The 46641-nt window shown below is 67.6% G+C and carries 43 protein-coding genes and 2 tRNA genes (1 of these 45 only partly in view); 23 read left to right on the forward strand and 22 right to left on the reverse strand.

What is annotated here, in order from left to right; genetic code table 11:
* The 6 genes from HNR24_RS13540 to HNR24_RS13565 all read left to right on the forward strand — a co-directional run.
* Positions 1 to 82 carry the final stretch of a SixA phosphatase family protein gene (locus tag HNR24_RS13540; RefSeq protein WP_058887416.1) on the forward strand. It extends 425 nt beyond the left edge of the window, so only the last 82 of its 507 coding nucleotides appear in the window; its start codon lies beyond the left edge, outside the window; its stop codon occupies positions 80 to 82.
* Positions 83 to 192: 110 nt separating this feature from the next.
* Entirely contained in the window at positions 193 to 1059 is an 867-nt protein-coding gene (locus HNR24_RS13545) for an AraC family transcriptional regulator (RefSeq protein WP_058887709.1), read from the forward strand.
* 187 nt (positions 1060 to 1246) lie between these two features.
* Positions 1247 to 1906 carry a hypothetical protein gene (locus tag HNR24_RS13550; protein WP_157075313.1) on the forward strand — a complete coding sequence of 220 codons (660 nt, stop codon included), beginning with the start codon at positions 1247 to 1249 and terminating at the stop codon, positions 1904 to 1906.
* A complete protein-coding gene (locus HNR24_RS13555) occupies positions 1903 to 2202 on the forward strand; it encodes a transcriptional regulator (RefSeq protein WP_058887414.1) in 300 nt (99 codons plus the stop codon). The genes HNR24_RS13550 and HNR24_RS13555 overlap by 4 nt, the downstream gene beginning before the upstream one ends.
* Positions 2199 to 3134: an ABC transporter ATP-binding protein gene (locus HNR24_RS13560; protein ID WP_058887413.1), complete on the forward strand. Its 936-nt coding sequence runs from the start codon at positions 2199 to 2201 to the stop codon at positions 3132 to 3134. Before HNR24_RS13555 ends, HNR24_RS13560 begins: the two co-directional genes overlap by 4 nt.
* A gap of 107 nt (positions 3135 to 3241) precedes the next feature.
* Complete coding sequence (locus tag HNR24_RS13565; protein WP_058887412.1) at positions 3242 to 3958, forward strand: ABC transporter permease; 717 nt, start codon at positions 3242 to 3244, stop codon at positions 3956 to 3958.
* A 132-nt stretch (positions 3959 to 4090) separates the two neighbouring features.
* On the opposite strand, the gene HNR24_RS13570 is transcribed toward HNR24_RS13565, so the two are convergent.
* The 6 genes from HNR24_RS13570 to HNR24_RS13595 form a co-directional block, all read right to left on the reverse strand.
* The gene (locus HNR24_RS13570; protein WP_182496015.1) at positions 4091 to 4408 is read right to left on the reverse strand and encodes a hypothetical protein; all 318 of its coding nucleotides are present in this window, start codon (positions 4406 to 4408) and stop codon (positions 4091 to 4093) included.
* A gap of 235 nt (positions 4409 to 4643) precedes the next feature.
* Positions 4644 to 4910: an HPr family phosphocarrier protein gene (locus HNR24_RS13575; protein ID WP_179440800.1), complete on the reverse strand. Its 267-nt coding sequence runs from the start codon at positions 4908 to 4910 to the stop codon at positions 4644 to 4646.
* Entirely contained in the window at positions 4907 to 6964 is a 2058-nt protein-coding gene (locus tag HNR24_RS13580; RefSeq protein WP_182496016.1) for a PTS fructose transporter subunit IIABC, read from the reverse strand. Before HNR24_RS13580 ends, HNR24_RS13575 begins: the two co-directional genes overlap by 4 nt.
* A complete protein-coding gene (locus HNR24_RS13585) occupies positions 6961 to 8016 on the reverse strand; it encodes a 1-phosphofructokinase family hexose kinase (protein ID WP_182496017.1) in 1056 nt (351 codons plus the stop codon). Before HNR24_RS13585 ends, HNR24_RS13580 begins: the two co-directional genes overlap by 4 nt.
* The gene (locus HNR24_RS13590; RefSeq protein ID WP_310735447.1) at positions 8013 to 8810 is read right to left on the reverse strand and encodes a DeoR/GlpR family DNA-binding transcription regulator; all 798 of its coding nucleotides are present in this window, start codon (positions 8808 to 8810) and stop codon (positions 8013 to 8015) included. The genes HNR24_RS13585 and HNR24_RS13590 overlap by 4 nt, the downstream gene beginning before the upstream one ends.
* Before the next feature lie 135 nt (positions 8811 to 8945).
* Positions 8946 to 9098, reverse strand: a complete 153-nt coding sequence (locus tag HNR24_RS13595; RefSeq protein WP_182496018.1) for a hypothetical protein — start codon at positions 9096 to 9098, stop codon at positions 8946 to 8948.
* Between the two features lie 423 nt (positions 9099 to 9521).
* On the opposite strand from HNR24_RS13595, the gene HNR24_RS13600 reads away from it, so the two are divergent.
* Entirely contained in the window at positions 9522 to 10586 is a 1065-nt protein-coding gene (locus HNR24_RS13600) for a universal stress protein (RefSeq protein WP_182496019.1), read from the forward strand.
* Between the two features lie 51 nt (positions 10587 to 10637).
* Here the strand turns inward: HNR24_RS13600 and HNR24_RS13605 are convergent, their stop codons facing one another.
* The 4 genes from HNR24_RS13605 to HNR24_RS13620 all read right to left on the reverse strand — a co-directional run bounded on the left by HNR24_RS13605 (position 10638) and on the right by HNR24_RS13620 (position 13836).
* On the reverse strand, positions 10638 to 11624 hold the full coding sequence (locus HNR24_RS13605) for a zinc-dependent alcohol dehydrogenase family protein (RefSeq protein WP_058887406.1): 987 nt from the start codon (positions 11622 to 11624) through the stop codon (positions 10638 to 10640).
* A 22-nt stretch (positions 11625 to 11646) separates the two neighbouring features.
* Positions 11647 to 12810: a DUF4389 domain-containing protein gene (locus tag HNR24_RS13610; RefSeq protein WP_058887405.1), complete on the reverse strand. Its 1164-nt coding sequence runs from the start codon at positions 12808 to 12810 to the stop codon at positions 11647 to 11649.
* A gap of 80 nt (positions 12811 to 12890) precedes the next feature.
* The gene (locus HNR24_RS13615) at positions 12891 to 13619 is read right to left on the reverse strand and encodes a hypothetical protein (protein ID WP_182496020.1); all 729 of its coding nucleotides are present in this window, start codon (positions 13617 to 13619) and stop codon (positions 12891 to 12893) included.
* Positions 13620 to 13759: 140 nt separating this feature from the next.
* Positions 13760 to 13836 (reverse strand) — tRNA-Arg (locus HNR24_RS13620).
* A gap of 287 nt (positions 13837 to 14123) precedes the next feature.
* On the opposite strand from HNR24_RS13620, the gene HNR24_RS13625 reads away from it, so the two are divergent.
* Complete coding sequence (locus HNR24_RS13625) at positions 14124 to 15998, forward strand: phosphoenolpyruvate carboxykinase (GTP) (RefSeq protein ID WP_083504554.1); 1875 nt, start codon at positions 14124 to 14126, stop codon at positions 15996 to 15998.
* 46 nt (positions 15999 to 16044) lie between these two features.
* On the opposite strand, the gene speB is transcribed toward HNR24_RS13625, so the two are convergent.
* On the reverse strand, positions 16045 to 17067 hold the full coding sequence (gene speB, locus HNR24_RS13630; RefSeq protein ID WP_182496021.1) for an agmatinase: 1023 nt from the start codon (positions 17065 to 17067) through the stop codon (positions 16045 to 16047).
* A 60-nt stretch (positions 17068 to 17127) separates the two neighbouring features.
* Complete coding sequence (locus HNR24_RS13635; RefSeq protein ID WP_182496022.1) at positions 17128 to 18828, reverse strand: BCCT family transporter; 1701 nt, start codon at positions 18826 to 18828, stop codon at positions 17128 to 17130.
* A gap of 264 nt (positions 18829 to 19092) precedes the next feature.
* Here HNR24_RS13635 and HNR24_RS13640 point away from each other — a divergent pair, with 264 nt between their 5' ends.
* The 3 genes from HNR24_RS13640 (at position 19093) to HNR24_RS13650 (ending at position 23854) form a co-directional block, all read left to right on the forward strand.
* Positions 19093 to 20712 carry an SLC13 family permease gene (locus HNR24_RS13640; protein WP_083504552.1) on the forward strand — a complete coding sequence of 540 codons (1620 nt, stop codon included), beginning with the start codon at positions 19093 to 19095 and terminating at the stop codon, positions 20710 to 20712.
* A 355-nt stretch (positions 20713 to 21067) separates the two neighbouring features.
* Positions 21068 to 23008, forward strand: a complete 1941-nt coding sequence (locus HNR24_RS13645; protein WP_182496023.1) for a threonine/serine exporter family protein — start codon at positions 21068 to 21070, stop codon at positions 23006 to 23008.
* 54 nt (positions 23009 to 23062) lie between these two features.
* Entirely contained in the window at positions 23063 to 23854 is a 792-nt protein-coding gene (locus HNR24_RS13650) for a carbon-nitrogen hydrolase family protein (protein WP_182496024.1), read from the forward strand.
* A gap of 110 nt (positions 23855 to 23964) precedes the next feature.
* Here the strand turns inward: HNR24_RS13650 and HNR24_RS13655 are convergent, their stop codons facing one another.
* Positions 23965 to 25683 (reverse strand): flavin monoamine oxidase family protein, encoded by a 1719-nt coding sequence (locus tag HNR24_RS13655; RefSeq protein ID WP_058887400.1) that lies wholly within the window; start codon positions 25681 to 25683, stop codon positions 23965 to 23967.
* Between the two features lie 132 nt (positions 25684 to 25815).
* On the opposite strand from HNR24_RS13655, the gene HNR24_RS13660 reads away from it, so the two are divergent.
* The 4 genes from HNR24_RS13660 to HNR24_RS13675 all read left to right on the forward strand — a co-directional run bounded on the left by HNR24_RS13660 (position 25816) and on the right by HNR24_RS13675 (position 30936).
* A complete protein-coding gene (locus HNR24_RS13660; protein WP_058887399.1) occupies positions 25816 to 26760 on the forward strand; it encodes an SDR family NAD(P)-dependent oxidoreductase in 945 nt (314 codons plus the stop codon).
* 34 nt (positions 26761 to 26794) lie between these two features.
* Positions 26795 to 27643, forward strand: a complete 849-nt coding sequence (locus tag HNR24_RS13665) for an ABC transporter ATP-binding protein (RefSeq protein WP_310735448.1) — start codon at positions 26795 to 26797, stop codon at positions 27641 to 27643.
* Between the two features lie 112 nt (positions 27644 to 27755).
* Positions 27756 to 28763 (forward strand): ABC transporter substrate-binding protein, encoded by a 1008-nt coding sequence (locus tag HNR24_RS13670; RefSeq protein ID WP_058887398.1) that lies wholly within the window; start codon positions 27756 to 27758, stop codon positions 28761 to 28763.
* A gap of 34 nt (positions 28764 to 28797) precedes the next feature.
* The gene (locus HNR24_RS13675; RefSeq protein ID WP_058887397.1) at positions 28798 to 30936 is read left to right on the forward strand and encodes an iron ABC transporter permease; all 2139 of its coding nucleotides are present in this window, start codon (positions 28798 to 28800) and stop codon (positions 30934 to 30936) included.
* Between the two features lie 78 nt (positions 30937 to 31014).
* Here the strand turns inward: HNR24_RS13675 and HNR24_RS13680 are convergent, their stop codons facing one another.
* Entirely contained in the window at positions 31015 to 32418 is a 1404-nt protein-coding gene (locus HNR24_RS13680) for a phosphomannomutase/phosphoglucomutase (RefSeq protein ID WP_375139282.1), read from the reverse strand.
* Positions 32419 to 32485: 67 nt separating this feature from the next.
* Between HNR24_RS13680 and HNR24_RS13685 the strand changes: the two genes are divergently transcribed.
* Both HNR24_RS13685 and HNR24_RS13690 read left to right on the forward strand, forming a co-directional pair.
* Positions 32486 to 33385, forward strand: a complete 900-nt coding sequence (locus tag HNR24_RS13685; protein WP_182496025.1) for a hypothetical protein — start codon at positions 32486 to 32488, stop codon at positions 33383 to 33385.
* Between the two features lie 36 nt (positions 33386 to 33421).
* Positions 33422 to 34231, forward strand: a complete 810-nt coding sequence (locus tag HNR24_RS13690) for a DNA-formamidopyrimidine glycosylase family protein (protein ID WP_182496026.1) — start codon at positions 33422 to 33424, stop codon at positions 34229 to 34231.
* Positions 34232 to 34284: 53 nt separating this feature from the next.
* Here the strand turns inward: HNR24_RS13690 and HNR24_RS13695 are convergent, their stop codons facing one another.
* The gene (locus HNR24_RS13695; protein ID WP_182496027.1) at positions 34285 to 34896 is read right to left on the reverse strand and encodes a TetR/AcrR family transcriptional regulator; all 612 of its coding nucleotides are present in this window, start codon (positions 34894 to 34896) and stop codon (positions 34285 to 34287) included.
* A gap of 170 nt (positions 34897 to 35066) precedes the next feature.
* Here HNR24_RS13695 and HNR24_RS13700 point away from each other — a divergent pair, with 170 nt between their 5' ends.
* Positions 35067 to 36473 (forward strand): MDR family MFS transporter, encoded by a 1407-nt coding sequence (locus tag HNR24_RS13700; protein WP_182496192.1) that lies wholly within the window; start codon positions 35067 to 35069, stop codon positions 36471 to 36473.
* Between the two features lie 99 nt (positions 36474 to 36572).
* Here HNR24_RS13700 and HNR24_RS13705 read toward each other — a convergent pair whose 3' ends face one another.
* The 4 genes from HNR24_RS13705 to HNR24_RS13720 form a co-directional block, all read right to left on the reverse strand.
* Positions 36573 to 36776, reverse strand: coding sequence for a hypervirulence associated TUDOR domain-containing protein (locus HNR24_RS13705; protein ID WP_179440777.1), 204 nt, complete (start codon positions 36774 to 36776; stop codon positions 36573 to 36575).
* 51 nt (positions 36777 to 36827) lie between these two features.
* Positions 36828 to 37151, reverse strand: coding sequence for a hypothetical protein (locus HNR24_RS13710; RefSeq protein ID WP_058887391.1), 324 nt, complete (start codon positions 37149 to 37151; stop codon positions 36828 to 36830).
* Positions 37152 to 37249: 98 nt separating this feature from the next.
* Positions 37250 to 38623, reverse strand: a complete 1374-nt coding sequence (locus tag HNR24_RS13715; protein WP_310735449.1) for an MFS transporter — start codon at positions 38621 to 38623, stop codon at positions 37250 to 37252.
* 39 nt (positions 38624 to 38662) lie between these two features.
* Positions 38663 to 38750 (reverse strand) — tRNA-Ser (locus HNR24_RS13720).
* 102 nt (positions 38751 to 38852) lie between these two features.
* Between HNR24_RS13720 and HNR24_RS13725 the strand changes: the two genes are divergently transcribed.
* Both HNR24_RS13725 and HNR24_RS13730 read left to right on the forward strand, forming a co-directional pair.
* On the forward strand, positions 38853 to 39842 hold the full coding sequence (locus HNR24_RS13725; protein ID WP_182496028.1) for an NAD(P)H-quinone oxidoreductase: 990 nt from the start codon (positions 38853 to 38855) through the stop codon (positions 39840 to 39842).
* Positions 39843 to 40013: 171 nt separating this feature from the next.
* Complete coding sequence (locus HNR24_RS13730) at positions 40014 to 40442, forward strand: hypothetical protein (protein ID WP_310735450.1); 429 nt, start codon at positions 40014 to 40016, stop codon at positions 40440 to 40442.
* A gap of 53 nt (positions 40443 to 40495) precedes the next feature.
* Here the strand turns inward: HNR24_RS13730 and HNR24_RS13735 are convergent, their stop codons facing one another.
* The gene (locus HNR24_RS13735) at positions 40496 to 40942 is read right to left on the reverse strand and encodes an NUDIX hydrolase (RefSeq protein WP_182496029.1); all 447 of its coding nucleotides are present in this window, start codon (positions 40940 to 40942) and stop codon (positions 40496 to 40498) included.
* A 68-nt stretch (positions 40943 to 41010) separates the two neighbouring features.
* Here HNR24_RS13735 and HNR24_RS13740 point away from each other — a divergent pair, with 68 nt between their 5' ends.
* On the forward strand, positions 41011 to 41706 hold the full coding sequence (locus tag HNR24_RS13740; RefSeq protein WP_182496030.1) for a pentapeptide repeat-containing protein: 696 nt from the start codon (positions 41011 to 41013) through the stop codon (positions 41704 to 41706).
* Here the strand turns inward: HNR24_RS13740 and HNR24_RS13745 are convergent, their stop codons facing one another.
* Together HNR24_RS13745 and HNR24_RS13750 are read right to left on the reverse strand one after the other, a co-directional pair.
* Positions 41707 to 42315: a putative glycolipid-binding domain-containing protein gene (locus HNR24_RS13745; RefSeq protein WP_182496031.1), complete on the reverse strand. Its 609-nt coding sequence runs from the start codon at positions 42313 to 42315 to the stop codon at positions 41707 to 41709. It lies immediately after the preceding gene.
* Positions 42316 to 42377: 62 nt separating this feature from the next.
* Positions 42378 to 43070 carry a hypothetical protein gene (locus tag HNR24_RS13750; RefSeq protein ID WP_058887386.1) on the reverse strand — a complete coding sequence of 231 codons (693 nt, stop codon included), beginning with the start codon at positions 43068 to 43070 and terminating at the stop codon, positions 42378 to 42380.
* A gap of 250 nt (positions 43071 to 43320) precedes the next feature.
* Here HNR24_RS13750 and HNR24_RS13755 point away from each other — a divergent pair, with 250 nt between their 5' ends.
* The gene (locus HNR24_RS13755; protein WP_058887385.1) at positions 43321 to 44961 is read left to right on the forward strand and encodes a thiamine pyrophosphate-binding protein; all 1641 of its coding nucleotides are present in this window, start codon (positions 43321 to 43323) and stop codon (positions 44959 to 44961) included.
* Between the two features lie 51 nt (positions 44962 to 45012).
* Entirely contained in the window at positions 45013 to 45792 is a 780-nt protein-coding gene (locus HNR24_RS13760; RefSeq protein WP_182496032.1) for a cyclase family protein, read from the forward strand.
* Positions 45793 to 46641 lie beyond the last annotated feature (849 nt).

Consider the following 46641-nt stretch of genomic DNA (forward strand, 5'->3'; position numbering starts at 1 on the left):
TGCCCGGTTCCAGGTGCACAAGCCCTGGGCAGAGCTGGACGGCCGCGACGCCGAGCTCACGGACTTCTTCACCGCCGGCTGAGTCTGGATCGATTGGGACGCATGGCCCGGACCCACCCCGATGGAATCGGGCATAGATAGTAGGGCGCCCCTTCCCTGCGGCCCGGAAGCATGGAGGTCGAAGGGAGTGCCATGATCGCCGAATTGAACGCACTGGTGGAGTCGGTTGAGCAGCGTCTGGCCGAGGACATCGACGTGGCCGCGCTTGCCGTTGACCTTGGCACCACGGAGTATCACCTCCGGCGGATGTTCTCATCATTGGCCGGGATGCCACTCTCCGAGTACATCCGGCGACGCCGCATGACCCTTGCCGCCGCAGATGTTCTCGGCGAGGAGGACCTGCTGGGCATCGCGGTGCGCTACGGCTACGGGTCGACCGAGGCGTTCGGGCGAGCATTTCGATCGGTTCACGGTGTCGGCCACGGTGAGGTGCGCCTTCACGGCGGCTTCCTTCGCACACAACCGCAGATCAGGTTCCGCCTGACCGTAGAAGGGAACAGCACTATGGACGCCCGCATCTCTGAACGACCAGCCTTCATGCTCATCGGCCACGCTGCCCGCGTGCCTCTCATCCACGAGGGCGCCAATTCTCATATCCAGCAGTACATCGCCTCACTGCCTGTGACGGAGCATTCCCGGCTCAAGGAACTGAGCAACACGGAGCCCCCGGGTCTGCTCCAGGTCAGCGACGATGTCGACCCGGACTACACGGAAGGTGCCGAACTCACCTACCTCCACGGCGTCGCCGTGACAGAGGGAACCCCAGTTCCTGAGGACCTCGACACGATCGAGGTTCCGGCCGGCACGTGGGTGGTGTTCCGAACTGAGGGTGAGCACCCTGCCGCATTGCAGTCGGCCTGGGCGGCGAGCGCAACAGAATGGTTCCCCTCGAACCCGTGGCGGCTCCGGCCGGGACCTTCAATGGTAGCGGTGCTGGAGCGCGCAGATGACTTCAGCATGGCCACCTGCGACCTGTGGCTCCCTGTGGAACGCGCCTGATCCGGTGAGCCCGCCGGCAGATCGATGCCGGCGGGCTCACTGTCGCGGTCGGTGCGCGACTCTCTGCAGGAGCGAATCGGGTGCTGGCCGGGATTCTTCGAAACTGGTTCCCGAACCGGCAGCCTTCTGATAGATTCTCAAAGTACTTTGTACTGCAAACTAGATGAGATTGCTGTGAGGAGCTGTCGTGCCTGAATCCCCGGAACCACGTGCAGAAGGAGCGCATGTCGACGCGAAGGGCGCCGCTGAGAGTCTGATGATCCTTGATCACGGCGCCTCTCTGGCCCGCGATCGGCTCCAGCCGGATGACCGTCAGATACTCGTAGCCTGGGGGCTGAGCTGGCTCATCGGATTTCTCACGCTCTGGCTCACAGCGGACGAGGATGGGGGCAGCACAGTCTGGGGATTCGTGGTGTTCAGCGTGCTGCTCTTCGCGGCGGCTGTCTTCACTGCCGTCCATCTTGGACGCCGCACGGCGGGCATCAGAGGACCCAGCGCAGTAAGCGGCGCCATCTACGGCGGCACCTGGATCATCAGTTTTCTCGCGGTGTTCGTGATCAACATCCGACTCTCCTTCACAGACCTCGACTCCTCTGTGACAGCACCGGTGTCGTTCGGGCTTCCCGTATTCGTGGTGGGCATCCTGTACATGGCGGGGGCGGCGATCTATCGATCGATACCCCAGTTCGTGCTGGGGGCCTGGATCGTCGTTGCCCTGCTCCTGTCCCTCTTCGCCGAGATGCCGACCTCATACGCCGTGATGGGCCTCGCCGGGGGCGGCGCCATGCTGGTCACCGCCCTGGTAGTACACCTGCTTCGCGGCCGCGCGTCACTGGGCGCGTCATGACCGCGCTGGACCCGATCATCCACGCGCCGGCGCGACTCCAGATCGCGGCGACGCTCGCGCATCTCCCGCCCGGAGACTCATTGACGTTCACCCGGTTGCAGAAGGAGCTCTCGATGACCGCCGGCAATCTCTCGACCCACGTCCAGAAGCTGGAGAACGCCGGATATGTCGAAGTCACCAAGACCTACGAGCGGCGAACCCCGGTCACCTATCTCTCGCTGAGTCCCACCGGTCGAATCGCACTGGAGACATACACCCGACGAATGCGCGAGATCCTGGAGAAAGGCTCCTCATGACCCACCGGCTCAACCCAGTGGCATCGCTGCAACATGTCACCCGGACTTTCGCAGAAGTGACGGCGCTGAAGGACATCTCTTTGGATCTGATGTCAGGCGAGCTGATCGGGATGCTGGGACCCAACGGGGCAGGCAAGTCGACGCTTCTCCAGCTCATCTCCGGGCTTCGCCGGCCGACGTCGGGGAAAGTGGAGCTCTTCGGGCAGGACCCCCGCCTCCCCGGAGCGCGGCTGCAGTTGGGCACCACCCCTCAGGAGACCGGTCTGCCTGCGACCCTCAAGGTCCGAGAGGTGGTCGACTTCGTGGCAGGCCACTATCCGGATCCGATGACCCGCGATGAGGTCCTTTCCCGTTTCGGGATCTCCGCGCTGCAGCACCGCCAAGTCGGTGGTCTGTCAGGGGGACAGAAGCGCCGTCTGGCAGTCGCTCTCTCGCTGGTCGGGCGGCCCCGGCTGGTCCTGCTCGATGAACCCACCACCGGGCTTGATATCGATGCGCGTCATATCCTCTGGGATGCTGTCCGGGAGTACCACGCCAGCGGAGCCTGCGTCGTGGTCACCAGCCACTATCTCGAGGAGATCCAGGCCCTCGCCGAACGGGTCGTCGTCATCGATTCCGGCCGTGTCCTGGCGGATGAGGGTCTCAGCACCGTCCTGCAGAAAGTCGATGTCCGCCAGGTGAGACTGCGTCTCGATCCCGCAGACCAGGGTGTCTCCGCCTCCTTGGAATGCCTCGACGGCGTCCTCAGCGTCGAACCGGGGGAGGTCCATACTCTGGTCACCCGAGACGCCGATGCGACAGTCCGGGCCTTGGTCCGCGCCGGTGTGAGGTTCTCGGGCATCGAGGTTCACGGCGCCTCCTTGGAGGAGGCATTCCTCACCCTGACCCGCCACACGCCTGTCCCAAACCTGACCATGGGGGATGACCGATGACATACGAAGTATCCGATCACGCCGCTGCGTCAATTCGAGCTGCGGGATCGCAGGGTCGCCCGCGGAGTCCTCGTTCCTTCGTCTCCCTTGCCGGTCTGCATGCACGCATGCAGTTGCTGGAGACCGTCAGAATCCCGGTCGCTGTGATCGGCAACTTCTTCTTTCCTGCCATGGCGCTGCTGTTCTTCGTGGTCCCCAACGCCGAGGTGGCTCAGGACCCGACCCTCGCGACCGTGGCAGTCGCCCAGCTCGCCCTCTTCGCCGTGATGTCCACTTCTCTGTTCAGCTACGGCACCGGAGTGGCCGAGGACCGTGCTCTGCCGTTCGATGCGTATCAGCGCACGCTCCCTGCAGCGGCCGCTCCACGCACCGCCGGACGGATCGTGAACGGCGTGATCTGGACGGCCGCGGCGCTGGTGCCCGTGGTCCTCATCGGTGCACTGCTGACCGAAGCGAGCCTCTCGTTCTGGCGCTTCGCACTCGGCTTCCTCGTTGTACTGGCGATCTCTGTCCCGTTCACCCTCATGGGACTCGCGATCGGGTACTCATTGCCGGCCAAGGCCGCTCTTGCGGTGGTCCAGCTGACGTTGTTCCCGCTGGCGTTCGCCGGCGGATTGTTCCTGCCTCCGGAAACGTTCCCCCGCTGGCTGGATGTCATCAGTCAGGGTCTTCCCTCCCGGGCCGGACGTGATCTGCTTGCCCAGATTCTCACCGGCGAGGGTTCCGCAGCGTTGGCGCTGCCGGTGCTCCTGGTGTGGACCCTGGTGTTCGCGGCGCTGACGGTATGGGCCTATCGCCGTGATGAGGGCCGAAGGTTCCGATGACCCGACCGGAGGGCCGAGCGTGCCGCACAGCTCGCCTGCACCAGGTGTGGCGCGTTCGTCGCGCATGAACCTCAGGCCCTGCATTCACGATGGCACCGCGAGGCAGCGTCCTGAATCTCCGCATCAGGTCCCTCAGGTCCTGGAATCCCCGTGCCTGCGGTCGTCCGTGAAGTGATACAACGCTGCGACGGCCACGCCCAGCACGACCCGAGGACGCGGTACGCCAAGCTTCCTCAGGGTCTGCTCCGAGGCTTCGTCGAACCACCAGCCGAACCGCCACATCCCGTGCATCGAGGCACCGGCCATCGCCGCATAACCCGCCCTCGCCTTCGGACTGAGCTGCACGTCGGCTGCCGGTTCTTCCTGCACCGAGGTGCTCTTGAGGGCCTTGGAGCCAAGCCCGGGGACCGCGACCAGGGCGACCACCGCGGCGGTAGAACCCCAGGTCATGCCGTGACGCAGCCACGCCGGGTACTTCCGTCCAGGGATGAGGGTCAGGGTCCCGCCGACAAGTGGTTGGGACCAGGGGCTTCTCGGGATGCTGAGGGCGGTGTTCTTAAGAGACATCTCTTCACCGAAGGGTGACCGGCTTCCATGGTCATCAGCCACAGGGTGGACACTGGCCACCGTCAAGCAGCCAGATGAGGAGGCTTACCCGCGGCGCACCCTCAGGCGCCGCCAAGCGTCACGGTGATTCCTCCAGCAGCTGCACCAGGGTCTCGAGAACCTGCTCAGCACCCTCGCCTCGGGCTCGCAGCAGGACTCGCTCCCCGTGGGCCACATCCAGGCTCATCACGCCCAGAAGAGAGTCGGCCTGGACGGAAAGCTCTGGCGCGGAGAGCTTCGCGATCTCCACCGGGACCTGTTGTTCTGCCGCCGCATACGCGAAAGCCGCGGCAGGCCGGGCGTGGAGCCCGGCCGCCGCGGCGATCACCGCAGTGCGTTCAATCATGCAGCAGAGGCTACACCCTTACGTGCCCAGCGCTTCAGGGCGATCACCGAGAACGCCGTGATCAGGGAGCCCGCTAGCACCGAGACCAGGAAGAGCCAGAAGTTCTCGATGGCGAACGGCACGAAGATGCCGCCGTGGGGTGCGTAGGAGGTGATGCCGAAGGCCATGGTCATGGCGCCGGTGACGGCACCACCGATCATGGAGGCCGGCAGCACGCGCAGCGGATCGGCTGCGGCGAACGGGATGGCGCCCTCGGAGATGAACGCCGCGCCGAGCAGCACAGCGGTCTTGCCGTTCTCCCGCTCGGCGGGGCTGAACAGGCGAGAATCGATGAAGGTCGCGAACGCCATGCCCAGTGGGGGCACCATGCCGGCGGCCATGACCGTGGCCATGATCATCAGCGGACCGGCGTTGCCATCGGCGACGGCGGCCGAGAGGCCTGCCACCGCGAAGGAGTAGGCCACCTTGTTGACCGGTCCACCGAGGTCGAAGCACATCATCAGACCAAGGATGATGCCCAGCAGGATCGCGGCGGAGCCGGTCATCCCGTTGAGCCAGCCCTCCAGGGCTGCGGTCAGCGAGGCGATCGGTGCACCGAGGACCAGCAGCATGAGTCCACCGGCGACCAGCGTGGCCAGCAGCGGGATGATCACCACAGGCATCAGTCCGGCCAGCCAGCGCGGAACGCTGAGCTTGCGGAACCACAGGGCCACCGCACCGGCGAGGACACCGCCGACGATGCCGCCGATGAAGCCGGCCTCCATGGTCAGCGCGATCGCGCCGGCGGTGAAGCCGGGAGCGATGCCGGGACGATCGGCCATGCCGAAGGCGATGTAACCGGCCAGCGCGGGCACAAGGAAGCCGATTGCGGTGCTGCCGAGGGTGAAGAGGACCGCACCCAGGTAGCCGCCCAGTGCGCCGAACCCGTAGAACTCCTCGGGCAGCTGATCAGCGGTGGGAAGGTTCCACAGCGAGTTCCCGAGGGCCACATCGGTGGCGACCTCGGTGATGGTGTAGCCGCCGAGCAGGAAGCCCAGCGCGATCAGCAGCCCACCTGCGGCGACGAAGGGGATCATATAGCTGACGCCGGTCATCAGGATCCGCTGGGTGGCGCGGCCGAAGCCTTCGCGCTCGCCGCTGGCCGCGGTGCTGCCCTCAGAGTCCCCGGATCCACCGGAGGCGACGACGGCGGCGTTCGGGTCCTTCGCCGCGGCCAGTGCCTCGGCGATCATCTTGGCGGGTTCGTCGATGCCGCGCTTGACCCGGGAGGCGATGACTGGCTTTCCGGCGAAGCGGTGGCGATCCCTGACGTCGACGTCGGTGGCGAAGATGACGGCGTCGGCGGCGGCGATGGTCTCGGCGCCCAGCGGGGTCGAGCCGGAGGAGCCCTGGGTCTCCACCTGGAGCTCCACGCCGGCTTCCTTGGCGGCCTTCTTCAGCGAGTCGGCAGCCATATAGGTGTGCGCGATGCCGGTGGGGCATGCGGTCACGGCGACCAGGCGACCGGCCGTCGTCGAACTCTGTTCGGAGGCCTCCCCGGTGCCGGCGGTGGATGCCGCCGGCGAGGAAGACCCGCGGGCCCCGGCGCCGGCGGTCACCGGTGCCGGCTGGACCGCCTCGGCGACCAGGTCGACCACGCGCTGTTCGGATCCGGCGCTGCGCAGCTCCGCGAGGAACTCCTCGTTGATCAGCGAGCTGGCCAGGGCGGAGAGGATCTTCAGGTGGGCCTGGTCCGCGCCGTCGGGGGCGGCGATCATGAAGACCAGATCAGCCGGTCCGTCGGAGGAGCCGAAGTCCACCGGCTCAGCCAGCCGGGCGAAGGTCAGGGTAGCTTCAGAGACGGCGCCGGTGCGGCAGTGCGGGATGGCGATGCCACCGGGCATGCCGGTCTCGGAGGTCTCCTCCCGAGCCCAGACATCGGCGGCGAGCTCGTCGACGGCGGTGCTGCGTCCGGCGGAGCCGACGAGGGCGGCGAGGGCATCAATGACCTCGCGCTTGCTGCCGGGGGTGAGCTTGTCGAGGCTCACCAGCTCCGGCGTGATGATGGTGTTCATGGTGTCTCCACATTCACGGTAGGTCTCGTTCGCGGGTTGAGGACGAGGTGTTCGGTGCTGAGTGTTTCGGTGCTGAGGTGGTGCGGGGTCGGCATGATGGAGCCGGGCAGCTCTGCGGCGGCTCGTCCCATGGCCATGGCGTGCTTGAGTGAATCGGTCTCGGAGGCGCCGGCCTGGGCGGCGGCGAGGAAACCCGCCAGGGAGGCGTCACCGGCGCCCACAGTGGAGCGCGGCACGATCGGTGGCCCCCAGGCGCGCAGCGCAACAGGTGCACCGGCGTCGTCCCGGCGGGTCAGCCGGGGGATGAGCACCGCACCATGGGCGCCGAGGGTGACCAGCGCGGCACGGGCCCCGTGATGCTGAAGCTCGGTGGCCAGCTGCACGGCTCGGGCCGGGTCGGTCTCGAGCTCCTCAGCGAGTCGCTGAGCACCCGAGGCGTCAGGTGCGACGGATCGGGTGAAGGCGGCATGCAGCTCGAGGAGCTCCTCGGCGTTGGGCTTGATCAGATCCGGCTCCGCGGGCAGGGCGGCGGCCATCGGCTCCCCGGAGGTGTCCAGGGCGATCCGCGGCGCCTGGTCTCCGAAGCTGCTGCGCAGTGCGGTGATCGCCTGGGCGTAGAAGTCCACCGGGACTCCGGGCGGAAGTGACCCCGCCAGGGCCACCCAGGACGCGCCGGCCGAGGCCTGAAGCAGCAGCTGAAGCAGCGCATCGGTGAGGGCGGCGTCGAACGCCGGCCCGGGCTCGTTGATCTTGGTGGTCACGCCCTGCGGGTCGGTGATCGCGGTGTTGGTGCGCAGCGGCGCGCCCAGCGGCAGCGCCCGTGCCGGGACGCCGAGCTCCTGCAGGGCGAGCAGCACCGGATCCTTCGGGTCACCCGGGAGCACCGCCACCGACGGGGTGCCGGCTGCGGTCAGCGCACGCGAGATGTTCACGCCCTTGCCGCCAGGCTCTGCGGTGTGCCCGATGGCGCGCTGCACCGCGCCGGGGCGCAGCGGAGCGTCGAGTTCAAGAGTCTTGTCCAGGCTCGGGTTGGGGGTGAAGGTCACGATCATGAGGTCACCGCCACGAGGACTCGGACATCGGCATCCCGCAGGGCGTGGGCCAGCTCCGGGTGCGGTGCGTCATCGGTGATCAGCACATCGATCTCCTCCAGGGTTGCGAACTGTACGAGGGTGCGTTGCCCGAGCTTGCTGGAATCCGCCAGCAGGACCACCTGGCGGGCGGCGTGGACCAGTCCGGACTTCACCGCGGCCTCTGCCGTGTCCGGGGTGGACAGGCCGAAGCCGGCGTCCACCCCGTTGGTGCCGATGAAGGCGACATCGGCCTGGCGCCGGGAGAGTGTGGCCACGGCCTGCGCGCCCACCACGGCGCCGGTGATCCCGCGGACCTTCCCGCCGAGCACCTCCACGTCCAGGGAGCTGACCTCTGCCAGCTTCTGGGCGATCGGGACCGAGCTGGTGGTGACGAACCGGGTGTGCTGCTGCTGCTCCCCGTCGCCGAGCAGCGCTGCGAGCGCCTCGGTGGTGGTGCCGGCGTCGAGCAGCACGGAGGCATCGGGGGAGGAGGGCACGAAGCTCAAGGCCTCCCGGGCGATCGCGCGCTTCTGCCGGGAGTGTTCGTTCTGCCGCTGCCGCAGCGAGGTCTCCCGGCGCGAGGGGGCAGAACTGGCGACGGCGCCGCCATGGACGCGCTGGAGTGAACCGGCGATCTCGAGCTGGTCGAGGTCACGGCGGACAGTCTCCTTGGTGACCTGGAGGTCATCGGCGATCTCCTGGACCGTGATGGTGCCGCTGCGGCGCAGACGGTCGAGGATCCGTTCGTGCCGCTCGGGGGCGAGCAGTGTCATGGGTGCCCCTAGATCGTGATCTGCAACACGTTTGTGTTGGTTTAGACAGACTTTATCTGTGTTTGCCTGTGTTCGCAACCGTTCTCGGGCTGCTTCTTGAGCTCTTCTTCGGGCCGGTGAGCCGCCTGGCCGGGATCACCCCGGCCAGGCCGAGTCCCCGGCTGCAAGGAAGGCCAGAAAGGTGGTGGTGGATTCCATCAGGATTCCGCAGATCGCGGTGAAACTGGCGCCGAAGAACGCGACCGCGGTGAAGGCTGGGAGGGTCGTGTCGGGGAATCCCGCCAGCAAGGCCGCGAAGATCGGCCAGGCCGGTGGCAGCAGGAGCTCGTGGCGCAGCTACAGCGCCGATCAGTTCGTCGTGACCTCTTCGCCGGGTCGGTCACTGATCAGTGTGGAGAGCGTGACCAGGGCGATCAGCTGCGCCACGGCTGCCTATCGCAGACGCCACGGACTCAGGGTCTGGAACATCAGGATGCCGGCGACGTCGATTCCGGCCCCTCGCGCAGAACCAGGTCGAGGCCCAGGAGTTGGCGGATGAGATGGCACTGATCTACACCGGGGTCCTCGCCAGCTATCTGCGCGGCTACCCGGGGTCCCCGGTGGAGGGAGGCCGACGTGCGGCGCAGGCCGCGGTGCAGGCTCGGAGAACCGGCTGAAATTGCCGACTCCCACTGCCTATAAAGTTCATTGTTTCGGGTCTAGCATCATGATATGGAACACACCCAGAAATCCGAAAGCAGCACCGTCCCCCGCGTGCTCGTCGGCATTGATGGCTCGGCCGGCAGCGAGCGCGCCTTCAAGGTGGGACTGATGGTCGCCAAGCAGCGGCAGTGGCCGCTGCGTCTGATCGGGACCTTCGTCCGCCCGGTCGTCACCGATGACTACTATGTGCGTCAGCTCGATCAGTATCGATCTGAGGCCGCGAACACTGTGCAGACCCTTCTGGATGAATACTCCGCCCGCGCCACCGACGCCGGGGTCGAGGTCAGCACGCACACCGCGGAGGGCGACGCCGGCGCCACCTTGGTCGATGAGAGCCAGGAGGCCCGGCTCGCCGTCGTCGGCAAGCGAGGCCGCAACCGGTTCGCGGGACGTTTCCTGGGCAGCGTCTCGGGCAAGCTGGCCGCCCATGCCCACTGTCCCACCCTGGTGGTCCCGGAGCGCTGGGAGTCTGACTCCGAGACGGAGCTGCTCGCCCCCGCACAGGACCGGCCCGGTGCTGAGGCGGAGCATGAGGAGCCGGTCAGCCTGATGGAGGAGTCCCATGCCAGGGACCACCGGCGCCGGTCCTTCGCCAACGTCACCGAGGCGCTGAACTTCGACTCTGAGATTGTGGTCGGGGTCGACGTCGGCGACCGCGCGGCCGACGTCGTCCACCTGGCGGCCGAGGCCGCTGAGCTGGTGAAGGCTCCGCTGACCCTGGTCTCCGCGGCTCCGCTGAACGCCCAGGGCCACTGGTACCCCAACACCGTGGAGCACAACCTGGAACTGCCGAATCTGCGCCGACGCTATACCGACCACCTGGAAGCGATGACCCAGGAGGTGGCGGCGAAATCCCCCGGGGTCTCTGTGCGCTGGCAGTTCTTCGACGGATCCCCGGCGGGTGTCTTGTCCGAGGCCTCGCGGACCGCGGAGCTGGTGGTGATCGGGACCCGCGGACACGGCGGGTTCTCCGGGCTGCTGCTGGGCTCGGTGAGCCAGGCCGTGCTCAACCGAGCAGTCTGCCCGGTGCTGGTGATCCCCACGCATAAGCCACACCGCTGGCACAGGCACTGAGTTCAGCCGGCACTGAGTTTCGCCGGGGCTGACGCCTCGAGAAGTCGACGCCTAGAAGGTCAGCACCAGCGAGCCCGAGGCGCGGCCACGACGCAGATCCTCCAGCGCCACGGGAAGGTCCTGGAACCTGTAGGGCGTCACCTGGGCGTGGATGCCGAGCCGTTCGGCCAGGCCCAGGAATGCGGCGCCGTCCGCACGGGTGTTGGCCGTGACGCTGCGCAGATCTCGCTCATAGAAGAGGCTTCCCTGGTACTGCATCGAGGGCAGGTCGCTCATATGGAGCCCCGCGATCGTGACGGTGCCGCCCCGGCTGGTCGCCTGCAGTGCGGCCGGCACCAGATCCCCGGCGGGTGCGAAGATGATCGCGGCGTCCAGCGGTGCGGGAGGTTCCGCGAAGGCGTCACCGACAAACTCGACGTCGAGCCGGCGAGCAAGCCTGCGATTCGGCTCCCCGCGGGTCATCACGCAGACGCGGGCCCCGGCGGCCAGGGCGAGCTGCGCGGTCAGATGCCCGCTGGAGCCGAAGCCGTAGATGCCCAGCCTGCCCCCGGGTGGCAGCATGCTGCGGCTCAGGGCCCGGTAGCCGATGATCCCGGCGCAGAGCAGCGGAGCCGTCTGCACCGGGTCCACGCGCTCTCCCAACGGGTAGGCGAATCCGGCGGGGACCGTGACGTAGTCGGCGAAGCCGCCGTCGGCGTCCCACCCGGTATAGAGGGAGTCCGGACAGAGGTTCTCGCGGCCGGCCCGGCACCAGCGGCAGCTGCCGCAGGTGCGTCTGAGCCAGGCGGCGCCGAGGCGTTCCCCGAGCTCGATGCGTCGCACTGCCGCTCCGCGAGCCTCCACGATCCCGATGATCTGATGCCCCGGCACCACATCGGCCCGGTGCGGTGGCAGGTCATGATCGATCACATGCAGATCGGTCCGGCACACCCCGCAGGCCTCCACGCGCAGCAGCAGCTCGTCGGGCTCCGGGGTCGGAACCGGAATCTCGGCTCGTTCCAGCGTGGAGCTGATCGAACTGGCGCGCCATGCTCTCATCAGAGGCCTACACCCAGTCTGATCAGGTGGCAGGACTGGTCCCGGGGCGTTGCTCGGAGGGTTCGTGATCAGGCAGACGGGCCCGGTCTGGTTCCTCGGGTCCCTGATCCAACCGGAACGGCGGGTACTCGTCTCGCATCAGCAGCACATAGGCGCCGACCCGATTGACCCACCGGTTCAACCCCATCACCAGGTCGAAGATCCCCGTGAAGTAGCGTCCGGTGAAGAGCAGGATGACCGCGGTGATCAGCAGCAGCAGGCCCAGCAGCGAGAAGCCCCCGCCGCCGCCCGTGGTGTTGCCGGCCTGGTCCCAGCTGCCCTGCCACCCGGTGCCAGAGGGGCTGGTGAAGATCCCGATCAGCAGCAGGTGTGGAATCGCCAACAGCCAGGACTTCACCAGCACCAGTCCGTGGGAGAGCCGCTGCGGATAGGCGATGCTCAGATCCGCGGGATAGTCCGCAGGGGCCAGGGTGAACGGGGGATACCGGTCCGTGGCCAGTGCGGCGTAGCCGTAGAACCCGACGCGCCAGGACCAGCGCAGCACCCCCACGTTGAAGCAGAACCAGGCCCGCGGGTAGCGGCCGGTGAACAGGATCACCAGCCCCGCTGCGAAGGTGGTCACCACCAGCGCGGACCACAGCAGCGCCAGCACCAGGTAGTGCGGGATCGCCAGCAGCCATTTCACCAGCCAGAGCCCACGGGAGGGCGGGGAGTCGAGGAGCCCGATCAGTCGCACCGGATAGCCGACGGCGGCGGGGGCTGAAACCGCGGGGGAGCCCTGGGCCCCGGGTGCAGTGGATGCCCCCGCGGCACCGGGAGCGCCCGGTGCCGCGGCGAGTCGCTGCGGGTCGATGTCACGTCCGAGTCCGGCCGCGCCGAGCAGCACCCCGGCCACGCCGATCAGCAATGTGATCGCACCGATGATCGCCAGCGTGGGTGCCAGGTCCTGCAGTCGTTCCCAGGCTTCGGTGGCCTGCTGCATACCCCAGTCGGACGCCTCCTGGTGCTTCATGACCCGCCATTCATCGGGTTCCGGAAGCAGGGCCCTGAGCAGGGCGCCGAGCAGGAGTGTGACCCCGAGGTTCCCGAGCAGCACACCGAGGATCAACAGGACCCACTGTCCCGGTCTCATCTTGGGGGAGGTGGGGGAATCCCGGTGCGCGCTGGGTGGAGAGGTCTGTGACATCACGGGCTCTCTTGGCTGGATCTGTGGATAGATCGTGTTCCAAGAGTAGGACCGGGCTCGGGCAGGGGGAACCTTTGAGATCAGAGAAGTGCCGGCTGGGCGAGATCCTCGTCGGAGGCAGAGGTGATCTCGCGGCGTTCTGCGAGATCTCTGATATTGCTCAGCATCTCCTTGCTCATCACGTAACTGATCGGTTCGATCAGGTGACGCGAGCTGAAGATCCGCTCCGGGATGGATTGTGGCCTGGGGTAGCTGAGTCGTTCGACCAGCCGGGTGCCGCCGCCAGGAGCCGGCCGCAGGTGCAGGGACCAGATGCCCGCCACGCGCGCAGCCGACTCGTCGGGCCCTGAGTCGCCTTCAGGCCTCGAGTCCACGACCAGGACCAGGTCGGCGGCGCTCTGGGCTCGTGCCACCCGCATCGCCATCTGAGGTGCCAGTCGAATCTCTCCGGCCGCGGCGACATCCTGATGCTCCGGAAGGACCCGATCGACATTGCGGATCTGACACCCGAGGAGGTTCTCCAGCCGTTCGAAGCTGTAGAACCCGCCGCGACCTTGTCCCAGCTGAGCCACCCAGGGCCACCCCCAGGGCCACCCCTGCTCCGCAGGCGCGGCGACCGTCACCGCGTGGGTCGCGGCCCACGCCGGGTGGGGGATCAGCTCGCCGCCCGGCCACGAGGCCTCGACCTCTGAGTCGGTGGCTCCCCAGCTCATCCGGCGACGGCGCAGCAGCGGCCCGGTCACCAGGTGGCCCACGATCCGCAGACCGGCCAGGCCGTTGCTCAGCCAGCCTCGTCCTGCTGTGGTCATGGCGGAACCTCGTTCCCAGGGGTGGCGCCGTTGAGCGGCCTGGGGCGAGACTAGCCAGCGCAGGTCTGCGCTGCAAGGTCTCAGGACATACAAGAACACCCCCTGAATCCTGGGATTCAAGGGGTGTTCTCGGATATATCTGGTGCGCCCAAAGGGATTCGAACCCCTGACCTTCGGTTCCGTAGACCGACGCTCTATCCAGCTGAGCTATAGGCGCATCTTCAATTTTTTCTGCCTGACCGCTGGGCGATCGCGACCTAGAAGACTATACACGGACCCTTGGGGGCTAACAAATCACCCGTGGGGCTCCGTCGTTTACAGTCCTGTCATGTTGGACCGCTACAGTGGTCTACAGCTGGTCCCCATCGGTGTTGACGGGGACGCAGGGATGGGTGCGCACAATGCTGTGCACACTCGGGGCATCCACGATGTCCACTTCCTTGGGTCCTGGTCTCACCAACCAGGAGGGGGTCAGAGAGAACCTGTACCCAATGGAGGGAAACAATGGTCAACACCGTTGCAACGGCGCCCGGTGCGAATAAGGCCAGTGGATCGAGGACCTCGGATTCCTCGATCACTGCTGATGCTCCCACGACACACCCCCCGCTGCTGAGCTTCGTCGAGGAGATCGCAGCCCTGACCCAGCCAGACCGGATCCACTGGGTTGACGGATCTGAGGCAGAGCACCGCAGACTCACCGACGAACTCGTCGAGGCGGGTACCTTCACCCGACTCACCAGCCCCGACTTCCCAAACTCCTTCGCCGCGTTCTCCGACCCAGCCGATGTGGCGCGGGTGGAGTCGCGCACCTTCATCTGCTCCGAGAACGAGCGCGATGCCGGCTTCACCAACAACTGGGTCGAGCCGGCGCAGATGCGCGAGACCCTGCGTGGGGTCTTCGACGGCGCCATGCGCGGGCGCACCATGTACGTGATCCCCTTCGTGATGGGCCACCTCGACGCGGAGGACCCCAAGTTCGGAGTGGAGATCACCGACTCCGCCTACGTGGTCACCAGTATGCGCATCATGGCCCGGATCGGCACCGATGTGCTGCACAAGATCGAGGAGCTGGACGCGTTCTTCGTCCCCGCGGTGCACTCGGTCGGCGCGCCCCTGGAGCCGGGGCAGCGCGATGTCCCCTGGCCGTGCAACGAGGAGAAGTACATCGTGCACTACCCGGAGACCCGAGAGATCTGGTCCTACGGCTCTGGCTACGGCGGCAACGCCCTGCTGGGGAAGAAGTGCTACGCCCTGCGCATCGCTTCGGTGATGGCCCGGGACGAGGGCTGGCTGGCCGAGCACATGCTCATCCTCAAGCTCACCAGCCCCGCGAACCGCAGCTACATCATCGCCGGTGCCTTCCCCTCGGCCTGCGGGAAGACGAACCTCGCGCTGATCGACCCCACCCTCGACGGGTGGAAGGCTGAGACCCTCGGTGATGACATCACCTGGATCCGGCCCGGGCACAACGGCGAGTTCCGGGTGGTCAACCCGGAGTCCGGCTACTTCGGTGTCGCCCCGGGCACCGGCTGGCACACCAACGCCAATGCCATGCGTGCCATCGCCAAGGGCAACTCCGTGTTCACCAACTGCGCGCTCACCGACGACGGCGGGGTCTGGTGGGAGGGCATGACCCAGGAGCCCCCGGCGCACCTGACCGACTGGCGCGGTGAGGACTGGACTCCGGAGTCCGATCTGCCCGCGGCGCACCCCAACGCCCGGTTCTGCACCCCGATCGATCAGACCGACATGCTCGCCGAGGAGTACTTCGAGCCCAACGGGGTGAAACTGGACGCGATCCTCTTCGGCGGCCGGCGCAAGACCACCGTCCCGCTGGTCACCCAGGCCCGTGACTGGAACCACGGGATCTTCTTCGGCGCCACGCTCTCCTCGGAGACCACCGCGGCGGCCGAGGGAGCGGTGGGCAATGTGCGCCGTGACCCGATGGCGATGCTGCCGTTCATCGGCTACGACGCCGGGGACTACCTCAAACACTGGGTGGAGGTCTCCGGTGAGGCCGATCAGGCGAAGCTGCCGGAGATCTTCCTGGTGAACTGGTTCCGCAAGGGTCGCGACGGGAAGATCGCCTGGCCCGGGTTCTCCGAGAACTCCCGGGTGCTCAAGTGGGTCACCGAACGCCTGGAGGGCGGCGGGAAGGCCGTGGAGACCCCGATCGGGTTCACCCCCACGATGGACGGCCTGGACCTCTCCGGGCTGGAGATCTCTCCCGAGGCGCTGACCGATGCGATCACCGTGCACCGCGACGAGTGGATCACCGAACTGGAGGGGATCGATGAATGGTTCGCCCAGTTCGGCGATTCCCTGCCGGAGTCCATCGCGTCCCAGAGCGAAGAGCTGCGGCGTCGTCTGACCCCCTGAGGTGCACTGAGGACCTGAGCTGAGCCCTAAGCCCCGGCCGGCGCGTTCAGCGCGCTGGCCGGGCCTTCTCGGCGCCCATGGCGGAGATCAGCTCGTAGAGCACATGCGCGGCCGCGATCCCGGTCAGCTGGGCGTGGTCATAGGCGGGGGAGACCTCGACGACGTCGACCCCGACGATCTGCTGATCGCTCAGGGAGCGGATGATCCGCAGCAGCTCACGGCTGGTGAGCCCCCCGGCCTCCGGGGTCCCGGTTCCGGGGGCGTGAGCCGGGTCCAGCACGTCGATGTCCACCGAGATGTAGACCGGCTTCCCGGCCAGGCGCTGCTTGAGCCGGGTGATCGCCGCCGGGACCCCGTGTTCCTCGATGAACTCGCTGCTGGTGATCTGGAAGCCCAGCGCCGCGTCCTCGGTGAGATCGCCCTTGCCGTAGAGCGGTCCGCGGATCCCGAGATGCGCGCTCGCGGTGAGATCGATGAACCCATCCTCGGAGGCGCGCCGGAACGGGGTGCCGTGGGTCAGCGGGACCCCGAAGTAGGTGTCCCAGGTGTCCAGGTGCGCGTCGGCGTGCAGCACCGCCACCGGCCCGTGCTTCTCGGCCGCGGCGCGCAGCAGCGGGTACGCGATCGTGTGATCCCCGCCGATCACCGCGAGCCGGTCCGCCCGGGTCAGCAGCTCCTTCGCGCCCTGGTAGACCTGCTCCATGGCCTCGTCCAGGTCGAACGGGTTCGCGACGATGTCCCCGGCGTCGGCCACCTGCTGCACCGCGAAGGGCGCGATGTCCTGAGCCGGGTTGTACGGGCGCAGCAGCCGGGAAGACTCCCGCACATGGGAGGGTCCGAACCGGGCGCCGGGCCGGTAGCTGACCCCGGAGTCGAACGGCACCCCGGCGACGGCGATGTCCGTGCTGCCCAGGGTCTCCAGAAGCGGCAGCAGCGCGAAGCTCGCTGCCCCGGCGAAGCGCGGCGTGCGGGAACTGTCCCGGGGCCCCACCGGGGACTGCGGGACCTCTGCCGATTCAGGGGTTGCAGGTGTATCCGGGTGATCTGCGTGCGCGTCGTGGGTGCTCATACGCCTCATTCTTGCGCAGCGACTGCCCAGATCGCGGCAACAGCACGGACTCAGGGCTGGCTAGGGGCGCGACTCGGCGTCGCCGGAGGTGCGGGGTGTCGCGCGGGGCGCCCCGGCGTGGGTGAACCGGGGATCGGCACGCAGCTGTTTGACCAGCGAGATCCCCAGCAAGGTCACGATGATCGTGAACGGCACCGCGGAGAGCAGTGCGGTCTGCTGCAGCGCCTGGAGTCCGCCGGCGATCAGCAGGACGACGGCGCACAGCCCGGTCAACAGGCCCCAGGTGGCCAGCATCGGACGCCTGGGCTGCATCGAGCCGCGGGAGGAGAGCACGCTGAGCACGAAGGTGTTCGAATCCGCGCTGGAGACGAAGAACAGGATCACCATGGCCACGGTGAGCACCGAGGTCACCGCAGTGAGCGGCAGCTCCGCGAGCAGCGCGAAGAAGGTCACGTTGGTGTCCTGCAGAGTCGCCTCGCCGAGGCTGGTCCCGAAGAACATGTCCAGGTGGATCGCCGCGCCACCGAAGATGGTGAACCACAGGCTGAAGACCAGCGTCGGGACCCCCAGCACCGCCACCACGAACTCCCGGATGGTGCGCCCCTTGGAGATCTTCGCCAGGAAGATCCCTACGAAGGCGCCCCAGCTCAGCCACCAGGCCATCATGAAGTAGGTCCACCACTGCATCCACTGCAGATCCTCGGGGGTGCCCGGGGTGAGCAGCGCGACCATCGGCAGCTCCGCGACGAACTGCCCCATGGAGCGGAAGTAGAGGTTGGAGATGAAGCTGGTCGGGCCCACGATCAGCACGAAGAGCCCGAGCGCGGCCGCAGCCAGCATGGTCGCCTTGCTGATCCATTTGATGCCGCGGGTGACCCCGGACATCGCGGAGAGGGTGAAGACCACGGTGATCCCGGCGATGATGATGACCTGCACGAAGAGATCCGAGGGGATGCCGGTGAGGCTGTTGACCCCTTCCGCGATCTGCGCCGCACCGAGCCCCAGCGAGGTGGTGGTGCCGAAGAGCGTGGCGATGATGGTGAAGATGTCGATGAGCTGACCCGCCCACCCGTCCATGCTCTTGCCGAGCACCGGGCGCAGCATCGGGGAGATCAGGCCGGTGTTGTGCAGCCGATGCGTGGAGTAGGCGATGGCCAGACCGAAGACGCCGAACAGCGCCCACGCGTTGGGTCCCCAGTTGAAGTAGGAGAACTGCATGGCGCGCACCGCGGCGTCCATGGTCTCTGGCTCGGCGAGCCCGTGCGGGGGCACCATGAAGTGGCTCATCGGTTCCGCTGCGCCGTAGCTGATCAGTCCGATGCCCATCACGGTGCCGCAGATCATCGCGATCCAGGACCAGTTGCTGAACTGCGGGCGGTCATCATCCGCGCCCAGGCGGATCTTCCCGAACCGGCTCAGCCCGAGGTAGATCATCAACACGATGCAACCGGCGGTGACCACCAGGTAGGCCCAGCCGATGTTCTGTGAGGACCAGTTCGACGCCGCCGTCATCACCAGGTTCAGGTTCTCCGGTGCCAGTGCGGCCCAGAGCACGAAGCTCAGCAGCGCCGCCACGGAGACGATGAATACCCCGCTGGGGCGGGAGCGGGGAGGCGTCGCGCCGTTGCGTACTGCGTCATTCTTCCCGAGGCCCTGGTGCGGGCCGCTCGGTCCCCGGTCGCTCGGTCCCCGGTCGCTGGGTCCCGTGCCGTTGCGTTCGGCGTCGGTGCCCGCAGCGGGCCCCTGGTGCTGGCTGGTCATCTGTCTCACACGTCCTTGGCTCAGCGAATCGAGCCTGCAGCCCGCCGCGACGAATGCGCAGGCGAGTGCCAGAACATCGGGGACCAGCATACTGAACCTGATGTGTGTGACGGCGCCATGGCCGCCCTCTGATCGGGGTCTGACGCGGCGCGTGCGGCGCTGTAGCCCTGGCCAGCGCGCCGCAGGCACTCTTAGCTGCGAGCTGCACGTGGTTCGTGTCACACACGGTTGTGTGACGGCGAAGACCGAGAGGGAGACAGTGCGATGACTGATCATTCTGAAGGGGCCGCGCCGGGTCCGGCGCGGCGCAGCGACGTCATCGACGAGGCGGGCCCCGCCCGGGCTCCTGGGAAGACCTGGGCCTTCCGCGGCCTGGGGGTGGCGCTGGCGATCCTGGTGTGGGCGCTGCTCGGTGCGGCAGATCTCTCGGCGGACGCGCGCCTGGTGGCCGCGGTGGCGGTGCTGATGGCCGTGTGGTGGATGACCGAATCGATGCCGCTCTCGGTGACCTCGCTGCTGCCGATCGTGCTGTTCCCGGTGCTCACCGCGCTGGAGATCGATGAGGTCACGGCGCCCTATGCGAACCCGATCGTCTTCCTGTTCCTCGGTGGCTTCCTGATCGCCATCGCCATGCAGAAATGGAACCTGCACCGCCGGATCGCGCTGCTCACGCTGCGCCGGGTCGGCACACATCCGCGGCAGATCATCCTGGGCATGATGATCGCGACCGCGTTCCTCTCCATGTGGGTCTCCAACACCGCGACCACGCTGATGATGCTGCCCATCGGGCTCAGCGTGCTGACCCTGGTCGTGGAGAACAGCCGGAACACCGGCACCAGCGCAGAGAGCGCGTCCATCTCGGAGGAGATCCGCTCCGGCAAGGCGATCAGCGACGTCATCGAGAACCGCGAGGTGCGCGTCTTCGGCGTCGCCCTGGTGCTCTCCATCGCCTGGGCGGCGACCATCGGCGGGCTCGGCACGCTGCTGGGCTCACCTCCGAATGCCATCGTCGCCGGGTACATCAGCGATGAGCTGGGCCAGACCGTCGGGTTCGCCCAGTGGATGCTGCTCGGTGTGCCGATCGTGATCGTCTTCATCGGTCTGTCCTGGCTGCTGATCACCCGGGTGATGTTCCGCTTCCAGCTCGAGGAGATCCCCGGCGGCAAGAAGCTGATCAACGAGGAGATCGCCGGTCTGGGTCGGATGAGCCAGGGCGAGAAGGTCGTGCTCGGGGTCTTCATCACCGCCGCCTTCTGCTGGATCGTGCCCGGGGTGCTCTCCGGCATCGGCAACCTCGCGGAGCAGCTGCCCTGGCTGGAGCTCTTCGATGACACGGTGATCGCCATCGGCGCCGGCGTCCTGCTCTTTCTCATCCCCGGGGACAAGCGCGGGAACATGACCCTGCAGTGGAAGGACGCAGAGGAGGGCCTGCCCTGGGGCGTGCTGCTGCTCTTCGGCGGTGGACTCTCGCTGGCCGCAGCCGTGGCCGCCACCGGGCTCGACGCCTGGTTCGGCGAGCAGGTCAGCGGACTCGGCGCGCTGCCGATCGTCCTGCTGCTGGCAGTGGTGGTCACCATCGTGCTGCTGCTGACCGAGATCACCAGCAACACCGCCACAGCGGCGACCTTCATCCCAATCCTGGGCGGGGTCGCCGTGGGCATCGGGGTGGACCCGGTGACGCTGCTGATCCCGGCCGCGCTTGCGGCGACCTGCGCCTTCATGCTCCCGGTGGGCACCCCGCCCAACGCCATCGTCTACGCCACGGGCTATGTGAAGATCACCGAGATGGTCCGCGGCGGCCTGGTCCTCAACGTGCTGGGCGTCATCCTGATCACCATCTTCACGGTGCTCCTGGGCCCGCTCGCCTTCGACATGGTGTTCTGAGCCGGGTTCACCGACCACCCGAGCCATGGACGGTCGCTGCTGCGACTGGTCGGGTTCTGAGTGGTCGGAGCCGGGAGCAGGCGGTGCTGGAGGGCGCCGTCGGGCAGTTCCACCGCCGGGCCGAGATCTGATCTCGCGCGAGGGTTTCTCAGGTCCTTCGCGCGTGACAGACTGACACCAAAGATCAGGGTGCGTCCCGGATGCTCCACGTCGCGGAGGCCCTATGTTGCCCCAGAACTCAAGCCGGTCAGACACGAGATTCTCGACGTCGAGCGGAGGTGTCACAGCGGAGTCTCAAGCGGCCGCAGGTGACGGCCGCCCGGGTGTCGACGGTTCAGGCGTCCACGGCCCGAATGTGGACGGGCTGGGTGTCGACGGCTCGGGCGCTGGCGGCCCTGGTGCTGAGAGCACGCGCATCAACGGCACCGGTGTCGACGCCGGCGGTCAGGGTGCCGCGATCGATCCGCGCATCGATCGCCAGGAGCAGGCGGCCCTGCCCCTGCCAATCGTGCGACCCGCGGATGAGCCCGAGGCCGAGCTGAGCTTCACGCAGAGCCTGACCCAGCATGTGGTCGACTCCTGGAACCACTCCGCCGCCGAGGAGGCTCACCTGGACTGGCCGGAGTCGCGCCAGGACCAGGACTCCGCGCCGGACCGGGAGCCCTATCGCTTCGAAGACTCCAGCGCCCCGCCGCTGTTTCCCACCGGAACCTATTTCCCTCCGGACACCGGAACGGGGGTGAGAGCTCATCCGGGCACAGGCGTGGTGACCGGGGCGGCGGCGGTTCCAGGATCCGGTCGGCCAGCCGATGGGGGAGCCGCACCCGCAACGAGTCACACCGAGGCTCCCACGCAGGACGGAGTCACCCCGGTCCGCCGGGTCAGCTTCCCCGGCCGGCTCCTGGCGCAGAAACTCATCCGGCCGGTGTCCCAGGTCTCTCAGGCGACCGGTCAGATGTCGACCCTGGACTGGCTCTCCGGCACCCCGTTCGAGAACCCGCACCAGGCGCAGGAGCCGGGGGAGGCTGACGAGCTCGTCACCATCAACCTGGTCCTGGACCTCGGAGAGGCGCTCTTCCGGTACGGCGCGGGCGCACTGGAGGTGGAGACCTCGATCCTCGCGGTGACCTCGGCGTGCGGGATGAAGAACACCGACGTGGACATCACCAACCAATCGATCATCCTCAACTGGTCCCCACCCGGAAAGGTGCCCTACTCGCGGGTGCGGGTGGTGCGCTCCTGGTCCGCGAACTTCCGGGCGCTCTCCGAGGTGCACACCCTGGTCACCGACATCGCGTTCGGACGGATCACGCGGGCCGAGGCCGAGGAGACGCTGCAGGACATCCTCCGGGACCCCAAGCCCTACCCGCGCTGGGTGGTGGCCACCGCGGGGGCGCTCTTCGCCGGGCTCTTCGCGAGCTACACCGGGGCCCCGCTGCTGGACGCCTCCCTGGGGTTCCTCGCGACACTCCTGGTCCTCGCGGTCATCCGCCAGCTCACCATCTGGCGCGTGCCGGAGATCTTCACCCTCGCGGTGGGCGGCTTCCTCGCCACGGCCGTGGCGCTGTGTGCGCTCACCCTGGGAGCCCCGATCACCACCTCCATGGTGGTCGCCGGGGGACTGATGATCCTGCTGCCCAGCGTGCGGATCGTCTCGGCCATCCAGGACGCGATCAACGCCTTCCCGATCACCGCGGCCGGGCGTCTGGTCTCCTCGCTGGTGGCCTTCTCCGGACTCACCGCAGGGATCATGGTCGGCGTCGTGCTCACCGGGCGCGCCGGAGCGCCGGAGCTGGACGTGACCCGGGAGATCATGCGGATCTACCACCCGGGCGTGCTCACCGCACTGGTCTTCCTGACCGCGATCACCGCGGCCATCGTGCAGCAGGCGCCCTACCGGCTGCTGCTGCCCACTGGAGCCGTGGCCGCGCTCGGGTTCGGCGGAGTCTCGGTCGGGGAGATGATGGGCTTCGGAGGCTGGTTCACCCCGATCCTGGGCGCCACCGTGGTCGGTGCCCTGGCCCGGGTCGTGGCGCTGCGGCTGCGCGCCCCACAGCTGGTGGTGGCGGTCCCGGCGATGATGTTCATGCTTCCGGGGCTGATCGTCTTCCGCGGGATGTACCAGATCGCCATCAGCCAGTCCTCGGTCAACCGGACCGCCGGGCTCTACGAGATCTTCGACGCGCTGATCATCATCATGGCGATCGCCGCCGGGATCGTGCTCGGCGACGTGCTGATGCGCCCACTGACCAAGCGGCTGCAGTCCAATGAACGCACCAAGGGTCGACGCCGCTGAGCGCCGCCCCGCGCAGGGACTCGCAAGATCAGAGACTCGGGAGATACTGGGCCCATGCGAATCGCCCTGATGCAGCAGACTGCCCGCCCGCTGGCGCTGGAGGACAATCTTGCCCTGATCGACGACGCCGCAGCCCAGGCCCGCTCGCAGGGGGCGCAGCTGCTGCTCACCCCGGAGCTCTTCGGCTTCGGCTATGTCCCGGAGATGATCCGCGGCCAGGTCAGCCCGGAGCAGGTCGAGGCCGCGCGGTCCGGGCTGCGCGGCATTGCGCGGGAGCGGGGGATCGCTCTGGTGTGGTCCCTGCCCGGCGCCGAGGCGCCGGATCAGCGCGGGATCACCGCGGAGCTCGCCGATGACCACGGCGAGCTGCTTGCCAGCTACCAGAAGGTCCAGCTCTTCGGACCCGAGGAGCGGGCGGCGTTCCTCCCCGGGGACCAGCCCCCGCCGGTGATCCATTGGCGTGGACGGCGGCTGGGGCTGCTGGTCTGTTACGACGTGGAGTTCCCCGAGATGGTCCGCGCCGCCGCGGTGCGCGGGGCTGAGCTGCTGCTGGTGCCCACCGCGCTGGCCGGGGACGAGGCCTCGGTGCCCGGGATCCTGCTGCCGGCGCGCGCGGTGGAGAACGGGATCACCCTGGCCTATGCGAATCACTGCGGCACCGAGGGCGGGCTGATCTTCGACGGGCGCAGCGTCGTCCTGGGACCGGCCGGGCAGCCGCTGGGGCAGCTGGGCGCCGAGCCAGGACTGCTGGTGGTGGACCTGCCCGAACTCAGCGAGGGTCCCGGCGCCGCCACTGCGGACTACCTGCAGGACCGACGGGCAGAGCTGCACCGGGGCTGGCTGTAAGGAGCGCAGCCTCAGCCGCGCATCGCGCGGTCACCGCCGGCCGTGCTCACCAGCAGTCGCGAGCGCCCGCTCACCAGCGGTTGCGCTCATCCTCGGCCGCGAGCGCTCGCTCAGTCCAGCCGCACCGGGGCCAGGTCCTCCCAGAGATCACCCGGGCCCGGGTTCTGCGGGGAGGCGGTTCCGCCCAGGTGGTGCAGCACGCCCCACACCGCGTTCAACGCGGTGGTCACCGCGCCCTCGGCCCAGCCCGCGGTGAAGGAGATGTCATCCCCGGCGAGGAAGACCCCGCGCTGGTGCTCTGGCAGCCGGTCCTGGATGAAGTGTCCGAAGAGCCGCTCCTGATAGCGGTAGTGCCCGGGCAGGTTGTTCTTGAAGGCGCCCATGAAGTTCGGGTCCGCCTCCCAGGAGACGGTGATCGGCTCGCCGATCATATGCGCGCCGATGTCCACCCCGGGGTAGATCTTCGCCAGGGAGTGCAGCATCAGCCGGGTCCGTTCCGCGGCGTCCAGCGGCAGCCACTTCAGCGCGTCGTCGTTCCAGGTGTAGCTGAGCAGGATCGCGGCGGGCCGGTCCGGGCCTTCATCCAAGAGGTAGGTGGCGCGGGGGAGCCGGTCGGTGAGCGTCATGGACATCACCGGGCGCCCGGTCTCCGGGTCGATGTCGCGCCAGAACGGCCGGTCCACCATCACGAAGGTCTTCGAGGAGAGCATGTAGTGGCTCTTCTCGATCGCGGTCCACATCGATGGGGCGAACAGGTTCTCATCGGTGTCGATCCGCGCCGAGAGCAGCCAGGACTGACACGTCACCACTGCGGCGGCGAACTCCTGGGTGCGGCCCCATTTCTCGGTGACCCGCACTCCGCCGCCGGGAAGGGCCTGGCTGGTGCCGCGGTGGATCCCGGAGACCGCGCCGCGCGGGGCGCCGCCGTGCAGCGATTCCAGCGAGGTCCCGGCGGGCCAGTGCGCCAGCTGCTCCGGCGAGTGCTTCCAGAGCTGGACCGGCAGCCGCTGGGCGCCGCCGAGGATGCTGCGATGGTGATCATCGGCCCCGGTGAACACCACGCGGAGCACCTCGAGGATCGAATTGGTGAAGTCGGTGTCCCAGCCGCCGCTGCCGAAGCCCACCTGTCCGAAGGCCTCCAGATGCTCGAAGCTCAGCTCCTGGAACGCCCGGGTGGAGGAGAGGAAGCCGTAGAAGGATTCATCATCGAAGCGCTGCACCAGCTGGTTCCACAGCCGCTTCAGCTCGGCGACGTCGCGCTCGCAGATGGCCTGCTGCACCGCCGCGAGCTCCGCGTCCTCGGTCAGGGCGCGCTGCCAGGCCTGGGCCACCTCGGCGAAGAAGGGCGGCAGGTGGCTGGCGTCCTCGGCATAGTGGGACTGGCCCTTGAGCTCGATCACCGTGGAAGGCGTCGCCGGGGTCAGCGGGTTCGGGAACTCCCGGGTGGGCAGCTCCAGCAGGTCCACATAGTGGTAGAACGCCTTGCCCGACGTGGGGAAGCGCATCCCGCCCAGGTCTGCGACCACCTCCGGGGCCGCGGCGAAGGACTGGGTCTTCAGCCGGCCGCCGATCTCGCCCGCCTCGAAGATCACCGGCTTCAGCCCCAGCTTCATCAGCTCATAGGCGGCGACGACGCCGGCCAGCCCGGCCCCGATCACGGCGACCTCGGTGCCCTGCGCCTGCTCCGGGAGGCTGCCCAGACCCGCTGGGTGCTGCAGGTAGTGGTCATAGCTGAACGGGAAGTCCGGGTTCAACATGGTCAGCGTGGCCTCCCCGGGTGCGGCGTCGGCCGGATCCGGGGTCTCGGGCAGCGGGCTGGAGAGCGTCATGATGATCAGCTTATGGGGCCGAGGGAGGAGTTCATGTGACCCCCGGTAGGCGACACCCGGCTTCGGGCGAGCATCCAGACTGCCGGTGGAAGGTGGGAGCCCATATGACCCCAGGATCAGAGGACCATACCGATGGCGCGCTTCACCTCCGGCTTCACTGCGACCAGCACCGCCTCCGAGGTTCTGGAAGGGGTTGATCTGCGCGGGAAGTCCGCGGTCGTGACCGGAGCATCCTCCGGGATCGGGGTGGAGACCGCCCGCGCACTCGCCGGGGCCGGAGCTCACGTGGTGCTTGCCGTGCGCGATGTGCGGGCGGGCCGCCGAGCCGCCGAGGACATCGCCCACACCCATCCTGGGGTCACCCTGGAGGTCAGAGCACTGGACCTGGCCGACCTCAGCTCGGTGAAGCGGTTCACAGAGGGCTGGTCAGGTCCGCTGCACCTGCTGATCAACAATGCAGGCATCATGATGACGCCCGAGCTGCGGACCTCGCAGGGGTGGGAGCTGCAGTTCGCCACCAATCATCTCGGACATTTCGCCCTCGCGCTGGGACTCCATGCTGGACTTCTCGAGTCCGGCGACGCCCGGATCGTCTCGGTCAGCTCATCCGGACACGGGATGTCAGACATCGTCTACGAGGACCTGTTCTTCGAGCGCAGGGCTTATGACCCCGGCCAGGCCTACGGCCAGTCCAAGACCGCGAACGTGCTCTTCGCCGTGGAGGCCTCACGCCGGTGGGCCACCGAGGGCATCACCGCCAACGCCGTGATGCCCGGAGGTATCTGGACCAATCTGCAGCGTCACTGGGAGCCGCAGGCGCTCGCCGACACCAAGGCCTATGTGGCCGAGGCCGGCATCGCGATGAAGACGCCCGCTCAGGGCGCTGCCACATCGGTCCTCGCCGCCGCGTCCCCTCTGCTCCACGGCGTCGGCGGGCTTTACCTCGAGGATTGCCAGCAGGCAGAGATGGTTGAGGAGATCATCAACGGCACCCACGGGGTGAGGGCTTATGCACTGGATCCCGAGAATGCCGGCCAGCTCTGGACCAGGTCCGCGGAACTTCTGCGAGCGAGTTAGGTTAACCTTCCCAATAATTTGCTAACATGCAGATGTGCCAATCAAACAGAAGCCCGCCGCGCTGCGCACCGAGTCCGTCTCGGTCTCCTATGGAGCCTCCCCGGTGGTCCACGACGCCAGCATCGAGCTGCTCCCCGCCGGGGTCACCGCCCTGATCGGCCCCAACGGCAGCGGCAAGTCCACCCTGTTGCGCGGGATCTGCCGGTTGGCGCACACCACCGGGCAGGTCACCCTGGATGGTGAGGACAGCGCAGCACTCTCACCGCGGGCCTTCGCCAAGCGGCTGACCATCCTCGCCCAGCAGCGCCCCACCCCCGGCGGTCTCACCGTGACCGAAGTGGTCGAGCTCGGACGCCACCCGCACCGCAGGCGCTTCAGCCGCACCGACCAGGCCTGCCGCGACGCCGTGGAGCGCGCCATCGGCCTCACCGGTCTTCAGGAACTGCGTCACCGTCCCGTTGCGGAACTCTCCGGCGGGCAGCTGCAGCGGGTCTGGCTGGCCACCTGCCTGGCCCAGGAGACTGACGTGCTGCTGCTGGATGAACCCACCACGTTCCTGGACCTCAAGCACCAGATGAGCCTGCTGGACCTGATCCGCGATCTCGCCGACACCCACGGCCTGACCATCGGGGTGGTGCTCCATGACCTGGAGCAGGCCGCCGATATCGCCGACCGCGTCATCCTGGTCTCCGAAGGTCGGATCAATGCCGCCGGAACCCCGACCGAGGTGATGACCGCGGAACGGCTCAGCGCCACCTTCGGGGTCGACATCCAGGTCGCCCCGCTGCCCTTCGGCGGGATCGCCGTGCGCGCCCAGCGCGCCGGTCGGCGCTCCACCTCCCGGATCGAAGAGCTCGCCGAGCCGGTGCTGCTCTCCGCCTGAGCCTTCCCTGCACGCCGGGCCGGCCCCTCACTCGGTCGCGCCCGTCAACAGCCGTGCCCGCCTCAAGATCTCTATCCTCGTTTCACCCGTACCGAAAGGAACCCCGCCCACTATGAACCGCACTGACCGCCTCGGCAGGACCACCGCGGCAGCCGCCGTCGTCCTGCTGGCGCTGACCGCCTGTGGCACCACCGATGTTGACGAGACCGAGGAGGACGCCGCGGCGGCCGACTCCGGGCCGGTCACCGTGACCGACTACCGGGGCGAGGAGATCACCCTCGACGCCCCGGCGGAACGCGTGGTCACCCTGGAGTGGGCACAGACGGAGAACGTCGAGATCCTCGGTGGCAACCAGGTCGGCGTGGCTGACCTGGAGGGCTACGGGATGTGGAACTCCGCGGCTCCGCTGGACGAGGACACCACCGACGTGGGGCTGCGCACCGAGCCGAGCCTGGAGGCCATCGGCCAGGCCGACCCGGACCTGATCCTCGGCGTGGACGTCTCCGTGCCGGAGGGGCTGCTGGAGGACCTCGAGGAGATCGCTCCGGTGGTGCTGCAGCCCGGCGCCGACGCCTCGGATCCGCTGGGGAACATGGAGGAGAACTTCCAGATGACCGCGGAGCTGCTCGGCGCCGAGGACCGCGCGGACGAGGTCTGGGCCGAGTTCGAAGCCACCCGCGACGCCGGTGCTGAGGCCATCGAAGCCGCTGGCGCCGAGGGGACTCCGTTCGTGCTGGTCTACCCGACCGTGGAGGGCAACACCGCCACCTTCCGGATGCACGGCCCGGGCGCCCTCGCGCAGACCCTGGGCGAGGAGATCGGGCTGGAGTCGGCCTGGGAGGACGAGGGCGATGAGGCCTTCGCGATCAGCCAGTCAGACATCGAGGGTCTGACTGCGCTGGAGGATGACACGATCCTCTACTGGTGGACCGCCGAGACCGAGCCCGAGGATCCCTTCTCCACGCTGGAGGACAACTCGGTCTGGAACTCGCTCGGTTTCGTCGAGAATGAGGCCACCCATCCGGTGGAGGAGATCTGGATCTACGGCGGCCCCGCCTCGGCAGGTCAGTGGATCGACTACCTCGCCGAGACCGCAGCCGAGACCGCTGGCCAGCAGTGATTGACCTGATTTGCAGAGATTGAACTGACACGCTGTGACTGAGCTGAAGAGTGCCGCCCAGGCATCAGGCGCGCCTGCCCGCGAGCCCGTCCGGGAACCCCAGGGGTCCCCGGCGAAGGCGCGCGCCACCGCGCTGGGGACGCTGGTCCTCGCCGGGGTGCTGCTGGGGCTGCTTTCGGTGATCCACCTGACCCAGGGCACCTCTGGCACCTCGCCGGGAGACCTGCTGGCGGCACTCCTCAGCGCCGACGACGGCGAGTCCGCCTCCCAGCTGCGGGCCCTCGCTCTGGACTCGAGGCTTCCGCGGCTGGTGGGCGGGTTGGTGGTGGGCGCGGCACTGGGTATCGCCGGGTGCGCGCTGCAAGCGATGACCCGTAACCCGCTGGCCTCCCCGGACACCCTGGCGGTCAACGCCGGCGCGCACCTGGCGCTCACCGCGGCCGCGGCCTTCGGGATCTCGCTGCCGCTGCTGAGCTCCGCGGGGCTGGCCTTCCTCGGCGGCGGGGTGGCGGCCGGCGTCGTGCTGCTGCTGGCCGGATTCTCGGAGCACGCGCCGATCCGTCTGGTGCTCGCCGGCACCGTGGTGGCGATGGGTCTGGCCTCGGTGACCGCGGCGCTGCTGATGCTCTACGCCCAGTCCACCCAGGGGCTCTTCCTCTGGGGTGCTGGGACGCTGAACCTGGCGGGGCTCTCCGGGCTGCTGCCGCTGCTGCCGGTGGTCATCGCCGCGACCATCGGCCTGGTGCTGCTCGCGCGCAGCACCGATGTGCTCTCCCTGGGCGCGGACACCGCCCAGTCCATGGGCGTCAACGTGGCCTTGCTGCGCGGGGGCCTGCTGGTCTGCGCGGTGGCGCTCTCGGCGGCCGCGGTGACCATGGTGGGGCCGCTGGGCTTCGTGGGTCTCTGCGCCCCGGCGATCGTGCGGCTGCTCGCCTCCCGGGTCAGCCGCTTGGGCCGCTTCACCTGGGCGCTCACCGGCTCTGCGCTGCTGGGCGCGCTGATCGTGATCGGGGCCGACGTCGCCGTCCGCGCCCTGGTCTTTGCGGTGGCCGGTCCGAACCTGGCCGTGGCCATCCCCACCGGCGTGGTCACCTCCCTGGTGGGCGCGGTGTTCCTGGTGGTGCTCGCGCTGCGGATGCGCAGCGCCGGAGGCAATCAGGAGATCTCTGCGATGCCGCTGCCGCATGGGATCACGCTGAGCCGCCGGGTCACCCTGAGCATGGCCGCGGCGGTGCTGCTGCTGGTGCTCGCCGGGGTGGGTCTGCTGCTGGGGGACTGGTGGCTGCGCCTGGGGGATGTGCAGCTGTGGCTCTCCGGGGAGGCGGCGCGCGCCATCGAGATCACCCTGGACTTTCGCAGCCCCCGCGTGGCCGCAGCCATCCTGGCCGGGGCGGTGCTGGCGATCGCCGGGGCGCTGGTGCAGACCGTGACCCGCAACCCGCTGGCGGACCCCGGGATCCTCGGCGTGGCCGCCTCCGGAGGCGCCGGGGCTGTGGTCGCGCTGATCCTGTTCAACACCTCGGCGTGGACCATGTCCGCCGGAGCGACCGTGGGGGCGGTGCTCGCGGGTCTGGTGGTCTTCCTGCTCGCCGGATCACGCGGGAGCTCCCCGGAGAAGGTGGTGCTGGTCGGGATCGGAGTGATGACCGCCGCGCAGGCGATCACCCAGCTGCTGATCTCTTCCACGAACCCCTATAACCAGGCGATGGCGATCTCCTTCCTGGGCGGCTCCACCTTCGGAACCACCTGGAGCGACCTGGCCCCGATCCTGCTGATGCTGCTGCTCTCCATCCCGGTGCTGATCCTTCTGCGCCGGGAACTGGATCTGATCAGCATCGATGACCTGACCCCGCGGATCCTCGGGGTGCGGCTCTCCGGCGTGCGCGCCACCGCGCTGATCATTGGGGTGCTGCTCTCCGCCGTGGCGGTGGTCGGCGTCGGGGTGATCAGCTTCGTCGGACTGGCCGCGCCGCATATGGCCCGGATGCTGGTGGGCCGGGAGCACCGCTGGTTCCTGCCGGTGGCCGCACTGCTGGGCGCGGTGCTGGTCTCGGTCTCGGACACCTTCGGGCGCACCGTGATCGCCCCGGATCAGCTGCCCGCCGGTCTGGTGGTGGCTGTGCTGGGCCCGCCGTACCTGCTGTGGCTGCTCAAGCGCACCACGCGCAGCTGAGCTGGACCAGAACGCGCGGGGCCCGGCACCAGGTGCCGGGCCCCGCGCTGCTAGGAACAGCCGGTGATCAATCCGCGATCAGCTCTGGGTGACCAGTCCGAGGACCTCGTCGCGCACGGATTCCATCTGCTCGAAGCTGTGGGCCTCGCCGTTGAAGCGCAGGAACGGCTCGGTGTTCGACGGACGCAGGTTGAACCACCAGGTGCCGTCGGTGGCCCGGACGGTGAGTCCGTCCATATGGGAGATCTCCACGTCGCGGTCGGTGAACGCCGCCTCGACCCGTTCTGCGGCGCCGGCCTTGTCCTCGACCTCGGAGTTGATCTCCCCGGAGGCGGAGTAGGGGTTGAACTCGGCGGCGAGTTCGCTCAACGGACGGTCCTGGTGGCCTAGGGAGGCCAGCACGTGCATGGCGGCGAGCATGCCGGTGTCCGCGTTGAAGAAGTCACGGAAGTAATAGTGCGCGGAGTGCTCTCCGCCGAAGATCGCCTCTTCCTTCGCCATGACGGCCTTGATGTAGGAGTGCCCCACCCGGGTCTCCACGGCGCGGCCCCCGGCCTGCTCCACCACCTCGGGCACCGCCCGGGAGGTGATCAGGTTGTGGATCACCACGGGGGTGGATTCGCCTTCGGCCTGGGCGCGGGTGATCTCGCGACGGGCGACCAGCGCGGTGACCGCGGAGGGGGAGACCGGCTCGCCCAGCTCGTCGATCACGAAGCAGCGGTCCGCGTCGCCGTCGAACGCCAGACCGATGTCTGCGCCGGTCTCGCGCACCTTGGCCTGGAGGTCGCGGAGGTTCTCCGACTCCAGCGGGTTGGCGGGGTGGTTGGGGAAGCTGCCGTCGAGCTCGAAGAACAGCGGGGTGATCTCCAGCGGCAGCCCGGCCAGCAGGTCATCTCCGAGGACTGCCCCGGTGGTCAGCCCGGACATGCCGTTGGCGGCGTCGACGACGACCTTCAGCGGCCTGATCTCGGAGAGGTCCACCAGGGAGCGCAGGTATTCGGAGTACTGGGAGAGGATGTTGGTCAGCTCCACCGAGCCGGGCTCGTCCACGGCCGGGATCTCCTCGGCGTCGAGGTAGGCCTGGGCGGCGTCACGGATGTCTTCCAGTCCGGTCTCGGCGGAGAGCGGCACGGCGCCGGCCTTGGACATCTTCATCCCGTTGTACTGCGCCGGATTGTGGCTGGCGGTGAAGACAACACCGGGGGCGTCCATGGTGCCGGAGGCGAAGTAGAGCATGTCTGTCGAGATCAGGCCCAGCTGGGTGACGTTCGCGCCGCGCGAGGTGGCGCCCTGGGTGAACGCTGCGGTGAAGTCCCCGGAGGAGGCGCGCATGTCACCGCCGACCAGGACGGTCTGCCCGGAGAGGCCCAGGACGTCGACGAAGGCGGCACCCACGGCGCGCACCGAATCCTCAGTGATGGTCTCGTCCACAAGTCCGCGGACGTCGTATGCCTTAAATGAGGCTGAAAGATCAATAGTCACGCGCATTATCGTACGTGAGCGGGATTCATCTGGCTCGCGCTCAGGTGAAGCGACGTAGACTGGTGGTGTGGAAATACTGGTAGTGCTCGCAGTCGGTGTCATGTTGTTCCTGGGTATCCGCATGCTCATGCAGCGGCAGGCTCAGAAGCTCAATGACGGCATCAAGGACGCGGTGACCCCGGAGAACGCGCGCAAGGCCGCGCTGGCGCTCTCCGATGAGCAGCACCGCGAGGTCTACCGCGCGATCGGTGCCGAGGACGGCCGCCGCGCGCTGGCGATCTTCAAGCAGTCCACCGGTGCGCCGATCAAGGACTGCATCATCGCGGTCCAGGCGCTGCACGCCTACCCGCAGCAGTCGCCCTCTGAACTGCGCGCCGCAGATGAACTGGGCGGGTCCGACGACGCCGGCTTCGGTGCCCACGACCGCAGCGCCGCTGATCGCGATGTTCCTGAGGATGAGGTCCTTGACGGCGAGCTGGTCGAAGACGTCATCGACGGGGTCCGCGACGACGCCGGCTCCTCGGATCGCCGCTCTGCGGAGCGGGATCCCTCCAAGCCGCTGGGCGAGGCCGACCCACAGACCGGCGAGATCATCGGGGAGAACCCGCAACAGATCCCGAACATCCCGGGCGGCGCCAAGAACGATGCCGAGGCTCCCCACGATGTGGACGCCCGCGCCAAGCGTCTGATGGAAGAATCCGGGTTCAATCCCGAGGATGAGCTGACCATCCCTGCGGACTGGGACACCGATGAAGAAGAGATGGCCGGCTTCCACCTCGAGGTCCAGCGCGGGGACGAGAAGATCACTCTCTCCCACGATGATCTGGAGCCCTGGGTCCACGACCAGCTCTACGCGCTGCTCCGCGATGACCTGGTGGATGAGGCTGCCGAGCTGCTCTCCACCCATTCCCCGCTGACCAAAGAGGAAGCCCGCAAGTTCCTCGTGGTCTTCAAGAACCAGACCTGACCTCGCGTTCCACGGAACCGCTGACGGAGACCTGACGTGCCCGAGGGAGATACCGTGTTTCGGCAGGCGGCCGTGCTGCACGCCGCTCTCGGTGGGAAGGTGCTGACCTCGAGTGACTTCCGGGTGCCCAGCTACGCCACGGTGGATCTCTCCGGGAGGACCGTGGAACGGGTGATCGCCCGCGGCAAGCATCTGCTGATGCAGTTCGGTGATCTCACGGTGCAGTCCCACCTGAAGATGGAGGGCACCTGGCACGTCTACCCCCGCGATGAGCAGGGCGGACGTCCCCGATGGCGCCGTCCGGCGCATACTGCGCGCTGCGTGCTGCGCACCCAGGACCAGGAAGCCGTGGGCTTCTCGCTGGGGGAGCTCAGCGTGCTCTCGCCAGCAGAGGAGGCGGAGCGACTCGCTCATCTGGGGCCCGACCTGCTGGGTCCGGATTGGGACGCTGCGGAAGCCACCCGGCGGCTGTTCTCGGCACCCCAGCGCAGCATCGGTGTGGCCCTGCTGGACCAGCGCAACCTCGCGGGCGTCGGCAACGTCTTCCGCAGTGAGATCTGTTTCCTCGCGGGAATCCTGCCCACCCGGCCCGTCGAAGAGGTGGCCAATCTCGCCCGGGTCATCGAGCTCAGCGAGAAGTTGCTGACCGTGAACCGGCTTCGCATCCGGCGGTGCACCACCGCCAACCCCACCTCGGGGCCGCCGTACTGGGTCTACGGGCGCGGCGGGAAGCCCTGCATGCGCTGCGGGACCCGGGTGCGCAAGAGCGAGCTGGGCGAGGGGGAGCTGCGCAAGGCCGCGGTGGCCGACCGGGTGATCTACTTCTGCCCTTCCTGCCAGTCTTGAGCGTCACTGGCGAGTTCTGCCCCGGGTGGTCCTGAACTCCGGCAGTACGGGATTCAGGACGGTGCAGGATCTGTGCGCGGGAATGTGGTGAACGCGATGTCCAGCGCGTCGAGCATCTCAATGTCGCCCTCGTGCTCGGCCCAGTGCGAGAAGGCAGTGTCGAAGCAGGTGAGCCCGGCGTGCACCAGCACGCGGGCGCGCAGGTCGCTCCAGCCCGCAGGCCCCTCCAGCGCCGGGAGCAGAGTGGGAATCAATGATTGTGCCAGGTTCATCTGCTGTTCCAGGTGACCTGCACGCAGGGTGTCGCTGGTGTTGACCACCCGCAGCAGCCGGGACCAGCGGCCACGTTCGGTGCGGATGCTCTCCGCCGCGTGGCGCAGTGTCAGGTGCAGTGCCTCCCAGGGACCCACCCGGGTCAGGTGGTCCTCCAGCAGTGCCGGCAGATCAGCGCTGGTCGGGGGCAGATCACCGAAGAGCACGTCTTCCTTGGTGCTGAAGTAGCGGTAGAACGTCCGTGGTGAGATGCCCGCCGCGGACGCGATCTCATCCACAGGGGTCCGGTCGTAGCCGCGTTCTTCGAAGAGGCGCAGCGCCACATCTGCCAGCTCTCCGCGCAGCGCGCCACGGGCTCGTTCTCTGATGCCGATGGCCGGTGACTCCTCCATGTGTCCAGTCTAACGTCCACTTTTGGCAGACTCTGCCACGATAGTCATATAGTGTCTTTTCGTGGCGTCGCGCAAGACCGCGCCCGTCTCCCGTGATTCAGCCAAGGAGTTCCGCAGTGGCCGTCAGCACCCAGACCGAAGCTCGACCAGAAACGATCGATCCCCGTGGGATGCGCGTCATCTGGCTGCTGCTGATCTCCGCATTCGTCGCGATCCTCAACGAGACGACCATGGGCATCGCCATCCCACAGCTGAACGTGGAACTCGGCATCGCCCCCACACTCGGGCAGTGGCTGACCAGCGCCTTCATGCTGACCATGGCCGTGGTCATCCCGATCACCGGCCTGGTCCTGCAGCGCTTCAGCACCCGCGGGGTCTACCTGACCGCCATGACCCTGTTCACCATGGGCACGCTGATCTGCCTCGTCGCCCCCGGCTTCGCTGTGCTGCTGCTGGGCCGCATCGTACAGGCCTCGGGCACCGCCATCATGATGCCGCTGCTGATGACCACCGTGATGAATGTGGTGCCGGAACACTCTCGCGGACGGATCATGGGCCGGGCCGGCATTGTGATGGCGCTCGCCCCCGCCGTGGGCCCCACGCTTTCGGGTGTGATCCTGGATTCGCTGAGCTGGCGCTGGATCTTTGGACTGATCCTGCCCATCGCCGTGATCGCGCTGCTGATCGGCGCGAAGTGGATGTTGAACCTGGGGGAGTCTCAGTACCGCCGGATCGACGTGGCCTCGGTCATCCTCTCCGCTCTGGGCTTCGGCGGCGCGGTCTTCGCGCTGAGCCAGCTCGGCAGCGCCCACGGGACCGAGTCCGCAGAGACCCCCACCAGCCTGGTGGCGCTGATGCTCGGCGCCGCAGCAGTGGCGCTGGTCCTGTTCGTGTGGCGTCAGCTGCGGCTGCAGCGTCGCGAGCAGGCGCTGCTGGATCTTCGGGTGTTCCGCTCGGTGAACTTCACGATGGCGGTCGTGGTGATGTCCGTCCTGGCGCTGGCGATGTTCGGCAGCCTGACCCTGCTGCCGCTCTACCTGCAGAACGTCGTCGGCCTCTCGGCGACCCAGGCCGGACTGATCGTACTGCCAGGTTCCGTGGTGATGGGCGTCCTCGGGCCGATCGTCGGTCGCATCTACGATGCCCGCGGCCCCCGGCCGCTGCTGATTCCCGGGACGATCCTGGTCTCCGCCGGCCTCTGGTCCTACTCCATGGTCGGGGAGGACACCTCGGTCGCGCTGCTCACCAGCATCCAGATCGGGATGTCCTTCGGTCTGGCGATGTCCTTCACCCCGCTCTTCTCGGCCTCGCTGAGCGCGCTGCGGCCGAGCCTGTACTCCCACGGCTCCGCGGTGCTGAACACCTTGCAGCAGGTGGCCGGCGCCGTCGGCGTGGCGGTCCTGATCACCACCATGTCCCGGGTCGCCAGCCAGGAGTCAGGTTCCCTCGGCGAGATCGCTGCCCAGGCCTCCGGAGCGCAGTCGGCGTTCATGATCGCAGGAATCGTCTCCCTGGCGGCTGTGGCAGGGGCGTTCTTCGTGCGGTCACCTTCGCGGATCGCGGCCAACCAAGCCTGAGCGTGCAGGCCTGAGGAGACAGACCTGACCGCCCGGCCCTGACCGAACCAGACCCGACCGCCCAGGACTGACCCTGCGGCCGGGCCTGGTCCGGAACGGCTAGCCCTTATCCAGTGCCTTCTCGTGGTGCGCGGCCTCGGCGCCGGTCTTCTCGGATTCCACCAGGTAGACCGGGTCCTCGGAGGACGCCCGGAAGGTCTGGCCCTGGTGCTCCAGATCCTTGGTGTGCTTGCTCTTCACGGTCCCGTGGGTCTTGCCCTGCGGGGTGTTCCAGGAGACCTTGTCGCCTTTGCTGAATGCCATGGGGTGTGCCTGCTCTCTGCTGCGGTGGAGGATCAGTGCTGCGGTGGATGATCAGTCGGCGTCGTCGAACTTCTCGCGGTTGGCCCAGGTCTCACCGGGGTCTCCGCCCCAGGCGTCCCACGCGACGCGACCCGGAGTGGGGTATCCGTTCTCGCCGTGATGGAAGCCCTCGGCGTCGCGGTCCACGGTGTGCCGGGCGAAGTACTGGCGCATCTTGTGGATGTGCTCCAGCGGAACCTCGGCGCCCTCGGCGAGCTCCTTCGCCCGGTTCCGGCCGGTGTCGGTGAATCCCTTCCCGGCCTTTCCTTCATCGATCCAGCTCAGTGCCCGCTGGGCGGCATGCTGGACGTCCTGCGGGGGCGTGTGACCGGTCATGGGTGACCTCCTGGGTAGGGTCTGCTCAGGTGTCACTGTACTGCGCGCGCGGACCCTGTCACCGGTACGTTGCGGCTCAGCGATCGCTCTGGGATCACTCAGCGACCCGAAGACCGGCGACGCCGGCTGAGCAGCAGCACCGCCAGCAGCGTGGAGAGCAGGTAGACCCCTGCCACTGCGATCCAGCCCAGCGTGAATCCTCCCGCGGAGCTGACCAGCAGGCCCATCCCCAGCGGTCCGATCGCGAAGCCGGTGAACATCCCCGCCGTGACCACCCCGGAGGAGGAGGCCATCTTCGTCGAGGGGATGCTGCGCAGCAGCACGCTCATCAGCACCACCGAGACCCCGAGGGCGGAGGCGCCGTGCAGGACCACCGCGGTCCACAGCAGCGCGGGCCAGCCGGTGGCATCGGCGCCGAGGAACGCGCCGACGCCGGCCAGTGCGGTCAGTGCCAGGACCAGCAGCAGCAGCGGTCCGGAGGCGCCCCGGGCCATCACCCGGGCCCAGCCGATCCGGGCGGTCACACCGACCACACCGGCGACGGCGGCCGTCGCCCCGCCCAGGACCAGCGAGAAGTCCAGCTCTCGGACCGCGAACAGCGGCAGGTAGACGTTGGTCGCCTGCACCCCGATCCCGTTGAGGCAGCCGAAGGCCGCCAGGGCCCAGACCGCCGCGGAATGACCGCGCGGCGCCGCGGGGCGGGGCTCGGAGGTCTCGCTGCTCGCGCCGGAGTCACTGGGTGTATCGGACCCGGGTTTGGATCCGGGCGCCCCGGAGGTGCCGGGGCCGCCGGCGGCGGGGGAACTCGCGGCGTCGCGGCGGGGGTGCAGCGGCGGGACCCTGCGCAGGATCCGCCAGGTCACCGCCAGCAGGACCAGCGGCACCAGGGCCGCGAGCAGCGCCGTGCCGCGCCAGCCCAGCAGCACCGCCAGCAGCGGGAAGCTCAGGCTGGCCACGAGCTGGCTGACCTGGACCCCGGACTGTTTCACCCCCACCCAGCCGATCCGTTTGCTGGCCGGGACCCGCTCCAGCAGGATGCGGTTGGTGACCCCGTTGGGGAAGGACTGCGCGATGCCGGAGAGCCCGGCGGCGATCACCAGCACCAGGTAGCCGCCGGGGACCCCGGCAAGACCCAGGGCGAGCGAGGCGATCAGGAAGATCACGGTCATCAGCGCGAGATCTGAGTGCCGGTCGGCCAGGCGTCCCAGCGTGGCATTGCCCACGGCGGCGCAGGCGAAGCAGACCGTGGCCAGCAGCCCGAACTGGGCCTCATTGATGCCGAGGTCGGTGATGATCTCCTCGCTGGTGGCGCTCAGCCCATAGAGCAGCAGCGGGCCGACGGCCACCGCACCGAGCAGCACGCTCAGCAGTCCGGGACCGGCCGTGTCCTTGCGCATCCGCACCTCCGACTCACCACCGGTGTCCGCGTGCTCGGTGCGGGACGCAACTCGGGAGACCTGCTCGGGAACCACTGTGGGGCCCCGTTCTCGGGACCCCACCTCATCATTGAGCGGAGCGCGTGGGATTCGAACCCACGGTACGGGGTTGCCGCACACTGGTTTTCAAGACCAGCTCCTTCGGCCGCTCGGACAGCGCTCCTGGACTTCTCAGCCCTGATGGAGCTCCCCAGCGTTTCGTGGAAAACTCCAGACACAGACTATACGTGAGTCCCAGAGCCGGATCGAGTTGAGGAGCGTGCGCATGCGAGCAGTCCAGTACCAGGACGCCGGAGGTCCCGAGGTGATCAGCCTCACCGAGCAGCAGGATCCCACTCCTGGCACCGGTGAGGTGCTGATCGAGGTCGCCGCAGCCGGGCTGAACCGGGCCGATGTGATGCAGCGCCTCGGGGTCTATCCGCCGCCGAAGGGAGCCTCCGAGACCCCCGGGCTGGAGGTCTCCGGCCACGTCGTCGCCGCAGGGCAGGGCAGCGGCGTCGCGGTGGAGGAACTGGTCGGGAAGCAGGTGGTCGCGCTGCTGGCCGGAGGCGGCTACGCCGAGAAGGTCACCGTGGACGCCCGGCACGTGCTGCCGGTCCCGGCCGGGGTCAGTCTCACCGACGCCGCGGGCCTGATCGAGGTCGCCGCCACGGTGCACTCGAATCTGCGCGGGGAGGCAGGAGTCCGGCCAGGAGACACGGTGCTGGTCCATGGCGGCACCGGAGGGATCGGGTCCTTCGCGCTGCAATACCTGCGCGCTCTGGGGGTCCAGGTGCTCACCACGGTCGGCTCGGCGGAGAAGGCGAGCCTCGCCGTCGAACTCGGAGCCGATCAGGTGATCAACTACCGGGAGGAGGACCTCGCGGCCAGGATCCAGGAGCTCACCGATGGGCGCGGGGTGGACGTGATCTTCGACGTCGTCGGGGCGAAGTATCTGGAGACCAACCTGCGCTCCCTGGCCACCGCCGGTCGGCTGGTGATCATCGGGCTCCAGGGTGGGCGCAGCGCCGAGCTGGACCTGGGTCTGATGCTGGCCAAGCGGCTGCGGATCATCGCCACCACCTTGCGCGCCCGGGACGCCGAGGCCAAGGCCGAGATCGTCCAGGCCGTGGGGGAGGAGATCTGGCCGCTGATCGAGTCCGGGGACATCGCCGTCCAGACCGACCGGACCTTCCCGCTGGATCAGGCCGCCGCCGCCCAGGAGTATTTCGACTCCGGCAGCCACACCGGCAAGATCCTGCTCACCACGCAGTGACCCCTCCCGGGCCGCTCGCCGGCGTTGAGCGGCGGATTCCACGACCAGTTGACCGGGTTCTCGGGCCGAAACAGCCGCAGAATCCGCCACTCAACGCGTGGGGGAGACTGCTACGGATCATGAGGCCACGGTGCCTGGCCGAAGTCCGGGTTCGATAGACTCACCGGCATCATGATGAAGCTCTTTCCCCGCCGCCGCCGCGCCCGCCGCCTGGACAAAGAGCTGGGCAAGGGGCTGTGGCGGCAGGCCCACGACCGCTACGTGCGCGGGTTGGATCGGTACCACCAGGTGATCGACGGCGTGAAGGACGACGCCACCTACAGCCAGCTGGTGCTGATCGGCGACGAGCTTGCCGAACGGCTGGACACCGTCTACGAGCTCTGCCGCAGGGCGCAGATCAGCCACTTCAGCGACGGCCTGCAGGTGCCTGGTGGAGCCACCAAGCTGCATTCCTCGCTCTCACGGGCCGCGAACCACCTGGCCACGACCGCGGAGGCCGCGGCCATGGTGCGCCTGGGTCACGGGGAGCTGGTAGCGGTGCGTCGCCGGGCCGATCAGGTCAAGGAGGCGCTCAAGGACGCCTCCGACGCGGCGGTCTGAGCAGCGGCTGACCCGGTGAGCTCAGCCATGGGACAGCGGGGGTTCAGCGTGGGTCAGCGCGCGGCGTCGGTCAGCAGACCAGCGAAGCGGCGCCCGACGTCGACCAGCGACACCCGGTGCAGGGCGTCGATCTCGGGGTGGCTGAACCAGCGCACATCATCCGTGGACCCCTCCGGCTCCACGGTGAGTGAGCCTCCCGTGACCCGCGCCCGGTAGATGATGCGCAGATTCTGCAGCGGCGTGCCGCGCTCGCTCGGGTGGATCCGGCGCTCACCGGGGATGATGAAGTTATCGATCCCCAGCAGCTCCTGCACCTCGGCCTGATAACCGGATTCCTCGAAGACCTCACGGACGACGCCGTCGGCAGGGTCCTCGCCCGGGTCCAGCCCGCCGCCGGGCAGCGTCCACCCCTTGGCGGTGCCGCTGACATGCCAGTGCGGCAGCAACATCCGCCCATCCTGGTCCGTGATCACGGCATAGGCAGCTACTCGAAGTTCCATCTTGGCACTGTAACACCGGGCCATGTCTGAGCACCGGGCTAGGCTGGGCGCGACTGAGAGGCAGACTGATGCGATCGACTGAGGCCCCGATCCCCGCTCCGAAACACCAGGCCACGAAACTCCAGGCCCCAAAATTCCGCACCCCGCGACTGGACCAGCTCGAGATCGGCAGCGCCGCGGAGCTGCAGCGCACCGGTCAGGGGGATCATCTGATCCTTCAGGACGCCGACCTCACCGGGGTGGATCTCTCCGGAGGCAGGCTCACCGAATGCCGACTGCGCTCGGTGACCTTGGCGGAGGCGGACCTCTCCGCGGCCTCGGTGGCGGAATCCCATTGGGAGCGGGTGAGCGCACCACATCTGAAGGCTCCGCGGTCCACCTGGCGCGACGTCGTGATCGAGGCCAGCCGGTTCGGGGTCGCGGAGCTCTACGAGACCGGCATCACCGGCCTGGTGCTGCGCGGGTGCAAGCTGGATCTGGTGAACCTTCGCAGCGCCGTGCTCAGCGATGTGCTCCTCGAGAATTGCACGATCACCGAGCTGGACATCTCCGGTGCCCTCGCCACCCGCATGAAGTTCTCCGAGTGCACCGTGGAGACCCTGGAGGTCGGTCACGCCCGGTTCAAAGATGTTGATCTGCGTGGCGCTCAGCTGAGCCGGATCGTCGGACTCTCCGGGCTCAAGGGTGCGGTGATCAGTGAGGAACAGCTGGTCCAGCTGGCCCCTTCGCTGGCCGAGCATCTGGGCCTGGTGCTGGCGGGCTGATCACTCGTCGCTGGAGATTCGGTGGGCCAGCGTGGGGTAGTCGATGACCAGTCCATAGGAGTCCACGGTCAGGTCTGCGCTGAAGTCGCCGCGCAGAGTGCTGTACTTCACCAACCGGCGCTCATCGGTCCATTTCGAGGCGTAGACCTGCTCACTGCGCTGCACGCGCAGCGAGGGCATCTCCACCCACGCCATGACCAGGTGGGTGGAGGGCACGTCTCGGTCCAAGAGACCAAGCCTGCGGATCGGCATCGTGTTGGTGACCGGACACAGACCAAGATCACAGTCGATGGCGTCATCCAGGGTGGCGGGCTCCTCCAGGCCCGGCGGGGGCAGCTTGGTGTCGCCCCGGCCGCCGGACTCGGTAGACCACCGTCCCGACTCGGCGCGGGTGAGCTCCAGCCAGCGTGACCACCCGAACCCGCGGGTGGTCACATGCAGTGATCGCGTCGTCCAGTCCTCGCCGATCTCGAGCTCCCAGCTCGAGCTGAAGTGGCGCGCCTGGGAGCCTCCGACGGCGTGCATCGAAGTCGAATCCATCTCGACGCAGGCGTGGTCGAGCCGGTCGGGATCATCGATGCCGGACCAGGTGAGCAGGTGACTAGTCATTCACGCAGTCTTATGCGCGTTCCGGTCGGATTCAAGAGGCAGGGCCCCGGCAGTACAACCTGTCAGAGGAGTGAGGCAATCCGTTCATCCGCCAGGGTCGCGAACTGCTCAGTCTGTTCGCCGTCCGGGGTGCCGAACGCCTCCATCATCGTGATGATGTTGAGGGTGTCGCCGTGTCGCCAGACGACCATGTCCATGGTCATGTCCACCAACTCATTGGCAGCATCGATGCGGACGGCAACGGTCTCATCACCCAGCAAAGGGAAGGACAGGGGGGTAGGGCGAAGCGTCATCGGGCCTTCGTCGGTCTCCTCGGTCCACTCCTCGCAGCCGTCCAGGGCGTCGGCGAAGTCGGTGAGCACTCGAGCGGCTTCGTCGTCCTCGTACTCCAAGATGGAGTGGCCCAGCAGTGGGCCTAAGTCTCCTGCCGAGAAGTCGGCACTCACCTCTCCGGCCGGTTCCACTTCTTCGATCAGCTCCGCGCCGCAGAGCGTGGCGGAGTCGCTGTCGTTGCCAGTGGCCTCGACGGTATCTGTAGTCCATCCGGTCGGCATGTCATCCAAGGTGAGAAGCGCAGCCTCGAGATCGACGTCCCTTGACGCGGACTGACTTTCCTCGCTGTCCTCTGCCCCGGCGTCTGATGCATCCGAAGCGGGAGCATCCACCGTGCGGGCTCGCTCATCCTCGTCCTCACCGCAACCACTCAGCACGAGAGTGAGTGTCGCCAAACTGGCGATAAGTGCTTTTCGACTCATATCTTTACCTTGCATCTGTCTGTTCGCGAACCGAGTAGACCTAGGGCATCTCGCAGTTATGCATCTTCCTATAGTTGTCATCCTAGCCGCAGAAGAACGCTTGTCGAACAACTTTGAATCCGCTTTAGCATCCCTATTTTTGAAAGACCTGCCTAGCAGTCCCTCGTCAGAGTCGTAGGCTGGCCCTCGGGTACCCGTCCGCCGGTCATGGAACAGGGCACGACCGCTTTTCCGCGAAGAAGGAGATCAGATGACGACCGTCGCAGAGCAGGTCGGCGCATACCTGGCCCGCCTTGGTGTGGGCCACGCATTCGGAGTTGTCGGCAGCGGCAATTTCGTCGTCACCAACGCGCTGCGTGAGGCGGGAGTCCCCTTCATCGCAGCCAGGCATGAAGGAGGTGCGGCGACCATGGCGGATGCCTACTCACGAATGAGCGGTCAGGTCAGCGTGCTGAGCCTGCACCAGGGCTGCGGCTTGACCAACGCCGGCACTGGGATTGCTGAAGCCGCGAAATCGCGCACCCCGATGGTCGTGCTGGCCGCCGAGGCCGCCGCCCACCAGGTTCATTCCAATTTCGCTATGGACCAGAGCGGCTTCGCCGGCGCTCTGGGCGCCGAGGCTGAGCGCGTCCACTCCGCGGAATCGGCGCTCGCAGACACGCTTAGGGCATACCGGAAAGCCCTCAGAGATCGCCGCACTGTGGTGTTGAACCTTCCCCTGGACCTCCAGGCAGCAGTGGCGGTCGGAGCGATCCCGCAGCTCGGCGTGGATCCCTGTCCCGAGATCGTGCCGACCCAGGACGAGCTTGAGCCGCTCATAGCGGCGATATCGCGGAGCGAACGGCCGGTGTTCCTGGCTGGGCGTGGTGCACGCGGGGCGAAACGGGAGATCGCGTCCCTGGCTCAGGCGACCGGGGCGCTGCTGGCGACCAGCGCCGTCGCCAAGGGGCTGTTCAACGACGATGACTTCAGTCTCGGCATCTCCGGGGGCTTCGCATCGCCTCTGAGTGCAGAGTTGATCAGCAACGCCGACCTGATCGTGGCGTTCGGCTGTGCCCTGAATATGTGGACCACCCGGCACGGGAAGCTCATCGGTCCGGACACTGTGGTCGCGCAGGTAGACGTGGAGGACTCCGCGCTCGCGGCGCATCGGCCGGTGGACATTCCGATCCTCGGCAGTTCTGCCGCCGTGGCCAAGGCGCTGCTAGAAGGGTGTGGTGACCGGGAGAAGCTCCGCTACCGCACCCGTGATGTGCAAGAACGCATCGCTGCCAGTGCGCGCTGGGATCAGACCTCGACCGAGGTCCTTGGCTCTCACGGTCAGAGTGTGGATCCGCGGGAGCTCTCCAGGGAGATCAATCGTATTCTTCCCGCCGAGCGCATCGTCAGCATCGACTCCGGAAACTTCATGGGGTACCCCAGTCAGTACTTCGACGTCCCGGATGAGTTTGGATTCTGTTTCACCCAGGCGTTCCAGTCGATCGGACTCGGCCTGTACACCGCGATCGGGTCAGCTGTGGCGCAACCCTCGCGGATGCCGGTTCTGGGAACGGGAGACGGCGGCTTCCTGATGGCCGTGCAGGAACTGGAGACCGCTGTGCGTCTGAAGCTGCCACTGGTCGTGGTGGTCTACAACGACGCCGCCTACTCCGCCGAAGTCCACCACTTCGGCCGGGAGCAGGACCTGACGACGGTGACGTTCCCCGATACGGACATCGCCGCGATCGCCCGAGGATTCGGCGCCCAAGGATTCACCGTCCGCTCCACGGACGACCTCGCGCCGCTGCGTGAATGGGTCGCGTCGAACCCGGATGGACCAATGGTGATCGACGCGAAGATCGCAGACGATGGAGGCTCCTGGTGGCTGGCAGAGGCTTTCAAGGGCCACTGACGCTCCGATATCCTCACCAGCAGCGTCCCGACCAGAAAAAGGTGGAACCACATGACCGCAGTCAACGCGCTGATCGCTGGGCTGTCCGAGAACTCCGTGCGCATCGTTGACCTGACAACTCCGCTGTCCGCCTCAACGCCGACGTTGAAGCTGCCGGAGCCCTTCGTCAACCTGATCGACTTCAGCTTGGACAAGGTTGCAGAGTACGACGCACCAGGTCCGTTCTGGAAGCACCACAACATCCACACCGGCGAGCACGTGGGGACCCATCTCGATGCACCGGTCCACTGGATCTCAGGAAAGGGCGGTCACGATGTGGCCTCGATCCCGCCCGAGCGACTGATCGGGCCGGCCGCCGTGCTCGACATCAGGGCGCAGGTCGAGCAGGATCCTGACTTCCTGCTGCAGATCGATGACATCCGCGCCTGGGAGAGCGAGCACGGTCCGTTGCCGAAGAATGGCTGGCTGCTGCTGCGCACCGGCTGGGACCGCTTCTCCCAGGACCAGGAAGCGTTCCTCAATGCCGACGAGACCGGCTCGCACACCCCTGGCATCTCGGCTGAGGCAGCCCTGTGGCTCGCGGAAGAGACCTCGCTCTCCGGCATCGGTGTGGAGACCGTCGGGATCGACGCCGGCCGCGGCGCCGAACTGGACCCGCCCTTCCCGGTCCACTATCACCTGCTGGGTAATGATAAATACGGGATCACCTCGCTGCAGAACCTGGACAAGCTGCCGGCTGTGGGGGCGATGCTGGTGGTCGCTCCGCTGCCGATCGTGGAGGGAACTGCAAGCCCGTCTCGGGTCTACGCGCTCCTCCAGACCTCTGACTAGCGGCGAAGAGCCCTGGGGGATGACGGGCTAAGGGGACCTGCCGACGGGCACTGAGTACTCCCGGCTGGTTAAGGTTTTCCCCGACGGTGTTGGCCGCTTATTGGGCCAGGATCACATCGCGGGTAATCTCTGCCTGGCCGAGGTGTTGGCTGAGTTCTTCCAGAACTCGGAGCCGAACGCCGTCGTGGGTTGCGTAGGCGGTGGTGCTAGCGCACAGGTCATCCAGCGTTGGATCATGAACAACCCCCGGGCAGTGGGAGTTGCCCTTAACGCAATCGGTCTCGGTAGCCTCTCCGGAAGCTCTTCGCAAGCCTCGGCAAGCATCGAGATTGCGGATGAAGGTCGATTCGCTACTCTGGCAGCCTGACCGACGGAAAGGAGCGTCATGTCCATGACTGAGACTCAAGACCCGACGAAACGCACGTTTTGGACTACCTGGCAGGTATTCGTAGGAGTCCCGGGGATCTTCCTCATCGGATGGATGTTCTTTGGACCTGAAGAACTAGCCCTCACTGGCGGTCAGGTCCTCGTCGCCTGGTTGACGATCTTCGCCGTTGCCACGGTGGCTGGTCTAATTCGTAGCAGGTCCGCGAGATGACCCAGTTTCAAGAAGAGAGGCCCTGCTCGGTTGAGCAGGGCCTCTCTTCTTGTGTGCTGACTACATCTCGAGCGTAGTCGTGGATTCCGGGCTGTCGGTTAATCCATCAGAACCATCAAAGCTCAAGCTCAGAACCTTTTCTGGAGCCGCCTGCCGGAATCGAACCGGCGACCTATTCATTACGAGTACGTAATACTGCCCCGCCTGAGTAGGGGGTTTCTTTAAAACTGCACGTCAGCGCGGTTGAGTGC

The sequence above is a fragment of the Nesterenkonia sandarakina genome (assembly GCF_014138825.1).
Classification (GTDB): domain Bacteria; phylum Actinomycetota; class Actinomycetes; order Actinomycetales; family Micrococcaceae; genus Nesterenkonia; species Nesterenkonia sandarakina.

Bases quoted from the DNA above. Each gene is read 5' to 3' on its own strand.
- HNR24_RS13545 (WP_058887709.1), top strand. From the start codon at position 193: ATGATCGCCGAATTGAACGCACTGGTGGAGTCGGTTGAGCAGCGTCTG.
- HNR24_RS13555 (WP_058887414.1), top strand. From the start codon at position 1,903: ATGACCGCGCTGGACCCGATCATCCACGCGCCGGCGCGACTCCAGATC.
- HNR24_RS13560 (WP_058887413.1), top strand. From the start codon at position 2,199: ATGACCCACCGGCTCAACCCAGTGGCATCGCTGCAACATGTCACCCGG.
- HNR24_RS13565 (WP_058887412.1), top strand. From the start codon at position 3,242: ATGCAGTTGCTGGAGACCGTCAGAATCCCGGTCGCTGTGATCGGCAAC.
- HNR24_RS13570 (WP_182496015.1), bottom strand. From the start codon at position 4,408: ATGACCTGGGGTTCTACCGCCGCGGTGGTCGCCCTGGTCGCGGTCCCC.
- HNR24_RS13575 (WP_179440800.1), bottom strand. From the start codon at position 4,910: ATGATTGAACGCACTGCGGTGATCGCCGCGGCGGCCGGGCTCCACGCC.
- HNR24_RS13580 (WP_182496016.1), bottom strand. From the start codon at position 6,964: ATGAACACCATCATCACGCCGGAGCTGGTGAGCCTCGACAAGCTCACC.
- HNR24_RS13585 (WP_182496017.1), bottom strand. From the start codon at position 8,016: ATGATCGTGACCTTCACCCCCAACCCGAGCCTGGACAAGACTCTTGAA.
- HNR24_RS13590 (WP_310735447.1), bottom strand. From the start codon at position 8,810: ATGACACTGCTCGCCCCCGAGCGGCACGAACGGATCCTCGACCGTCTG.
- HNR24_RS13600 (WP_182496019.1), top strand. From the start codon at position 9,522: ATGGAACACACCCAGAAATCCGAAAGCAGCACCGTCCCCCGCGTGCTC.
- HNR24_RS13605 (WP_058887406.1), bottom strand. From the start codon at position 11,624: ATGAGAGCATGGCGCGCCAGTTCGATCAGCTCCACGCTGGAACGAGCC.
- HNR24_RS13610 (WP_058887405.1), bottom strand. From the start codon at position 12,810: ATGTCACAGACCTCTCCACCCAGCGCGCACCGGGATTCCCCCACCTCC.
- HNR24_RS13615 (WP_182496020.1), bottom strand. From the start codon at position 13,619: ATGACCACAGCAGGACGAGGCTGGCTGAGCAACGGCCTGGCCGGTCTG.
- HNR24_RS13625 (WP_083504554.1), top strand. From the start codon at position 14,124: ATGGTCAACACCGTTGCAACGGCGCCCGGTGCGAATAAGGCCAGTGGA.
- speB (WP_182496021.1), bottom strand. From the start codon at position 17,067: ATGAGCACCCACGACGCGCACGCAGATCACCCGGATACACCTGCAACC.
- HNR24_RS13635 (WP_182496022.1), bottom strand. From the start codon at position 18,828: ATGACCAGCCAGCACCAGGGGCCCGCTGCGGGCACCGACGCCGAACGC.
- HNR24_RS13640 (WP_083504552.1), top strand. From the start codon at position 19,093: ATGACTGATCATTCTGAAGGGGCCGCGCCGGGTCCGGCGCGGCGCAGC.
- HNR24_RS13650 (WP_182496024.1), top strand. From the start codon at position 23,063: ATGCGAATCGCCCTGATGCAGCAGACTGCCCGCCCGCTGGCGCTGGAG.
- HNR24_RS13655 (WP_058887400.1), bottom strand. From the start codon at position 25,683: ATGACGCTCTCCAGCCCGCTGCCCGAGACCCCGGATCCGGCCGACGCC.
- HNR24_RS13660 (WP_058887399.1), top strand. From the start codon at position 25,816: ATGGCGCGCTTCACCTCCGGCTTCACTGCGACCAGCACCGCCTCCGAG.
- HNR24_RS13670 (WP_058887398.1), top strand. From the start codon at position 27,756: ATGAACCGCACTGACCGCCTCGGCAGGACCACCGCGGCAGCCGCCGTC.
- HNR24_RS13695 (WP_182496027.1), bottom strand. From the start codon at position 34,896: ATGGAGGAGTCACCGGCCATCGGCATCAGAGAACGAGCCCGTGGCGCG.
- HNR24_RS13700 (WP_182496192.1), top strand. From the start codon at position 35,067: ATGCGCGTCATCTGGCTGCTGCTGATCTCCGCATTCGTCGCGATCCTC.
- HNR24_RS13705 (WP_179440777.1), bottom strand. From the start codon at position 36,776: ATGGCATTCAGCAAAGGCGACAAGGTCTCCTGGAACACCCCGCAGGGC.
- HNR24_RS13710 (WP_058887391.1), bottom strand. From the start codon at position 37,151: ATGACCGGTCACACGCCCCCGCAGGACGTCCAGCATGCCGCCCAGCGG.
- HNR24_RS13725 (WP_182496028.1), top strand. From the start codon at position 38,853: ATGCGAGCAGTCCAGTACCAGGACGCCGGAGGTCCCGAGGTGATCAGC.
- HNR24_RS13730 (WP_310735450.1), top strand. From the start codon at position 40,014: ATGATGAAGCTCTTTCCCCGCCGCCGCCGCGCCCGCCGCCTGGACAAA.
- HNR24_RS13735 (WP_182496029.1), bottom strand. From the start codon at position 40,942: ATGGAACTTCGAGTAGCTGCCTATGCCGTGATCACGGACCAGGATGGG.
- HNR24_RS13740 (WP_182496030.1), top strand. From the start codon at position 41,011: ATGCGATCGACTGAGGCCCCGATCCCCGCTCCGAAACACCAGGCCACG.
- HNR24_RS13745 (WP_182496031.1), bottom strand. From the start codon at position 42,315: ATGACTAGTCACCTGCTCACCTGGTCCGGCATCGATGATCCCGACCGG.
- HNR24_RS13750 (WP_058887386.1), bottom strand. From the start codon at position 43,070: ATGAGTCGAAAAGCACTTATCGCCAGTTTGGCGACACTCACTCTCGTG.
- HNR24_RS13755 (WP_058887385.1), top strand. From the start codon at position 43,321: ATGACGACCGTCGCAGAGCAGGTCGGCGCATACCTGGCCCGCCTTGGT.
- HNR24_RS13760 (WP_182496032.1), top strand. From the start codon at position 45,013: ATGACCGCAGTCAACGCGCTGATCGCTGGGCTGTCCGAGAACTCCGTG.